This window comes from Exiguobacterium sp. s189 (assembly GCF_018617615.1).
GTDB classification, from domain to species: Bacteria; Bacillota; Bacilli; order Exiguobacteriales; family Exiguobacteriaceae; genus Exiguobacterium; species Exiguobacterium aestuarii_A.
The window spans coordinates 57,473-113,952 of the sequence record NZ_JACSKM010000005.1; the positions used below are offsets into that span (position 1 = coordinate 57,473).

Below are 56,480 nucleotides of genomic sequence, written 5' to 3' on the forward strand. Positions count from 1 at the left end.
ATGCCGCTTCCGCGACTGCTCACATCAGAAAGAACCGGGTTGCGCCGTCCAAGAGGCGCTAACGAACGGTACGTTAGATGCGAAACGCTATGCCAGCTACGTCAAACTCGGGCGTGAGCTTCTCTACATGGAGAAGAAGCAAGCAGAGCACGCCCGCGTCTTAGAAAAGAAGAAAAAGCGAGTATAACGTCAAACAAGCGCAGACCACATCGGTCTGCGCTTGTTTTATACAGTTCCCTGTAAGATTCCTTCCGCCCATTCGACTTCATCAGACGTCGGAGGTTTTGTTCCTTTGAGCGGATAATCGAGTCCGAGCGCCTCCCATTTATAGACGCCCATCTCATGATAAGGCAGAATCTCGACTTTCTCGACATGGTCTAGTTTTTGAATGAACGCTGCGGTGCGACGAAGCGCCCCTTCTTCAAGCGTCCACCCAGGTACGAGGACGTGGCGAATCCACATTTTCGTTCCGCGCTCGGAAAGGTGTTCAGCAAGCGCGAGCGTGTTAGCATTGCTACGTCCCGTCAATTTTTTACACATGTCGTCGTCGATATGCTTGATATCGAGTAAGACGAGATCGGTGTGATCTAAAATCGCATCCAAGTTAGGAGGACGGAGCGCACCGGACGTATCGAGTGTCGTATGGAGCCCATGCTTTTTTGCTTCACGCAGCAGTGCCTCTAAAAATTCAGGTTGCGCGAGTGGGTCACCACCCGAGATGGTGATGCCGCCGTTCGATGCTTCCATGAACGGACGGTAACTGAGCGCCTCTTGAATGACGTCTTCAGCCGAGCGGTGATTATTCTTTTTGAAATCCCACGTATCCGCATTATGGCAGTATAAACAACGCAAGGCACAACCTTGTAAAAAGACGATGAAGCGAATCCCTGGGCCGTCAACTGTTCCGAATGATTCGACCGAATGTACATATCCCATTGTCATCGAAATGACCTCCTAACGAATGAGCGGCCCTCCGTGGAAGGCCGCTAAGCCTTTACTTACAACGAACCGTGGAACGTACGGTTGATGACATCAATCTGTTGCTCACGTGTCAACTTGATGAAGTTGACCGCATATCCAGATACGCGGATTGTGAGTTGTGGATACTCTTCCGGATGTTCCATTGCGTCGAGAAGCGTCTCGCGGTTGAAGACGTTGACGTTCAAATGATGTCCTTTGTGCTCTCCACTCATATACCCATCGAGAAGTGCCGCCAAGTTGAGTTCACGTGCGATTTCTTCTTTTCCGAGTGCTTTCGGTACGATTGAGAACGTATACGAGATCCCGTCTTGTGCGTGTTCAAACGGAAGTTTCGCAACAGATGAGAGCGATGCAGCCGCACCTTTTGTATCCCGTCCATGCATCGGGTTGGCACCTGGAGCGAATGGTTCACCAGCACGGCGACCGTCTGGCGTATTCCCTGTTTTCTTACCGTACACCACGTTTGATGTGATGGTGAGGACCGATTGCGTATGAAGTGCGTCACGGTATGTTTTATGTTTCCGTACTTTTTCCATGAACGATTCGACGAGTTCTGCGGCAATCGTGTCGACACGGTCGTCATTGTTACCGAATTTCGGGAAGTCGCCTTCCGTTTCGAAATCGACGATGATTCCTTCTTCGTTACGAACCGGTTTGACGCTTGCATATTTGATTGCTGAAAGACTATCTGCCGTTACGGAGAGACCCGCGATCCCACAAGCCATCGTCCGTAAGATTTCTGGATCGTGAAGCGCCATTTCGATACGTTCATACGCATATTTGTCATGCATGAAGTGAATGACGTTGAGCGTATTGACGTATAGCTCTGCCAACCAATCGAGTGTACGGTCAAAGTCGGCATATACTTTTTCGTACGTGAGCACATCTTCTGTATTCATTTCCCAAGCTGGAGCAATTTGAGCGCCGCTCTTCTCATCACGTCCGCCGTTCATGCTATAAAGAAGGGCTTTCGCCATGTTGGCACGCGCACCGAAGAATTGCATTTGTTTCCCGATCTTCATCGGTGACACACAACATGCGATGCCGTAGTCATCACCGAATTGTGGCATCATCAAATCATCATTCTCATATTGAATCGCTGACGTTTCAATCGACATTTTCGCACAGTATTGTTTGAATCCTTCTGGAAGTTTCGTTGACCAAAGGACCGTCAAGTTTGGTTCTGGAGCAGGACCGAGGTTTGTGAGTGAATGTAAGAATCGGAACGAGCTCTTCGTAACGTTCGAGCGACCATCTTCACTCATCCCACCGATTGATTCTGTCACCCAAGTCGGGTCACCTGAGAACAATTCATTGTAGTCTGGTGTCCGTAAGAATTTGACGATTCGAAGCTTCATGATGAAGTGATCGACGATTTCCTGAACGTCCGATTCTGTTAAACGACCAGCTTCAAGGTCACGTTCAGCGTACACATCGAGGAATGTCGAGACGCGTCCGAGTGACATCGCGGCACCGTTTTGTTCTTTAATCGCAGCAAGGTATGCCAAGTACACCCATTGATACGCTTCTTGCGTGTTTTCAGCAGGGCGACCGAGGTCAAATCCATAAGCTGCCCCAAGTTGCTTGAGTTCTTGAAGCGCACGAAGTTGTTCCGATAGTTCTTCCCGGTCACGGATGTCTGATTCAGATAAGAATCCACCCCGTTTCGCCAAGTCTTTTTTGCGTTCTGCCATCAAGAAATCAATTCCGTAGAGCGCGACGCGGCGATAGTCACCGATGATGCGTCCACGACCGTACGCATCCGGAAGACCTGTGATGATTCCTGATTTACGAGCCGCCCGCATTTCAGGCGTGTAGGCATCGAAGACACCTTGGTTATGTGTTTTACGGATCTCTGAATAAATTTTTGTGATTTCTTCATCTGGTTCGAAACCATATGATTCGAGTGCGGCATCCACCATGCGAATCCCGCCATTTGGGTGAATCGAACGTTTGAACGGCTCATCCGTCTGAACGCCAACGACTTTCTCTAACTCTTTGTTTAAGTAACCTGGTCCATGCGACACGATTGTCGATGGTGTATGTTGATCAACGTCCCAAACGCCTCCGCGTTCACGCTCTTCTTTTGTCAGTTCCATCACACGATTCCAAAGAACGTTTGTCGCTTCTGTCGGACCTGCTAAAAACGTATCGTTCCCTGTGTATTCATGACGGTTCAAACGGATAAACTCACTGACATTGACTTCATTCGTCCACTGACCAGGGATAAAACCTGACCATGCGGATTTGATTTCGGTTGCCATGTTGATTCACTCCTCATTCTCGAAAGTAACTGCGTGTTATCTATACTGTGAGTGTACGTGAAAACGTGAACAATATGTTTTACAGTCTTGTGAAACTTGTAACAATCTTATGAACGTGATGAAATAGCCGTTTTTGAAAGCGTTTTACAAACTGTTATATTCGATTAATTATATAGTTTGAAACAGCTGAACCCCATTTAATTAGGGTTGAACTATGATCTGTACTAATTTGATGGTTCTGTGACGAACTATACAGTTTTCGGGGTGATAAATCTCACATCACTCGGTTAGAACTTGAATTTTTGTGTCGTATCAGACACAATGAAGGCAGAACATTGTATAAGAGGAAGGGGTTCTACTCATGACGTACGAACCATTAACACCAAGCCACGCCTTTCAAGTCGGCGATCGCATCTCACTAAAGGTCGACGAAGCTGGTGAAAAGCGTGATGGATTTATCACAGAATTTGAAGATGGAGGGTTTTGGATTCGCTTTGACGATGACATCGAGAACGAAGATTTTATCGATTATCGCGACCAATTACTCGCCGGACTTTTGTCGCGTCCAATCCATGTCATCACGACACATCCGGAACTGAAACCGTTCGAGAAAATGACGTCCGAGTTACAGTATCGCGTTTATCAAGGATTCACGATTGAGAAAGTTGAATTGACAGCAGAAGGCGCGGATGCTCACATCCAACTCATCGAAGACGGTCAAACGTATACACAGACGTTACGTTCTTCAATGGAAGATGGTCAGGAGCATGTTCGCTATATTTGACGAGGGAGCGCTTTCGCTTCCTTTGTTTTTGCCTAAAGATAAGGAGACCTATTATGAATTTTACAAAACCTTTTATTAACGAGACGTGGGAACGGATGGGCTTTAACGAGCCAATGCCGGTCCAAAAAGAGGCGTTTCCCCTACTATTAGATGGAAAAGACGTGACAATCGAGGCACCGACCGGAACGGGTAAAACGCTCGCTTACCTGCTCCCAGCGATTGAAAAGATTGATCCATCGAACGACCGAATCCAAGTTGTCATTGTCGCTCCAACTCGTGAACTTGTCATGCAGATCCAACAGGTCGCACAACGTTTCACCGAAAAAGGCGATGTTCGCATCGGCTCGTTCATTGGCGGTGTCGAATTGAAACGTCAAATCGATCGAATCAAGAAAAAGCCGCATTTAATCGTCGGGACACCGGGACGTCTCGTCGAATTGATTGACAAGAAAAAGCTGAAGCTCCATGAGACGCATACCGTCATTCTCGATGAAGCCGACCAAATCATCGATAGCGGATTGACAGAAGCGGCAGAACGCATCATCAAGCATACTGCGCATGAGCGTCAACTTGCACTCGTCTCGGCAACACTCACCGATTCACTCAAAGAATGGTCGGCACCGTTCATGAACGAGCCGGCACATATCAAAATCGAACGTGCTGTCAGCGATCAAGTGACATACGGTTACTTGTTGACGACGCGTCGCTACAAACCAGAACTGTTACGCCGTCTTTCACACGTCGATGGCGTGAAAGCACTTGCGTTCATCAATAACCGCTCGTTCTTGCCACCACTTCGTGGGGAGCTTGAAAAGTTGAAAGTGAACTACCGCATGCTCGACAGCTTGAAAGGAAAGCGCGAACGCGTCGAGACACTCCGTGAATTCCGTAAAGGCGAATACCCGCTCCTCATCACGACGGGTCTCGCAGCGCGTGGTCTCGATATCGAAGATGTGACGCACGTCGTCCATTTCGATTTACCAGAATCCATCGATGACTTTATCCACCGTTCAGGCCGTACGGCTCGTGGTAACGCAGGCGGGACCGTCCTTTCTCTCGTGACGACGGACGATTTACCACACTTGAAATCATTCGCGCGTCAACTCGGTGTCGAATTGAAAGAACTCGAGATTTATCGTGGTGATGTAATCGAGAAACGAATTGAGGAGAAGCCTCCTGTCGTCAAACGCCCTGCGAACAAGCGAGGACCGCGCCGATGAAAAAAGACCGGAAAGTAATTCCCTTCCCTTTGCTCGTCGAAGAGTCCGAATTGCTTGCCGAACTGAAAAAGTTATATGAGCAAGCCGCTCTTGCGCGAAGCACACAATGGACGAACTATATTCAAGAAATCGCATCGGAAGGGACATGGCATTTGAAAGATGCCGAGCTCTTCCGTGACCTCTTCATTGATTGGGCCGTCTTCTTTGAAACGGACGAAGACGGCATGACGCCTCATGGTCGCTACTTGGCTGACCATAAGGGCGACATGTCACCTGCTCTTTATCACGCACTCCGTGGACTAGCCGTCCCGCGCTGCAGCATCTTTGAAGTGACGGAAAACGGTCAGTTAAAAGACTGGGAGTCAAAAGAGACGTACGCTGTTCAGTTACCGGAAGAACGCGAGACCGGCGATCTCGTCCTCGGAAAGTTACTCGACATCCGAGGCAGCTGGCGCTTCGGTTCGGCGTTCCTCGCCTTACCTGCGAAAATGTCTGGAAACGTGGCCGACCTATATATCGACTTTACGGATGAAGTCGGTCCCGGTGCCTTTTTGGAGCAGTTTCCGGAGTTCTGTGCGGAATTGATTGACTTGTTGCTTGATTTAGAAGAAGGCGTCATTATTCCGAAACCATCCACGTAAAAAGAGGCAGCGCGTGCTGCCTCTTTTTAGTAAACATAATACTGTACAGATTTAGCTACGTCTGCCCCTGTTACAGTCCCTTTTGAGACAAGCGTGCTTTCATCAAAGACATTTATCTCAGCCCCGGATTGTGTCGAGTATACATGATAGAGCAATGCATTGTGATAACTTGCCATCCCAATTTTCCCTTGAATAACTTGACGTGAAGTTTCAGCCAATGTTTTTAAATTGATACTCGTTTCCGTACCGTCAGCTAGAATCGACTGATACGTATGACCAAACACAGTCGATGCAACCACATCTTGTTCACTATCTAGTGAGACAACTCGATTTTCTTTGACATCATAAACATATAACCCAGATAGAGAAAACGATTCTGAATACGTTTCGCCATCCTCTGCTTCAACTGTCTCTAATCGTGTCGCTTCAATTGGGATATATCGATTGTCTGTTCCAATCGTCATTTGCTCTTCAACTGTAAATTCGACTCCCATTGCATCAGTAATCACATTTTCAATAAGTACACCATTACGTTCAATTTTTTTCGTTTCAATCGTTTTTGTTTCTTGATTCAATACGGCAATATGTTGATTAGTCAGCTCATAGTTTTCGTTGTACACTAAATGCACAGCATCTTTATAAACAAACAACCCGCTCCATCCACTCTCTAAAAGGAACTGCACGTCAGTAAACTCCGTTCGTTCAACGGTTTCACCGTCTTTCGATTTCAATAAAACAAGCGTGTCTAGACCTTCTTGTCCAACTGCTACGTAACCATCTTCTGTTTTTATTCGTAGGTCATAACCGAGTTGTTTCACAGCACGGGCAAATGAACGATATTGTTTTCCAACATCTTCTCGATATCGAAAGACTTCGTCAATGTAACTTCCATAAACATATTGGTTTCCTTCAACTGAAAGCTCTACGTCCTTCAATGCTTGATTCGTACCTGTATAGCTCACTCGTACTGTTCGATTCTTCCACGCAGCCTCGTTTGAGTCGACTTGCAACTTCCAATCGTCCGGATTTTGTTCACCATTGACCGCATATGTACCAATTCCCGCAATAATGACTGCTCCTAAGGCAACAATATTTAGCATACGTCTCATATCACTTCACCTCAAACGCTTAATTTTTTTGTAAGTATCGACGCCCTATTATTAAAAATAAAACTATACTGAAGATGAAGCCAGCGACCAGTGTGAGTACTAATTCATCCAACAATAAATATTGTTCACTGATGTAAAAGATACTACCTGGAACAGTGATGATTCCAATGATTAGTAATATGGAAGTAAGCGGTGACCAAATCGTACGTTGCCACAAACTCCTCTCTATTAACACAAACGTGAAGATTGTCAGTACGACAAAAGCAATCATCAACAGATGAATGATAAAATTCACAATTGTTGATGGATATAGAATAGAAAACACATCCAACTGACGAATGTTGGCAAAAGTATCATTTTTTATAATCATCTGCACGTCTAACCAAGTCGTGAAAATCTGATATTCGATGATGAGCGTGAACCATTGAACGGCAATCAAACCTAAGATCAGTATCATGACCGTTATGAATTTTGAGATAAACAGTTGAGTTCGCTTCATCGGCAACGTTAATAAACGCATCATGAATGTTCCGCGCCCCCAAAATTCTCGATACCAAATCCATCCACTGTATATCAGCATTGCAACCATACCAATCCCGAGAGATAAAATATATGGCGTGCTAATGAGATAAGAATGAAAAACTACCATTACACTACTACCTTGACGTCTATATTCTTCATTCATCACTGTATATTTCCATAAAAATGCGCCTAGCCAACCTAATTGAATCGTAATCAATAAACCTAACAACAATACATACATCTTTTTAACGCGTTCGAGTTCCCATCCAATCAATTTCAATAGATTCATGCCCCGTACTCCTCTCTCATCACATCGACGATGGACTTCCCATGAATGAAACGGACATCTTCCACATCAAACTCACGGACGATTCTTCCGTTATTCAACATGACGGCCTTGTCGATCAAGTACTCGATATCTTCAATCTCGTGTGTCGTAATGAGCACGCCACGATTCTCCATGACCTCGCTCGAAAATAGTTCGACAATCTGTTCTTTTGAGAAGACATCGATTCCTGAGAACGGTTCATCAAGCAATAAATAATCCGGGTCTTGCGCAATCCCGAGTGCGAGGTTCGCTTTCGCGAGCGTCCCTTTCGATAACTCGCTCAACTTATCTTCCGGAAACAACTTGAAATCATCGACGAGACGGGCAAATAATGCCGAATCAAATGTCGGATAAAAATCTTTCATGAACGCCTCACATTGTTCGATTGTAAAGTGAATCGGGAACATCGCATGATCGGCGACGAAGGCGACACGATTCAAATCAATCGGTTTCCCATCGATCAATACCGAACCTTTGTCGAAAGGTGTCAATCCCATGATGCCTTTCAACAACGTCGACTTCCCCGTACCGTTCAAGCCGATGAGACACGTGATTTCACCTTTATTCGCTGTGAACGACACGTCTTCAATGACTTGTTTCCGCCGATAACGTTTTTTAACTCCCAACACTTCGATCATCGTACATCCCCTCCTTGTACTGTCGTTTGATTTTTTCAACAAGTTCGTCTACCGAGACATCAAGTTCTTGAATCGATTCTACAAATACGGCGACCGCGTCATCTACGATTTCAGAGCGGATTTGTGCCAATACCGTTCGATCTGTCGTCACGCGACTCGGTCGATTTCGTTCGGTCGTAATCAATTGTTGGTCCTCCATTTCCTTGAACGCTTTTTGAACCGTGTTCGGATTAATTTTTAAATCGTTCGCAAGCTCACGCCGAGATGGCATCTCATCCCCGGCTTTCAGTTCACCGAGCGCCATCTTCTTCTTGAAGTAGTCGACGACTTGTAGGTAAACCGGTGCCCTCGTATTGAATTGCATGTTCATCACCTTTCTAAGTGTATGACATGGTTAATACACTTTCTAACTGTATTATTAGCATAATACACTTTGACGTCAATCATTTTTTCAAATTTTCTCCAAATTAAAAACACCTGACGCATGCATCAGATGTTGAAACGTTCAGTCAGAGCACAATATCTGCTCCTTTTTTCGGGTCGACGAGTTGGAGATAAAGATCTTCCCCTGGCCAATAGCGCCGCTTGTATTTCGCAAGCCGTTCCTCCGGGACGCCGAGATATGTATCTCGATTCAATACCCGTTCATACCGAACCTCGCGGGGACAATCGAGATAAATCACGTAATCGTAATATGGTCGCCATTCCGGTCGTTGTAGAAAAATCCCTTCCACGACAACGGTATGAGCAGATGACACATCGATCACTTCTTCAACGATGACATCTCGTTCATGATCATATCGCGGTAATATTAACTTCGTAACTCCTTCTGTTAAAGGACGGAACAGTTCACACTCAAGACGCGACACGTCCCATTGGAGTGCGTAATATTCGGTCGGTTCAGGCTGTCCGGTCTCATAGCGTCTGTCTCGTTCGACAATATAGTCATCAATGTGAAGAACAAGTATAGTCGGCTCTTCACTCAAACGTGAGACGAGCGTCGTCTTGCCCGCTCCGCTCAACCCATCAATTGCTACGACAAACGGGCGATTGGCTGAATGCATCGAACGCGCTGCATGGATGACTTCTAATACGTTCATATCGTTCCTCCCCACACAAAAAGTCAGCTCACGAATGAGCTGACTTTAGTTTACCAGAGTACCCAACCACGCGCTCCTGGAGGCGCGCTTTCAATCAAGTGCCAAATTGGAACCGTGTATGCAAATGCAATCAAGACGAACGTTACCGTAATCCACAATTTCCAGTTTTCGAAATAGCGCGGTGTATCCATCGCCGCCTCTTCTGTCTCAGCGAGCGGGAATTCCTCTTCGCCTTTTGGAGCGAGGAATGACAAGTTGAACATCGAGTAAACGAAGATCAGAACCGAGATGAATAAAATCGTTCCTCCGATCGCCATCATGACGTGGTACGGAATCCATTCACGCGTCAACGCATCCGAGAAGTAAGTTGCTGGACCCGTACGACGTGGGTTACCATTCAATCCTGAAATGTGCATCGCATATGACATGATGGCCATACCGAACGCCCACGTCCCTGCTTGAATCAATCCAAGCTTGTTCATCGCCTTCGTCAACGTGCGACCACGAAGTACTGGTACGAGCCAGTATGCCGTTCCGAAGAACGTCAAGGCGACAGCCGTCCCGACTGTAATATGGAAGTGACCTGTGACCCAAAGTGTATTGTGGACCATCGCGTTCAATTGGTGAGACGCGTTGATGATTCCACCTGCACCGGCTGGAATGAAGAATAACATTCCGACGAATGGTGCAAGGAAACGAACATCGCCATACGGCATTTTCTTCACCCATCCGAACAATCCTTTCGCACCGAGCGCACGTCCACGAAGTTCGAACGTCGCAAAGAGCGAGAATGCTGTCATGAACGATGGGATGACGACCAAGAACGTCAAGATAACTTGAACGAACTTCCAAAACGGTTCAATCCCCGGTTCTGTCAACTGATGGTGGAAGCCGACCGGGAATGAGAAGAGCAAGAACAACAAGAACGCCATCCGTGCCAACGCATCCGAGAAGATCTTCCCACCGATGACTTTCGGCACGACTGTGTACCATACAATATATGCCGGCATGAGCCAGAAATAAACGAGCGGGTGACCGAAGTACCAGAACAATGTACGAGATAACTCAATTCCGACTGTATCTGTCCATCCTAACGAGAGAGGAAGGAGTTGGAACAGAATCGTTGCTGCGACACCGAGTGTCGCAATGTCCCATAGAAGCATCGTCATAATACTCATATAAGCCGGGAGCGGCGGATGAACGCCTGGGTTGTCGCGTTTGTAGTCCGCATACATACGGAACATCGCGAATGACGACAACCACGTTCCGACTACGAACAGGACGAGTCCGACATAGAAGAGCGGATCTGCCATGAGCGGTGCATAGAACGTATATAAGACCGTTCCTTTATTGGCCAAAATCATGACCGTTACCATGACAGCACCGATGATCATCGTCCAAAAACCGAGCCACGCGACACGCGTCGGGAATGATTCAAACCGACCGAACGACTTCGCAAGCAACGCATACAAGAGACCGATAATGAACATCGTCGTGAAGACGATCCCGAGCATAATCCCGTGAGCCGTTAGTAATTGATAATATCCAAAGATTTCAGGAATGACACCCGTCCGAATCAACGTCTGTGTCAATCCGGCTAGCGCTCCAATCAAGATGGCGAGTACCGATACGAGAACGTGTCCGTAGGCAAGACGCGCCTCTTTCGCTCCGATACTTGGAACAGGAACCCCTCGCTCCATCTCCCATTGTTTCAGTTTAGATGATACGTCGTTCATTTACTCCACCACCTTGATTTTAGTCGACATCATGTGATGCCCTGTCCCACAATATTCGTTACAAAGAATCAAAAACTCGCCAGCTTCCTCGAACGTGTACGTCAATGAGTTGATATGTCCAGGGACGACCATCATGTTGACCGGAGTACCTGTCAACTGGAATCCGTGTACGACATCAGGTGACGTCACAAGGAATGTTACTTTTGCGCCTTTTGGAATTTCAACATTCCCTGGTGTGAACGTAAACGCTTGTGCGATCATGACGAGTTCGTATTCATTTTCACCAATTTGATGAAGTCCTGGTTTGTCGAATGGAGCCGTCTGATTTACTTTTGCCGGGTCAATCAAATCCGCATCCGACGCTGGCTGATTCCCTGCTGCGAATGCCGATACCCCGAGAACCGTCAAGAAGACCGCGAGTAGGATAATACCGAATGTAAGCCAATATTTTTCTAGTTTATGAATATGCATAATGAGACCCTCCTCCCTACATGTTTATCGTGTGACGAATAAGTAAAAGACTGATGACCACATGGTGATGATGACACCCGCCACGATCATGACTGCTGTAAACGTCCCTTTTAGGTTCGGCTCTTGCCCATCTTTATGTTCCACGTGTAAGACCCCTTTCGCTTGTTTTTCCACCTTTATTGTATGCAATCACCTAAGGGATAATATGTGACTTTTGTCACTCAAAAAGTGACAATCACATCAATTTTGCGTAGTTTCAACACACAAAATTCACATTTCCATAAAAATAGGTCACAAAAAAAACCGCCTTCACATGAGGCGGTTCATAAACGACATATTCCTGCTGGACAACCCTCGCAATGACAAAGCTCTTTCAAAAAATCAACATCATGGATGACGATTGATTTGGTCGTCGTACTGATGACTCCTTCTTTTCGCCATTGACTGATCAAGCGGTTCACCGTCTCGCGTGGCGCTCCGATCAATTGTCCGAGTTCTCCGTCTGACGGATGGCGAGGAATGACGATTGTATCCTCTTCCTCCACACCGTGCATAGCTGCCATACGGAGTAGTGTCGAGGCCAGTGCGCCTGGCTTTCCGTACAACAATAAGTCGCGTACTTTCATCTCTGAGTGTTTGCGCATCATCGATGTCCATCGCAAAATTTCTCCGGCAAAGCGGATGTCACGTTGCATGAGTGATTCCAATTCACGTTTTGAAATGGTCCCGATGGTACTTTCCTCAGTCGTCTCGATACTGTATGAGCTAGGGAAAGTTTCGACGATGTCAAACTCACCAAAGAAGTCATCCGAACCATACATGAACATGACGAGTGGATTTCCTTTTTTCGTGATTTTTGTGAATTTGACAGAACCACTCTTCAAGTAAAAGAACTTATCACACTTTTCACCTTCCCAACATACGATACTCGCTTTCGGATGATGTTGAATCGTCATCATTTCCAGTAGCAATTGTTTCGTTTCATCTGAGAATACAAAACTGTTCGGTTGGGTCGTTCCACATTGCATTGACATAGGTCGGTGCTCCCTCCACGTTTCATTCGTACGTTCCAATTATGACTTTATTATACAGGAGTGTGACAGGGAGTATCAGAAAAGTATGTGACATTTCAAACAATCTTTTTCAAAAAAAGAGAGACCCGGCATTTGTACCGAGTCTCTCTATAGCTTTATCGTTGAATCAATCGAATCAATTGTTCGGCCGGTTTGAAGTTCGGATACCGAACTGGTAAATCAAATTTTGTCGTGTTTTTCAAAATAGACTTCGCGTGACTAAACGTCTCAAAGCTCGTACGTCCGTGATAGGCCCCCATACCGCTCTCGCCTACTCCACCAAACGGGAGATTCGGGTTCGTCAAATGCATGATGACATCGTTCACACATCCTCCTCCAAAGGAAAGGTGCTTCATGATCGTTCTTTCCACATCTTTCGATTCCGTAAAGAGATAGAGCGCGAGTGGATGCGGTCGGTCAGAGATGAACTCGATCACTTCATCTAGCTGACGATACGGAATGACCGGTAAAATCGGACCAAAAATCTCGTCTTTCATCACATCGGCATCTTCTTCGAGATTCGTCATGACGGTCGGTGCGATTTTTAGCTCATCCCGGTTCGTTTCCCCGCCAAAAGCAAGTTCGCCTTCTGTTAAATAGTGAGACAAACGGTCGAAATGCGATTCGTTGACGATGCGCGTGTATCGTTTCGTACCGACACCGTTCCCGAACATCGCAAACGCCTCTTGTTTGATTGCCTCTAAAAATGCTTCTTGCTGCGATTCATGTACGAGCACGTAGTCTGGCGCGACACACGTTTGCCCGGCGTTCATCCATTTCCCCCATGAAACACGTTTTGCCGCGATGGAGACATTCGCATCTCCGTGAACGATGACAGGTGATTTCCCTCCGAGTTCGAGTGTGACGGGTGTTAAATGTTCTGCTGCCGCCTTATTTACGATGCGACCGACTTGTGTCGAACCTGTAAAGAAAATGTAGTCCCATTTTTGATTCAAGAGCTCTTGAGCTGTGTCTTTATCCCCTTCGACACTGGCTATATATCGATCGGTGAAAGCACGTTCTAGCACTTGTGTCAGGACACGCGCGACGTTCGGTGTCAGTTCTGAAGGTTTGACGACCGCTGTGTTTCCCGCGGCAATGGCACCAATGAGTGGTGCGACCGCTAGTTGGAACGGATAATTCCACGGAGCGATGATCAATACCGTACCGTATGGCTCATATTGAATTTCACTCTTCATTCCAAGATGGATGGCAGTTCCACGCACACGCTTCGGACGCATCCATCGTTTTAATTCGCGTGTCGTCCGAGAAATCTCGTCATAAATGAATCCGATTTCTGTCGTATACGCATCCATCTCCGATTTGTTCAAGTCCTCTTTAAGGGCTTCTAGCAAGTCCGTTTCATGATGCTTGATCGATTCCTTTAAAAACGTCAGCATACTTAAACGGAATGCCATTGATTTCGTCGCCTGTGTTTTAAAGAAACGACGTTGTTTTTGGACAAGCTCGTCAATCGTCAATTGTTCAATCGGTGCCAGCATGAACTTTCCTCCTTATGATTCATCACATTGATTTCATTTTATCATCAAGTGAAAAGTCAATCAAAAAAACGCTTTCATCGATGCAAGTTACACTAACCGTTTAAATGTTTAAACATTTAACCATAGAGTAATACATTACTTTTATCGTGTCAAAATATCCGTCTTCCCTTTACCACACTGACAAGAAAAAGGAGGCTCGCCCCCCATAAAATCAAACCAGTCAGTGTGAACTGCTCGACGACTGAAAGTGGCAGAGCGCTTAAAAAAGAAGATCCCGCTACCGTACCGAGAGAGAAAAAGGCATAGAACGCCCCGTATGCTTTTCCTCGATTTTGAGGAGAAGTTGATTGAATCAGCAATGTGTTGATGGCCGGGAAAAGAATCGCAAACCCGACACCATATAAGGCAAGTACCCCATAAAGGCTCGCTTGTACACCTGCTTGTCCAATTAACATCTGGCACGTCCCAATAATCGCCACCCCAAGTGCCGTCAATTTGGTCGGTGAAAATCGATCGAACAATCGGTTCGTCGGTAATAAAAAGAATAAGACGGCGACCACGCCGAACATACTGAGCAACGTCCCACTCAATCGTGAATCATAGCCAAGCTCTTGCACATGAACCGGTAACAAAAACGCAAGTGCCCCTTGGGAAAACATGAGGAAGAATGCCCCCCAATAGGCTCGAATCACTTTCGGGTCTGGTTTTATCGGTGCTGTATGGGTATCTTTCTTCGAATCCACCGTTTGATTCCGTCGCATCGTTACGATTGTCACGAACAGAATCACCCAGCCGAATAAAGAAACAAATAAAAAGACGGTCGGTGGTGATGTGATACTGGCGACAATTCCACTGAACGCAGGACCGATAATGGCCGCTAATCCGACGAAACTACCGGTGATGGCGACTTTCTTCCCTTGACGATTCATTGCTGTGATGTTCGCAGACAAGGTAAACGCAGCCGGGACGATCAGTCCAGCCATAAAGCCGTGGACACACCGGACAAGCAGTAATATGGATGGCGAGTCGACGAATTGGTAAGCGAGTAAACTTATGCTCGTCAGAAACAAGCCGAGAACCAATACGCGATATGGACCATTCTTGTCAGTCCATATACCGGACAGCACATTTCCAAACGTGTTCGTCAACGAATAAATCGCGATGGAAAAACCAGCGATAAATGAAGATGCCCCAACGGATAACGCAAATGTGCTCATGATTGGGAGTTGGGCGAACAGATCAAAAAACGCAAAAAATACAATTGCATATAATATAAAACGTGATGGAGTTTTCATTAGACATTTCCTCTTTCTCGGTATCTTATCCTTAGTCTAGCTGGAGCTCCAACCGTTTCATAGGGATGAATGGGTTTGGACACAAAAAATCCCTACAGCCAAAGACTGTAGGGAAAACTGTTTAGTTCGTCACTTCAACCGCTGTATCGAGAGCGACACGAATCATTTCATCAAACGTCGTCTGACGCTCTTCTGAAGTCGTCTCTTCACCTGTCAACAAGTGGTCAGAGATCGTGAGGATTGTCAACGCGTTTACTTTATGTTTCGCCGCAAGTGTGTAAAGACCCGCTGCTTCCATCTCGATTGCGAGGCAACCGAAGTCCGCCCACTTCTTGAAGTGGTGGAAGTCATCTTGATAGAATTGATCCGCTGTGAAGATTTGTCCCACTTTGACCGGGATGCCGGCTTTCTCTGCATTCATATACGCACGATGTAGGAGGTCGAACGTCGCTGTTGGTGCATAGTCCATTCCGTTGAAGCGGACACGGTTTTGCCCCATCTCACTTGATGCGCTCATGGCGATGACGACATCACGCACTTTGACGTCTTCTTGAATTCCGCCGGCAGTTCCGACACGGATCAAGTTTTTTGCACCGTACGACATGATGAGTTCGTTCACGTAAATCGACATCGAAGGCACACCCATCCCTGTTCCTTGGACCGAGATGCGTTTTCCTTTGTACGTACCTGTGAAACCATACATACCACGAACTTCATTATATAATTCGACGTCTTCTAAAAACGTCTCCGCAATATACTTGGCGCGAAGCGGATCCCCTGGAAGTAATACCGTTTCTGCAATTTGTCCTTCTTGAGCTCCAATGTGTACACTCATGTTTGAATTCCTCCTTTAAGCTTGTCGTTGAACCTTTTCCCGAAATTCGTTCGGAGTAACACCGACTTGTTTTTTAAAGACCTTCCGGAAATATTTATCGTCCGAAAAGCCGACTGCTTGGGCGACTTCATAGATACGCTGTCTACTCGTCTCTAACAGGCGCTTCGCTTCGTTCATCCGAATCGTCAATACATATTCGGACAAGTTCACGCCATATTGTTGTTTAAAACGTCGCGAGATGTACTCTCGACTTAAGTAAAATCGTTCGCTCATCCCTTGCAAACTCAGTTCTTCCGAAAAATGCTGTTCAATGAACGTTCCAATCTGAGAAATCGGGTCTTCACTCGATCGATCCACCACGTCCCCTAACGCGCGTGCCAACGTATCATTCAATACATCCGGGTCGATTGGTTTTAACAAATAATCAAAGCTCCCATACTGGATGGCCCGTCGCATATACGAATATTCATCGTATCCTGTCAGCACCACAAGTTTAGAAAATGAAGCATGGTCGTGTACCCACTCCATCAGCTCGATCCCATCACAATGGGGCATTTGAATATCGGATAAGATGAGCGCTGGACGTTCTTGTTCGATGAGCGCCTGTGCTTCACGCCCATCCGTTGCTTCAAGAACCGTCGTCACACCGAACCGTTCCCATTCACCGAGTAATTTCACCGCTTCCCTTACCGGAGATTCATCATCTACAATCAACACTTTCGTCATGACGCCACCCCCTCAGAAGAAGCCGGGAAACGCATCATAATTCGAAAACCGCCTGTTTCAGGTGTAGCCAACATAAATTCTGCCTCCCGATTATAGTTTAACATGAGTCGATCGCGAATGTTTCGTAATCCTGTGCCTTCCGTGTCATAAAATGTCGAATCACTTTGTTCAATCCGTGACATGACTCGTTCCCATTCCTCGGTCGTCAGCGAACGACCACTGTTCTCACAACGAATCACGAGTGACGTGCCGTCCATCCAGGCCGTCACATCAAATCGATTCGCTAAAGCAGAGCCGTCCCGCTCGAACCCATGCTTGAAAAAGTTCTCTGCCAACGGCTGCAAAATCATTTTTGGAACAATCAGTTCATGGAGGTCTTCAGGAACTGAAACGGTCACTTGAAACTGATTTGGAAATCGTACGTCTTGAAGACGAATGTATGAATTCAAATGCTCGATCTCTCGTTTCAGTGTCACCATCGACTCTTCTGGATGCATCGTATACCGCATCATCGAAGACAGTTGCGTGATCAATCGATAGACCGTCTTGCCATCTCCCTTCAATGCCAATGTTCCGATTGACTGTAACGTATTAAATAAGAAATGCGGATTGGTTTGCGCCTGAAGCGTACGAAGCTCGTTCGTCCGATTCTCTAAGGCGAGCTTATACTCTCGTTGAATTAAATCATCGATCCGTTCAATCATTCGCTTGAACTGTCTTCCGAGTACGCCGAACTCATCATTTCCGAGGGAATCAAATGAGACGGTCATGTCCCCTTGCTCGATTCGCCAAATGTTTGAGGTCAACGTCTTGATTGGTGTCGTCAATTTCATCGAAGCATAGGTCGCTCCGATCAGTGCCAAAATGAGCGAGACCATCCCGACAAGCAAGATGATGAATGACGTTCGTGAAGCCGGTTCGGTCAAGAGTTCATCTGGAATCGATTTACCGACATAAAACTGTTGATGGTCAAACTCGAATGTTTTCGTGATTTGATGGTGTTTTCCATCGGTCGAGATGGATCTTGGCTGAAATGAAGACGGAATTTCTCCCTCACCGAGATGGGCAAACACACGGTTGTCTTCACCGACGAACCATAAACTCTCATCCGGACTATTTTGTAAAGAAGCCAACTGTCCGATGAATAAATTTTCAGGGATATCGAGCGAAAGAATAGCAAGTGGTTCATCCGTTTCAATCTTGTCGAGCCTGAAATGAAGCGTCACGACGTCTTCTTGTGTCATGATCGGTCCGAAATCATGATAGGCAACAAGTGGATGGGATGCTTCTAATAAGACACGACTTTTCGGGTTATCCAAGAGCTGTTGTTGGACGGCGCTCGGCTCTTTTTTCGACCGTGGTGACACTTTCATTTTATAAGCCGCAAACGAATCCATATCTTCGAGCATTAACAGCTGAATTTGCGCCACGTCTTCTCGGGACAGGTACATCGCGAGGAGCGCGCGCCGCACTTCAATCTCCGTTTCTCTTAACGAAAGTCCCGGTCCATATTCCAAAATGTCTAACACGTCACGATCAGCGTATAAACTCGTTGGCAATCGACTCAAATCAGAGATATAGCGTTCCATCTGACGTGTCCCCCGCTCGAGCGACCATTCGGTCATCTCAAGACCACGTTCACGCTCCCGGTCTTGCACGTACCAAAATGAAACAATCGTCGCTAAAATGACCGGTACAATGATGGTCAACGCAATCATCCCCGTTAACTTTGTCCGTATGCTATTCACCGATATCCCTCCTACCCAAACAGTATATCATGCGTTATGCAAACGTTTGCAAAAAACCACAAAAAAATTCCCTCGTCTCTTTTGAAACGAGGAAATGTCTTTTATTCATATGCTTCCATTAATTCAATGAGTTCAGAACTATGTCCCCAATCACGTGCCGTATCAATCGGTGTCATCCCGCTATCATTTTGGAGCGTGACGTCAGCTCCGTTGTCTAGCAAGAGTTGAACTGTTTCTTTATCAACCTCATCATTGTAGAACAAGTTGTGAAGTGGCGTTTCGCCATACTCGTCTTGAATATTCACGTCAGCACCATTTTGTAATTCTGCTTCGATCTCTTCATAGCTCGCATTATTATACGTCAATTCTTGGATTGGTTCTTCCCATTCCAACGCCCAATCATCTGCAAGGTCCTCACTCATCGCCGCAGATACAATCTCCGTCAAATCATCGTTAATGAAGAGAAATGCGATAAGTGCCCCGTTTCCGATAACCGTCAATAGAATCATCGAAATGATAGATGCTTTCACATATCCAGCCGTCTTGAAGACCGGAATGTTTTCTTCACCTGCAGCTGTTGCAATCGATGCGATTCGCTTCGGTAACGTTGGATGCGTCGACAACAACTCACTATACTTCGCGATAAAACCGTTCTCTCGACTTGCTTCGTACAAATAGTCGAACTCATTCACTTCTTTCGCGAGCGGTCCCCCGATTGCAAGAACCGTTAACGCACGCTTCGCCGCCCCGAAGTCTTGAATGTAATGAGCAGCCATCCGGTCACACGTATATTCACAAGCACGTGAATAGGCAGAACCTAAGAAAGGAATGATACTACCGAGCAAGACGACCCACTGCTTTTGGACATGGTTACGACGAATGTGTGCCAGTTCGTGTGCGATGACAAACTCCACTTCTTTCGTCTGTCCCGTCCGTGTTAATTCCACGACATCCGAATACAGAATGACCATGTTCTTCTGGAAGAAACGTGTGGCAAAAGCGTTTAATACACCACCCGCTTGTAAAATATACACATCTGGCAACAAGCGGATGCCCATATCTGCCCCGACGCGTTGGACCATCTCATGAAGTTCTGTAAACTGACGAGCCGTCACTTTGACACCGTTCGTCCGAATGTACCCGATTTGAATCCAGTGAGTAAAGAGCGAGAGCGATACGATTGTACCGATGATCCATAAAAAGAGACCGAATGAGGCTACTGTCAGCACGATCCCGAGGATTAACATGAGCACGCTTGCTGCAACTAATAGTGAGAAGTATAGTTTTTCTCGTTTATGTACCAAGTTTGAATGATTCATCTATTTTCTCCTTCTTTTTCCAAAATACATGTTTAATTATACCGTTACTTCCAGAAGAAACAATGAAAAAAATAGAAACTGACAAAGTCGTCAGTTTCTAGCGAATCGTTACTTGATAAAGTTGATCGTCTTGAGGCTGTGGGTTGCCTCGTCCGTCCGTATTGTTCGAAATAAAATACAAGGTGTTATCTTCTAACCACACATCACGAATCCGACCTACATCTTCGACAATCGTCGTCACTTGTTTCGTTTCCCGGTCGATGGCAACAAGCCGCTCGTTCCGAAGCGTCGCCATATAGACGTACTGTTCATCTGTCGCGATACCAGAAGGTGCCCAAGAGGTCTCGCCTACTTCAAACCACGGTGTGACAAGGCCTTCTTGTTCCTGATTCGCCTCAATGATCGGCCATCCATAATTGTTTCCTTCTTCTATCACGTTGACCTCGTCATGTCCGCTCGCCCCGTGTTCGCTCGCATAAAGAACTTCATCAATTTGACTCAATCCTTGAGGATTGCGGTGACCGAGCGAATAGATCCAGTCGGTCGGTTCACCTTCACCCGATAATGGGATTCGTAGAATCTTTCCGGCTAATGATGATTCATCTTGTGCAAGTTCAGGTACGAGCGCATCTCCCGTCGTCACCCAAAGATGCTCACCGTCCAGCAATAGGCGACCTCCGTTATGAAAACGTGCACCTGGAATCTCGTCAAGTAAGACATTCGTTTCCTCAAAGCGTTCTCCATCCCATGTCAACTCGACCACACGATTTTGAACGTTTCTTCCCGACGATCCATACGTATGATACGCGTAAAGGATTCCGCTCGATTCAAAATCTTTGCTTAACGCAAGACCAAGGAGCCCTCCTTCACCAATCTCGAATACACTTTCCTTGAAGTTCACGTCTTGTCGGGTTGCGCGACCCGAACTGTCAATCACGGTGATGGTACCACCGCGTTCGGATACGAGCCATCCCTCCTCTGTTCGAGCGAGTGACCACGGAATCAACAAGTTCTCGGCAATGGCGGTCACTTCTCCAATCTCAAGATTCGACTCTTCCGTCGTACTCGTTTCACTGTCAGTCACTGACTCACTTCGTGTCTCTTCTGAAGTAGGTGGTTCTGCTCCTTCGTTCGTTTGTTCTGGCGCACACCCCATCAGAAACAACAATGTCACAATCCCAATTTGACGTTTCATGTCGGTTCGCCTCCCTTTCCTTCATCATACCCTTGTTTTACGAGCGCTGTGAAGGTTCCGGTGGGCGAGCCGGCAAGCGGGACGCGATAACGAACGCGATGATCGCGGCGACCATCGCTCCGATAAAGATGCTGTTCAATCCGGTCGCAATGATCTGTTCCCCTTGAAGTCGAACCGAAGCGTTCAACGTCTCCGTGACGCTCTGATTGAAGAAGTCTTCTAATGAAACTTGAGATAACGCGCTGTTCTCTTTAAAGTCGTTAAGTACAACAAAGTTAAAGACCGCTCCGAACACCGCTACACCAAGTGTTTGGCCAACCGTACTTAAAAATGAGTTGGTCGCCGTTGCTGTTCCACGCTGTTGATAGGAGACGACAGTTTGTAAGACGACGATAAACATCGGTTGAGACATCCCGAATCCGACACCGATTAGCGCCACTGCCCCATACACCCATACGTCTGAACTCGACTGGGATAACAGTGTTAAGGTTAGCGTCCCGATGATAAGCAATCCCATCCCGATCAAGGCGCGTCGTCTCGGAGAAGCCACTCCGAGTGTACGCCCCCCGATAATCGACGTGAATGTCCACGCGACCGATAGTGGCATCAACATGAATCCAGCCTCTGTCGCTGATTTCCCTAATACAGCTTGTGCCCAGATTGGAATGTAAGCAGACATGGAGACGAGCACCCACGCCGCAAAAAAGACTGAACCGTTGATGGCAGCAATCGTTGGTTGCTTGAGTAATTCAAACGGCAATAACGGAGATTTTGCTTTTCGTTCAGATACGAAGAAGCCAACTAGTAAGATGATACTGAATACCCCACTGGCAACAATGGTCGTCGTCCATTCATTCGTTTCACTGAATGTGATTAGGGCATACAGGAATGCTGTCGTCCCACCTGCGAACAAAAGTGCGCCTTTCAAGTCAATCCGTTCAGTCGTCTCAGCGACTTTCTCTTTATAGAAAATAATGATCATGATAAACGAGAGTAACGCAAATGGTACGTTCAATAAAAAGACGTAGCGCCATGACAACGTTTCGACTAAAAAGCCTCCGATGACCGGACCGAGTACTCCCGACACACCCCATACGGCACTTAAAATCCCTTGAATCTTTCCGCGTTCCTCATATTTATATAGGTCTCCGATAATCGTCATCGAAATCGGAAGGACGGCACCGGCACCTAGACCCTGTAGCGCCCGAAAAACGATCAGCTGTTCCATCGACGTGGCTAACCCACATAAGAGTGAGGATAGCGTGAACAACCCGATGCCAAACAAGAGGACACGCTTCCGCCCGAATAAATCCGCCACTTTCCCATATATCGGTGTCGATACTGCTGTAAATAGTAAGAAGGCAGCAAATACCCAACTGACGAGCGTCGCCCCGTTCAACTCACTGGCGATGACAGGCGTCGCAACTGATACGACCGTCCCTTCAATCGCCGCTAAAAAGGTTGCCAATAAGAGGGCAACCGTCACATTTTTTCTCATCCGTTCCATCTCCCCAAAAAAATAGTGGCGTCGGAAGGTTCCGAGCACCACTTCAACTGTCTATTATTTTGTGCGAGCCACGTCCATTTGACAAGTGTCATCTTCTGATTCGAAAAAGAATTCTCTTAGACGTTCATACGCGGCTTGTTCTTCATGAACATGCACCTTCCCACAAATAGAACCCGCTCTCATCATCCAGACTTCATCTGACAACATAGCTGCAACATCTAGTTGATGAGTTGAAAATACGATGGTCGTCCCTCGCTCCGCCTCTTCACGTAGTAAATCTTGAAGCATTCGCATCCAGATCGGGTCTAGACCGTTCGTCGGTTCATCTAATAACAGGATAGCCGCCTCATTGACGAGCGCTTGTGCCAAGAGGAGACGTTGGCGCATCCCTTTCGATAATTCGGCGATTTTCTTGCGCTTATGTTCATATAACCCGACCCGTTTGAGAACTTCAGCAGTCGGACGGGCGCCTTGCAAAATGGCGTAGTAGGCGAACGTCTCTTCAACCGTCCATGTGCCATCAAAGGAGAAATCGTCCGGCATATAGCCAAAGCTCTCATTGTATTTCGTTCGTTGCGTTGTCGTATAGCCATTCAACTGAATGACACCGGTACTTGGTTCGATTGTTCCGTTCATCAGATTTATAAGCGTCGACTTCCCCGCCCCATTGCTCCCGCATAAAGCAATAATTCGCCCTGAGGTAATCTCTTCACGAATCGGATGGAGCGACCACGTATCGCCATATTTTTTTCCTACGTCTATACAGTGAATCATGATGTTTTCCTCCAAGCCACTTTCGAAGCAAGCCACAACAAGACACTACTCATCGTCATCAAGGTAGCCCAGACGACGATGGATCCAATCGGGCGATTTATCCAATTTAACCAGTTGAGATACACCTCTCCAAACACATCCGGAGATGACACTGTTGTACTGGCCCAAATGCGCATCAAATCAAATCCATTCACAAACAGCGCAAGGATCATTCCATTCACCTGAATACCGTATGGAAGCAAAGAAATCATCGTCACGAGAATCGTCGGCCACAATAGTACGAGGACGACCCACGTTAAAAAGGCGAGTAACATCGCCCGGATTCTCGTACGACCGAATAGTCCGATTAACGTACCGAGTGCCGTCGCATACATTATTAATCCGGTCGCGTAGGCAAATAGGATGACCCATGTTGTAAACGATTGATCGACGACGAGTGATGCGATGAAGAATGCCAGTAATAGAACGATTACTTGTGTGATCAAAAACGAACTGAAGCGGATGAAAATAAATTTCCACTTTGGATAGGTAAATGTCGAAAGCAAACTTAGTCGTTTCGATTCTTGTTCTTGTCCCCAATGAATCGCTGTAGTCAGTAAGATGAAAAGCGGAAGCAATAGACCGAGCACCGTGATCAGCGTTGCACTGATGTTCGTATAGTCGGCAGCAATCGGTAGTGCTTGTCCAAGTCCTCCGAGTAGAACGAGCGTGAGAATCCACGTCAGGAGAAAAGCATAGTTCTCTCGCTTTCGAAGGCTGCGTGCCCATTCCATCCTCCATAAAGACATCGGTTACTGTCCTTCTTCTTCCGTATCCATCTCCATGTCCATCTCACTATCTTGATCCATTCCGTCCATCGAGCCTTCGCCATCCATCATCATGTTCATCTCGCCACGTTCCCATGTATGATCTTTCAATTGATCGAAGTCCATCATCTCGCCGCCGTTCTCTTCCATATACGCTTCCGCGTCCGCCTCTTTTGCGAACGATAGAATATTGTAAGCCATCGGTGTTTTCGACTCTTTGTCGTAAACAAACATCGCTTCGTCTAATTCGACCCAATCTTTTGTATTGAAATCTTTCACATACATGGCAGCGATATCGTCTTCTTTTTGTTCTGGATACCAATCACGCATCAAGCATCCAATATCATCGAACGCATATCCTTTTTCATTCTCCATGATTGCTTCCGCTGCGAACTGCTCATCCATGATTTTCATCTTACACACTTCGCATTCCGTTTCGCCCCATTTGATTTCAAACGGTTCTGCCGATGCACTTGAACATGCACCAAGTGCCAACGATAATCCTGCTACTGATAATAGTCCTGCTACTTGTTTATACGATTTCATGTCGTTTCCTCCCAAATCTCCAAATGATAATGAGCAATAAAATACTTCCTACATTCCAGACCGAACCGTTCCATTTCCACATCGCTGAATAAGTTTGTGGTGAAACATCTGTCAACGATACGTCTTCCGGGCTCCTTAGTATACTTTTTAGTAAAAGAAGACCGGGTGACCCGTATAATAATTCGAATGCTTCGTATGAATCTGTCAATAAGAATAAATAGGGGTCTGTGCGAAATGGAACCTCACTATAGCCGTCGCCATTCAGGTCAAGGGTCATGTCACCCCACACATTTCCTTGCACGATGTTTTCAGATGACTCGACCATCGTTACGGGTTCTCGATTCCCCAATAGATTATTTTGAAGAATCATCATCCCTCTTGCTTGCTTCAATTGAAAGCCGATGTCATTTCCATTAATTGCATTCTGTTCGAGTGTCGTCCCAGTCGACTGCTCCGCATATAAACCGATATGATTCCCATAAATACTCGTCTTCTCAATTGTTGTATCGATGGCTTCATATAACATCAGTCCCGTCGCCGTTCCACCGACTTGATCATGCACATTTCCATTTTGAAAAGTGACTCGATTCGTACCCATAATCATCGCACCCGTCAGGTTATGATGTAGTTCAGGTACAGAAATCATAACGTCAGTCGGAAACATCAAGTGAATACCATAGCGTGAATGCGAGACGACTGGTCGCACAATCGTGTGCTGAGATCCGTTTTCTATGTATATCCCGTCTCGCACCTCTTTCGCGACGACTCCTCTGAGCTCTGACGCTTCGCTATTGAGAAGTACAATGCCATCTGCCTGTCCGTTTCCTTGAATTGATGTTCGAATGACACGTACGCCGTAACCATTCTCAATCAATAGTCCAGTGCCCGAGGATTCGATGGACACATCGATTAGTTGGTGCCCGAGACCCGATACTTGAACGGCGGGTACACGATCACTCTCGCACTGTTGAACCGATACACGTTCAAGAAGAGCCCCCGTTCCTCGAAGAATGAACGCCGGATGTCCACAACTCGTATATGTTTTTCCGGCCCCATCAAATACTTCGTTTGATTCGATGACGATTGGTTCGGTCAATGGAGTCAGCGTTTCTTCCGCATTCACATGCGGCACCCAACACATAAATAGAATCCCTACTAGTAATCGTTTCATGCCCCCTCCTTCTCTCAACCGCTTACATCACTTATTCTACTGAAACCCCCGTAGGTATGTGTGTAGTTTATATGGGATTCTTGTGACAGTTTCTTCATAAAAAAAACACAGACGGTGAAGGGGTCGTTTCACCGTCTGTGCGTCGCTTATTTCACTTTGTCTTGCCATACTTTCGTGAAGTCTTGAAGCATCTCTTCACCTGTTTTTTGTCCACCGACATATGCCTGCATGAGGGCACCGTATTCATTCACCGCACCATCCGGATACTTGAACCAGTTCCACGAGATGGTCTTTCCTTCATTCGAATATGCGAGAATGTCATCTGCGAGCGGTCCGAGGTCGTTCGCTTCAATCGACTTGAATGCAGGGATGAACTTGAATTTGTTGACCATATAGTCTTTCCCAGTATCAGATGTCGCCATCCACTCTAAGAAATCTTTTGCTTCTTCTTTATACTGCGAGTTCTTGTTGACGACCCAGTTGTTCGGGACACCAACCGGAAGACGGTCCATTTTCTCGGCATCGTCATTGATCGGGATTGGAACAAAGCCCATTTCCATATCCGGATTCACATCGAGAATCATCTGTTGTGCCCAGTTTCCTTGTTGGAGCATCGCTGTCTCTCCTTGGGCGAACTGTGTGACTTGTGTATTATAGTCTGTCGTCAATGGATTCTTATTCCCGTATTTGATCGTCAAATCAAACAGCTTTAAAAACTCTTGGAACTGTTCGTTGTCTTCAAACTTCGCTTTATTTTCGTTCAGTGCTTGAATGAACGCATCCGGATCATCTTGCTGCGCCATCGGAATATTTAAGAGATGAATGCCTAAAATCCAAAACTCTGCATAACCGACAGAGAATGGTGTGATGCCCGCCTTCTCTAATTTTTCTGCTGCTGCAGTCAATTCAGAAAGTGTTTTTGGTAACTCATCAATGCCAGCTTTTTCAAACAATGCCTTGTTATAAATAAAACCGTATCCTTCGAGGTTCATCGGCATTCCGTAAAGTTTACCATCCATCGTCATCGGCTCTTTGGCGACTTCCGTCAAATCACCGACCCATTTCTCGCTCGACAAGTCTTCGAGCTTGTCTTTCCACGTCTGTGCTTCTGTGAAGCCACCGTTATTAAAGATGTCCGGTTCATTGCCCGAAGCGAATTGAGACTTGAGGGCCGCACCATAGTCCGCACCGCCACCGACCGTTTGAACGGTCACTTTGACGCCAGTCTCTTCTTCATACTCTTTCGCCATCGCTTCAAGATCTTTGGCGATCTCCGCTTTGAACTGGAAGACATTTAACGTGACGTCTTTCTTGTCACCACTATCTGCATTCCCTTCAGAAGAACCTTCATCCGTGAGCGATCCGCCACCACAAGCCGCGAGTGATAAGACCATCCCTGCCGTCATGACCGCTGTCGACAATTTCCACTTCCGTTTCATCTCATTTCCTCCCTTAATCTCATCCATTCTTTACAAATTCAACTTTAAATGAAAACGCTTCCACAATGTAGGTGTCAAAATTGACGAATAGGGTGGAAAATGTTGCACAGAAAAACAGGACTCTTTTACCGAGTCCTGTTCCGTGTTTCTTCTTATTATACTACAACAAGCTGATGCCGGCTTCTTTGCACGACTGAATGACTTCTTGCGGCCAGACCGATGTTTGCACTTCGCCGATATGACGAGCGCGTAAGAGATACATCGCAATACGCGATTGCCCGATTCCACCTCCGATTGTGAGTGGGAGCGTTCCTTCGAGTACCCCTTGATGGAACGGGTACGCACGTTTCTCTTCCGCATCCGCTTTCTTCAGTTGCGCATCAAGTGCCACTTCGTCGACACGAATACCCATCGACGACAGTTCAAAAGCTGATTCGAGTTCAGGATGCCATACGAGAATGTCTCCGTTGAGTGACCAATCATCATAGTCCGCCGCTCGCCCATCATGTTTCATGCCTGAAGCGAGAAGATCTCCGATTTGTGAAATGAAGACGGCACCGTACTCTTTACAGATTGCCGTTTCACGTTCTTTTGGCGTCATCGTCGGATACGCATCCTCCAACTCCTGACTCGTGATGAAATGGATGGCTTCCGGAAGAATCGCTTCAATGCCATACGTTGTTTCCACTTCCGATTCTGTTTCACGGAGTGCCGCATAGATTGACTCGACCGTTGCTTTTAAATATTCCATCGTCCGCTCTTCCCGAGCGATGACTCGCTCCCAGTCCCACTGATCAACGAAGAGAGAGTGTGTCGCATCGAGTTCTTCATCACGGCGAATGGCGCGCATTTGCGTGTATAACCCCTCTCCGACTCCGAATCCATAACGTCCGAGTGCCTCACGTTTCCATTTCGCAAGCGATTGAACGATTTCAAGTTCATGTCCTGGATACATCGTATCGAACTGAATGATGCGCTCCACGCCGTTTAAATGGTCGTTGACACCACTTGCTGACTCAACGAATAGTGGTGCCTGCACTTGCGTGAGTCCGAGTTCACGTGAGACTTTCTCCTCGAAGAGTGCCTTAACTGTTGCGATTGTCTGCTGTCTTTCCTTCATCGTGCTTGTTGCTGTTGTCATTTTCCGTTTCCTCCAATTGTGGAATATTTGAAAATGAAGCCATGAAAAAAAGCCCTCCATTCCCATTGAATATGGGACGGAAGACTTCGGTTCCGCGGTGCCACCCAAATTAGTAGACGAATCTACTCACTTTTTCGAGACAATCATCTCGTAACTCCGATAACGGGGAGCGGTCCGGCTACGTCTACTGGCAAAGCGTTCGGGTAGCGACTCCAGGAAGTTTTTCGACGAAGGGTTAAGACCGGGCTCACACCACCCCCGGATCGCTTGACTCACTACCTTCGTGTACTCGTCCTTTCGACGTCGTTCACAATTGAATTGAGTTCATTATTATAAATATTCAGACTAATGTCAACGACTTTTTTCAAAAAAAATTAATCCTCCGTGTAGCGAACGGAGGATTCCCTTGGGAGGGTTATTTAATCGAGCCACTTGTAATCCCTTTGATGATATGTTTTTGCATACCGAAGAAAAAGACTAAAAGTGGAACGATTCCTAACACTAAACCAGCTAACGCCAAATCCCATTGCTTCGTGTACTGCCCAAAGAAATAGAACGTCGCGAGCGGGATGGTCCGCAACTCCACATCACGGAGAACAAGTGATGGCAATAAGAAGTCGTTCCAAATCCATAGGCTATTCAAGATGACGATTGTCACCGTGATCGGCTTGAGTAATGGGAAGACGATGCGCCAAAAGACGCCCCATGTTGAACAACCATCGATGATTGCGGCTTCTTCAATCTCTTCGGGAATCGATTTCATGAATCCGTGGTATAGGAACACGGAGATTCCAGAACCGAATCCGAGATACATGACCATCAGTCCCCAATGACTGTTGAGTAACCCGAGAATGCTTGAGACTTTCACAAGCGGGATCATGATCGATTGGAACGGAATGACCATCGCTGCCACGAATAAGAAGAAAATCATCGTAGAAATCCAATGCTTTGTCCGAACAAGTTTCCATGCTGCCATCGATGTGAAGATGACGATGATTGCATTCGCCCCGACTGTAATGAACAGCGAGTTTAAAAACACACGTCCATAATTCATCGCTTCCCATGCTTCCGTATAGTTTGACGTCAACCACTCATTCGGCAACGCCGATGTGTTCGTAAAGATTTCAGCCATCGATTTAAACGAATTGGCAACAACGTAATAGAACGGGACCAAATAGAGAAGTCCAAGCAAGATGGCGACAAGCTCAATGATTCCAAGATTCCAAGAATATGTTCCCGGGCGAAGTGGACGTTGCGGAACGCGCTTCGGTGTTTTCTCTATGTTTCTCTCGACATGTTCCAATTTCTCAGTCGTCATGCTTCTACCTCCCGTTTCTTCGTCACGTACACTTGTGTCACCGTAATCGCAGCCACGACCAAGAAGAAGATGACCGCTTTCGCTGACCCAAGACCATAGTTATTATTCACAAAAGATTCCGTATAAATATTTAGCGCCAGCATTTCTGTTGATTTGAACGGTCCGCCGTTTGTGAGTGATAAGTTCGTATCAAACACTTTGAACGACCAAGAAATCGTCAAGAATAAACAGATGGTGATGGACGGCATAATCATCGGCAACGTGATGTGACGAAGCATTTTGAAACGGTTGGCTCCGTCAATCCGAGCCGCCTCCATCAAATCCGTCGGTACATTTTGTAGCGCCGCAATGTAGATGACCATGACATAACCGCCTCCTTGCCAAATGGCGACAATGACGATTCCCCAGAATGCTGTTTGCGCATCCCCGAGCCACGGTAGTTCAAACAAACTCCAACCCGTCAACGCTCCAATTGAGGCAAAGCCTTTTACATAAATGAACTGCCAAATGAATCCGAGAATCAATCCACCGATCAAATTCGGCATGAAGAAGATTGTACGCAAGAAATTTCGTGTTTTAATGTTCATCGTCAACAGCAATGCCAACGAGAATCCAACGATGTTCGTCAGTAAGACAGAGATGATTGTATATTTGGTCGTTATCCAAAATGAAGCGCGGAACTGCTCGTCTTCAAGGAACAATCGCTGATAATTATCAAATCCGACAAAATTCAATTCTCCGGTCACACCGTTCCAATCCGTAAAACTATAGTAAATCCCATTGAAGAACGGAATGAGCACGATCGCGACGAACGCTAAAAAAGCAGGTCCGACAAATGCTACAAAACTCGCTGGTTTCTTCCAATTTCGTCTTCGTTTCATCCGTTTCGAAGTTTCAGTCATGTGTATCGCCTCCACTATCAATGTATCGTGAAGAATCTTTTATGAAAACGGATACATTTGACGGAAAGGGTGGAAAATATTGAACGGAATGAATGAATTTCACGATCTGATGAGTTATGATAAAATCAATGATATTACGAACGGGTTGGATATCAATCGATTCCTTTCGTACTCAAAAACGTTAAAACCGAATATTAACCGACATATAAATAAACATCGTTCGAAAACGGAGGTACTTCCCTATGACAACAACCAAACCATTATCCGATCTAACCATCGCGCAACAAGCTAAAACATTGCCCATTAAAGAGATTGCAGCAAAAATTGGACTTCAGGAAGACGATCTTGATCTTTATGGAAAATATAAAGCCAAACTTTCTTACGATGTCCTCGATCGTCTGAATACAAAAAAAGATGGAAAACTTGTGCTTGTTACAGCCATCAATCCAACGCCAGCAGGAGAAGGAAAGTCGACGGTAACGGTCGGACTCGGCCAGGCCTTAAATCAATTGAATAAACAGGCAATCGTCTGTCTCCGTGAACCTTCACTCGGACCGACAATGGGCTTAAAAGGCGGAGCGGCTGGCGGTGGTTTCAGTCAGGTCCTTCCGATGGAAGACATCAACCTCCACTTCACAGGAGACATGCATGCCATCACGTCAGCTCATAATACGATCAGCGCCATGATTGACAATCATCTTCATCAAGGAAACGACCTTGGCATCGATGTTCGTCGAATTGTTTGGAAGCGCGTGCTCGATTTGAACGACCGCGCCCTTCGTCACGTCACTGTCGGTCTCGGCGGTCCTGCTCATGGCGTACCACGTGAAGAAGGATTCGATATTACTGTCGCCTCTGAAATTATGGCGATCCTTTGTCTCGCAGACTCTTTGAAAGACCTTGAAGATCGGATTAAGCGAATCGTCGTTGCTTATGATCACCAACAAGAACCGATTACTGCTGAACAAATCGGCGCTGCTGGGGCTGCGACATTGCTGTTGAAAGAAGCGTTCAAACCAAACTTAGTTCAGACGATTGAACAAACCCCTGCCCTCGTCCATGGGGGGCCGTTTGCGAATATCGCCCACGGCTGCAACTCGCTCATTGCGACAAAAACCGCATTAAAACTAGGAGAATACGTTGTGACAGAAGCCGGGTTTGGAGCCGATCTCGGAGCTGAAAAGTTCTGTCATATCAAGTCTCGTGTCGGGGAGTTAAATCCAGATGCAGTTGTACTCGTTGCGACCGTTCGTGCTTTGAAGATGCATGGCGGCGTGGCGAAAGACCAGCTCCATATTGAGAATGTCGGTGCAGTCGGTAAAGGGATGAAACTGCTTGCGAAACATATCGACACGATGAAAAAACTCGGTCTTCCGACCGTCGTTGCCTTAAATCGTTTCAATTCAGATACCGAAGAAGAGATCGCAGCGGTACTTGATTGGTGCACAGCACATGAGATTCGTGCTTCACTGAGCGAAGTATGGGCGAACGGCGGACTCGGTGGGCAACAACTCGCTGAAGCTGTCATTGATGCGGTTGAGTCAAACGAAAGTAAACTATCACCACTTTACGAATTGACCGATTCGATTGAACAAAAGATTAAAACGATTGCCCGGGAAGTATATGGAGCGGCCGATGTCACGTTCACAGCAAAAGCTAAAAAACAAATGCTTGAGATTGAACAGAAAGGTTGGGCAGACCTACCGATTTGTATGGCGAAGACACCGTTTTCTCTATCGGACGACCCTTCCAAATTCGGTTATCAACAAGGATTCACCATTACGGTACGCGAATTAAAACCATCAGTAGGAGCAGGTTTCCTCGTTGCTCTCACAGGTAACGTTTTAACGATGCCGGGCTTACCGAAACATCCGGCTGCCCTCAATATGGGCATTGATGAATCTGGAAAAGCAATCGGACTTTTCTAATAGGAGGATGACACATGGTTCTTTCGGAGTTGACGTATCCAGACGGATATCAGACAGAAGTAATGGAAATTCGAGCAGAGCAGTCTATTGGAAAAATATTCATCTTTCATGGAATGCTTGAACACCATGAAAGATATATTGAGTTCGCTCATTTTCTAACAGAAAATGGATACGATGTGTTCATATGCGACTTACGAGGGGCTGGCTCAAGCGCCCACGAACAACAGACTTATGGACACCTCTCTCCAGGCGATGGCTTTCCGCAACTTGTCGAGGATGCTCAATATCTAATTAACCGTTACGAGGATGATCGCCCCACTTATGTGTTAGGTCACAGTTTCGGTTCTCTGCTCGTTCGTCGACTTGGTCAAATCATGGGACATGCCTTGGCTGGAGTGATCGTCGTTGCTCCGCCTCCACATCCTGGGGTGGCAGGTGAAGTCGGGCATCGTTTAATTGCTTCCGTCATGAAACGTAAAGGTGCCACGCATCAATCACGCTTCTTTGAACGCCTTTTGTTCGGGCGCTATAACCTTAAGTTTTTACCTGCTCGAACGGATAGTGACTGGCTATCAAGCGTCCCTGAGGAAGTTGATTCGTATATCGATGATTCGAATTGTGGAGGTCTTCCCTCACTTGGCTTTTTACATGAAGTGACCCGTGCCTCACTTGATGTCACGACCGTCGCACGCATTCATGAACATCCGAAGTCTCTCCCGATGTTGCTCGTCGCCGGGTTGGACGACCCTGTGATTCATGACGGGGAAGGATTGAACGGGATTATCGAAAAATACCGCAATGCGGACGTCGAACTGTCCGTGGCGACATATGACGATGCCCGACATGAAATTTTGCGTGAAGCGGACCGGGAACAAGTATGGTCAGACATACTCATGTGGATGAAACAAATAAGATAAGTAGACATGAAAAATGAGACACGCGCCTCTAACTTGGCGTCGTGTCTCATTTTATGTCCATTCGACTGAGTCGATGATGGATTCAATCTCCATTTTTTCATTCGTCACTTGATCGGCAACGTACGTCATGAATAAAAGGCGTTTTCCGTCCGTCAACGACCACACATCTAGATGCATCCCGTCTTCGATCCCGCTTGCATAAGCCGTCGTCATGTCACCCGTCTCGTCAGTTACGCTTGGCGCAATTTTTACGTCGATCGGGAATTCTCCTAAAAAGGTGTTTAACTCGCGTAAGACAGCTTCTCTTGGTTCTTGTGAATCCTCAGACTCATAGATGGAGATTTGAAGCGTTCCTTGCGCATCCTCTTCTGTTGAATAGAAGCTCACGTAGTCTTCTTCTTCACTGTATTCGTAATGTTCCGGATACGTCAGGCGGAACCACCCATCAATTTCATACTCTTTCATGCTGTTTTCTCCTTTACTTGCTTAAATGCCAGTCCTGTGACCATTTTTGCTTGTAGTGCATATTTTAGTCGTTCGGTCACATAAAGACGTTGGCTATTTACATCTTGGGCAATCATATGTCCAAATAAATTCATTCGAACCGTCTGATTGGATAGGAAATAGAATCGATCCGTACTCAACGGGCGAAATTCGTTCGAGTGTTCGAGGTATTCGATTTCAAAGCGTCGGAGCACATTAAGCGCGCAGTACCGATCTGTCTTCCCTGTACTTGTATGAAGCTCGACACGGACGAGCTGAACGTCATATGGACAGACATTCATAAAGATTGGACTGACTCGCTCATGAATCAAGAGGATGCCCATATCGGTTTCAATCAGATCAGGTAAAGACCCTTCATCTTGCGAAATGCTCAATACGACATACGGCCGGTTCGATGGTGCGAGCAATTCGCCTTTGTAAAATCGAAATCGCTGAATCCCTGTCAGAACCCGTGCCCGCCAAGCACTGCCTCGTGCTTCCGCTTCCATTCGATACAACCTCTCTCCACTCACACTTACTCCCCCTTCACTTGTTTGAGCGCATCGACGAATGTTTCCCATTCTAGGTTGTCACAAACAACCTTATTTTCCAATCCCCATTCTTCATCGATTGTCAAACGTACTTCGTTCGATTCAGGGTGACGTATGATTCGAAGATTCCCAATTTGAATCGAATCAAGAGCAATATCAAATGTATGACTCGGCAATCCGACCCACTTGACCCGATTCGAACGTAACACGACATACCATTCGTTGTCATGATGAATTGAGAACGTCCAGCTTCGAAGAGACACTGTTTGATCCGTTTGTTTGGACTGTTTCAACATTCGAAATCCTTCGCCCATCAGTTGTAAATATGATTTTCGTTCACTCATATTTGATTTTCTCCCCTTTTTTCTATTATCTTCGTTGTGGATAGGATTCTGCAACCTAAAAAGTTTTTTAAAAAAGGGTTTGCAAATAGAATCTGATATGCTATTATATCAAAGTAACGTTAAGACGTAACGCGGGTGTAGTTTAATGGTAAAACCTCAGCCTTCCAAGCTGATGACGAGGGTTCGATTCCCTTCACCCGCTCCATATTTTTTTCTTCATGCGGGTGTAGTTTAATGGTAAAACCTCAGCCTTCCAAGCTGATGACGAGAGTTCGATTCTCTTCACCCGCTCCAATATCGACATATACGCGAGAGGTTCTCGCACACATACAATGCACGGTTGAGACCTTGCAAAAGCAGAAAGTCTTCTGACTTTCTGCTTTTTTGTTGTTCCTTCGATTGTTTTGGGGAAAAGAGTGAATGACTCTAATCAGATGAGGAGGAACTCTTTTGATTCAAGCGAAACTTCAATCATTCACGATTTACGAAAGTGCATTAATGCGAACGACATCGACCTTGATCGATACACCAGACGCCATTCTTTTGATTGACCCCACATGGCTTCCTGAAGAAATCGCCACGATTCGTCGGGATATCGAGCTAAAACGAGATAATCGCCCTCTTTACGTCATCTTCACCCATCATCATTTCGACCACATTATCGGGGCTTATGGTTTTAAGGATGCGACAACGATTGCCTCACAGGCGTTTGTAGATGCGGACTCATCCGATCAACTCGATGAGATTCGTGAGTTCTATGAACAGCACTACATCAATCGCCCGATTCAAAAACCTGAAATCGATATCGTGGTCCAACCGAATCAGACACTTCTACTTGGATCGTTACCCGTTACGTTCATCCCGACACCTGGCCATGATGCAACTCACCTATCTGTTCTAATCGAGCCGATGCACCTACTCGTATGCGGAGATTACGGTTCGAATATCGAGCCACCTTTTATCGAGCATGATCCGACCGCATATCTCGAAACATTACAAACGTTGCAAACCCTCATTTATGAATATGAAGTTCAATGGTTCGTGCCTGGACATGGTGACCTATGTGACAATCGTAGTCAGATGATTGAACGTTTGAGTGCGGCAGAAGAATACATCTTAGAACTTCCCGAAGAGCGCCACTGGTCTCCTATGTGGCCAGAACATTCTTTTTTCGATCGTGTCCATGAACGTAATCGAAAAATGGTGGAACAAAAAGAGACCGATCGCCGGTCTCGTCAACAAGACTATTAAAAAAATCGCAACGTCTCCCCAAGACGTTGCGATTTCCCCCTATGTAGACCTATTTCTTTGTGACGCGTTCTGAGCGGACCGTGAACATACGGTCAACCCCATAGATCGTTACTCCCGTCAGAGCGAGTAACCCAATCATTGCAGAAGAAAACATGACCATCCCCCCATTGTTCACAGTTTCGTCATAATCACCCCGTGCTTTCATTATAGAAGACCATTTTAAAAAAAGAAAGCGTTTTCTTCAAACTTCCTTCACATTTATCAAATTTATCCTTTTGCGTTTCTTGGAATAACTTCCCTTGTCCGATTAGACAGACACTCGTAAAAATGTGTAGCTTTTGTGGAATGTGGGAATACATGATGTAAGGATAAAAAGAGACAGAAGCTGCTCGTCGAGGAGGAAGAGGCATGATTAAGTACGGTACATTGGTGCGAATCGAGGGAAAATATGCCGTATTGAGATGGAATAACGGCTCAAGTTTCATTCCTAGACGATTCCTACCTTCCGAAGCACGTGTTGGTGATACAATCATTCGAGACAATCATCATTATTATCTTGAAGAAGATATGACCCCAAATTTTGATGCATTGATCAAGCAACACTATAAAAGCTGAACGATCTGCCCTTTTTGCGAGGGCAGATCGTTCAGCTTTTTTGAAATATCACATTGACGTCTTTTCGATTTGTTGCTGAATCCACGCTTCGTCGACGGGACCTGTCCGCTTCGCAACAATGACCCCTTGTTCATCTAACACGTACGTTGTCGGTAGAGCGACGACACGATACTGTTGCTCTACGACCGCTTCTTCATCTAACAAGATTGGAAAATCAACCGGGTACTCCTGTAAAAAAGCCTCGACGTCCGCTTTTCCTCGTCGTTCATTTTTGGTGACATTCACACCGAGAACCGGAATGCCTGTCGCTTCTTCAAACGAAACCAGTTCAGGGAACTCATCTCGACAAGGCGGGCACCAAGAAGCCCAAAAATTAATGACTACCGGCTGTCCTTGGAACTGTGAAAGGGTCAGACTCTCCCCCTCTAGCGTATTCAAGGTGAATTCCGGAGCTTGTTGCCCCACTTCGAGCCCTCCTAATACCGATTCATTTTGAACGATGGGAACCGCTTCGCTTTTGTTTTGTGTCATCATATATTCTTCGTAGCCTTTATAGGCGAGCCCAGCAATCAGTAGAAGGATGAGCGTTCCGATTACGATTCTTTGTAAGCGCATCATTTACCCCTTGTTTGTTTTACTTAAGATTTCTACACTTAACTTATCATAAACCGCAAAGGAGCGTATGTATTGTGCAACTTCAAAACGAAAAAGTTCAGATTACGTTAAAAGCACAAGGTGCAGAAATGACCAGTTGGAAAGTCTCCGGAAAAGAGTATCTATGGCAAGGTGATCCGACGTATTGGGGACGGCAAGCCCCTATTCTTTTCCCGATTGTCGGGCGATTATTGGATGATCAATATGTATATGAAGGCAATACGTATACGATGAGTCAACACGGCTTTGCTCGTGACGCAATTTTCGACATCGAATCATCGACTGAAACTTCCGTTCGTTTCACCTTGAGAGATACTCCTGAATCACGTCAACATTACCCTTTCCCGTTTACTCTGAACATATCGTATCAACTTGTAGGAGAAGAAGTCATTGTCACCTATCGTGTCCATAACCCGGGTGAAACCATGTTACCGTTCAGTATCGGTGGTCATCCCGCATTCAACATCCCTTTCAAGGATGGTGCGTTCGAGGACTATACCATCGACTTCGGAGAAGTACGTACACTTGACCGCTATCTATTAGAAGGACCTTATTTGACAGGAGCCTATCAACCACTAGGCGAACGGCAATACATTCCGCTTACCCGTTCTCTATTTGACGACGATGCATTGATTTTCGAAAATGTGGAGTACGCCGCGCTACGTCATCAACCGTCAGGAACGGCAATCGTGATGGAAAGCCCTTCATTTACTCACTTTGGCATTTGGTCACCACCCCATAAGGATGCTCCATTCGTTTGTCTTGAACCGTGGTTCGGTCACGCAGATTATAAAGGACACCGAAAAGATTTTCTACACAAAGAAGGGATTCAGCTCCTTGCCCCAAACGAGACGTTCGAAGCAAGCTACACCTTATACATCGAAAAATAAAAACAATCCGACATGACTGTCGGATTGCTTGTTTTCATTAAAAACGATCTTCTTGTTCCGCCTCATATTCTGATGGCGGCTTTTTCATGATGATGGCCAGAACGATATAAATCAGAAGCCCTGGACCACCTAAGAGCGCCATTGCCACAAACAGAACACGCATGATCGTGACGTCCACTCCTAAATAGTTCCCAAGCCCTGAACAAACCCCGGCAATCATTTTATTATTCTGATCTTTATACAATTTTCGTTCCATATCATCTTCTCCTCAACTCGTTATGATCGTTGTGGTCGGCGCAACGTCGTTCTACCTCCGTTTGCCACTTCTCCACGGCCTTCAAAATCAAGCGCTTCATTAATCGGCGTACTACCCGACTTGATTTCGATTCGGCGACCGTATAGTCCACGGTTGTCAAGAGATGCAGAGATGACAGTCGCGACATCTGTCTCGGAAATCGTCGCACCGTCCGCATCGTTCAAGTCTTCAGATGCTTCGATGGAACCTTTACTCGGTTCATCGACAATGGTCACTGGGCAAATGATCGTATAGTTCAAACCGCTATGTTCGATGTATTCGTCGGCGGCATTGTTGGCTGACAGAAAGTTAAAGAGTTCCTTTGGTGCGGCATTCGGTTGGTCCGCGCCATATGCACTGAGCAAGACGACGTGACGTACTCGTTCTTTTTTAGCAGCATCAATCGCGTTCATCGCGACGTTTCGGTCGAGCAGTTCAATTTCGGTACTCGATCCGTCTGCGCCAGCAGTCGCCGCAATGATGACTGCATCTTGTCCACTTGTCGCCTCATGAACCTTTTTCTCAAGTTCTTTCTCGACATCAACCGTCAATACGCGCGCACCCATTTTCTCGTACTCTGCTTGTAGTTCAGGATAACGAATTAAAGCGGTCACTTGATGGGTCTTCGCTAGACTTTTCAATACACGTTTCCCGATCTTTCCTGTTGCTCCAATGACTAATACTTTCATTCAAATTTCCCTCCTCAAAAGAGTAGTTCATTTGTTTAAAATTCCTCTTTCAAGTCAGAATCAAACCCTTTTCTTAAAATTATCTGACCGTTCCCCACATCGATAAATCAAGGGCATCCCGAATGGATTGCACACTCTCTTCTAACGGTTCGTAGTAATAGACGTTGTTGATATAGGCATCTTGCCCTTCAACTTGCATCTTATTCACGTCCGGGTTCGAGATCATCGTCAGACCGACAGATGCCATTTGTAAGACATTCATCTCAAGACCCATTTCCTCTTTCATGAAACGATACGTTGCCGGAATCTTCGTCCAGCCCGAAGGATTAGCCAATTTTTCTGCGACGGCTGTCATAACTTCGGTTTGACGATTCGAACGGGCACCGTCCGTATCCGACTTACGGTGTCTCGCATAGGCAAGTGCCATGTCTCCATCCATTGCGTAAGAGACACCTTCTGTATACTCATACGTCTGGTTGAACCCTTTCTCACTAAACGAGTGTGTTGCCGTCACATTGACACCACCAATCAAATCGATCAATTCCATGAACGACTCAAATGTGATCACGACTTGTCCATCAACCGACGCATCGGTCAGTCCTTCAACAGCACCTACCGTACACGTTGCACCACCATAAGCGAAAGCATGGGTGATTTTATCGCCATCCCGGTCTGGCTCACATGGAATGGCCGTATACGTATCGCGTGGAATCGACACGTTTTGAACAGTACGTGAACGAGGGACAAATTCCATCAATTGTAGAGAATCTGTGCGGGACCCCGAGAGGGATTCCCCCACCCGTGCGTCACTTCCCATAATGAGGAACGTGAACGGGGAAGTCGCCACATACCCTCCGACAAGCAACAGGAAAATGAGAAGAAGGGCCACTTTCCCTTTCCATTTACGCTTTCGTTTATTTGATGGTTTGGACGAATGATCGACTTCTTGTTTCGGAGATTTTGCCGGTTTCGATTGTTGCGTCGCATGATTCGACTTTGATTGAGAAGTCTTTCGTTTCGATTTTGAGAATGACGGAATCCGCGGCATACGCTTCTTCCGCTTTTTTGATGTTCCGTAGTTCGGCTTCGATGAATCCGTTGATTTCTCGTTCAAGAACGGGTGCTCCGATTGAACAGGAGCCCCTTCCCCTTGTCGATTCTGTCGCCATGCTTCATTTATATTCGATGGCTCTTCTATATTCGATGGCTCATCTGAAGATCGTTCACCATTCAAACGAGACGCTTCGAGTTCTTGTTGTTCGAGTTCGCGCTTTCTACGTTCTACACGCGATAAACGTTGATCATCTTTCATATTTTCAATCCTCAACTTTATCAATTTTTCTCTATTATCCCGAACCCGCATTGATCTGACAACGTTTCTAAGGAAAATCCGTCTTAAGCATGAGACCATATGATTGTTTCAGATGAAATCCGGGAAAGGAATATTAATTGGTGTTTGCCCAAATCAGAGATGCATACAACAAGTATGAATGAAAGGAGGAGAGCTGATGCGCATCGGAAAATTACGCATGTTGTTGGAGCAATATGGTGAGGCGACTCTACGTGATTTATTGGTCGAGATGTATCGTCATACTCCAAAAGATGTGATTGATGATCAAGACTTTGATTTTATGATCAGCCAGTTCACACGCTATAAAGAAAAAAAACATTCGGAAGAGCGTCATTCGCTCTCACAAACGATTACGTTAGCTGAACGTTTTGTCGATTCAGCATATGAACATTTATATATTCGTCCCAATCAAGTCATGTCCGACCGTGATCAAAAAAATTGGTATATCCACGCCAAAAAGATCATTCGTGATTTAGCCCACTATGCCGAAGAATATACTGAGGCACGCACGATGTATGAAGAGATGTTTTATCTTCTGTCAACGTCAGCCGGAGAAGAACCTCTCTTTTCAACGAGCGACCCGTTTCGCCTATTGAAAATCTCACAAGTCACGATGCTCCAAAAACTCATCCACTACTACCAACTAGACGCACCGATTGATACCGTCTGGATTGACCGCGCTTTATATACTGCCCTCCACGTGCCAAAAGACGTGGATTCCACACGAATCGATTTACTATCAACCTTGCCGATTGAACACAGCCAAGCCAACACGAGAAAGATTCTTCACGCACGCATTCTCAAACTGTGTGAGCGGATGTTAGAAAAATCCCAGACAGAAGATACCGCACTTGAAAACTATCAAGCTCTTAAAATGTTAGAGCTCCGTCTCCTCGTCGCCGAAGGTAACTTACAAGAAGCCGAACAGAAGCTATTTTCAGAGTATATCCCTTTTTTTTCACATCGTTCCGAACCGTTCCGTGTCTACGTCGATTTCTTAGAGAGCCATGGCCATACGGATGAAACAAAACGATTAAAACGATTAGCAAAAGAAAAACGTATTCGATTTTAGATCAGACAAAAAAAGGGAGTCAATCGATGACATCGGTTGACTCCAATACATGATATGAACGAGGGGTGTTCATTTGAAAAGGAGGACAGAAAGTTGGTGCAGAACTTTCTTCCTACACATATAAGTATAAAGTAACGATTGTAACCGTTACCAAATGACTTATTGCATTTTTGTGAACGTTTTCACGTTATTCGATCGTGTTCATGATCCCTAAACCAACGACAGATAATAACACGATTAATACGAAGACATACACCATCTCATTGGGTGATTGAAATCCTTCGTGAATCTCTACCTCTTCTTCGACAATGATGTTCTCATGAATCACTACTGGTTCAGTTTCGGCCATAACCGTAGTCGGAGCAGCAATCATGAACAACATAGATACGAGAATCAGTTGATAAATATATTTCATCATAAACTCCTAATTGATTGGTTTCATTGTGATTAAGTATATCATGTCTTCGCCACACGTCACGTCTGACATTTGACGAAACTCACAGATCTATCAGCGTAACTAATCAGTTTTTCTGAATCGGATGCTTACAATCTATTTAATTTCATGTTTTTATGAAAGTTGTTGATTATTTTCATCAATCAGGTTTCATGAGAATGCCATACAACTTTAAGTAAGATAGCGCTTACAATTTAATTGTACTTATTAACTCATTCAGAAAGAAGGATTCTCCTTGAAACGAGCGCTACGCTTTGTAGAATGTAGGCAATTAGCTATGCAGGAACGCATCTCCATTCAGTCGTTATACCCCTTATCAAAGACACCCCCGCTCCTTTCCTTACCTCCTCATCAGCACGTGTACATCGCTTTAAACAAAAATAATCCATTAGCTGCTTTTGTTGCGAATGACGAGCATTTAAAAGCGTTTCAAATCATTCAACTCTCAAAGGCGACATATCACGATCGTCATGTGTTTCGCGGGTTGCTTGACCGAATCATGTATGAACGAAGTCGTGAAACCACACACCCAATTACATACTATCTTCAGGAAGAGGACTATCATAATCAAGATAAGCTTCAAATATATGAGGCAACTGGGTTTCAAGTATTCCATCAAACGAATACGTATCACTTGCCATTCATTCCTTGTGAGAAAGCATCGCATACGTACTGGACCCTCGAATTGATAGACTATTCACGAAGAGCGAATTGGCTCACTTTTCGTAATGCGCATTGTCATGTCTTGCCGGGCGCCATCCCGATGACGGATGAACAATTCGCACATGCAACTCGGCAACAAACACTGTTCTACACATTAAACTGGTGTCACCAACCAATCGGAATCATGAAAGTACGACTACATATGTATCACGTGTGCGTCCAAGAAATTCAATTAGATTGTGACGAGTCTATGTTGCGGGATGCCCTTTCCTTTCTTCAACAAAAGTTTTACGATGCGTTCAGATATATCGACGAGGCTCGTATTTCTACGACCAACCTGCAATCTGACTTGAATTTTGCACTTCGAAAGCAAGGTGCTCAAGTGTCGTCAGGCGGGATATATATGCTTACACAACAAGTGCTACCGACTTCACTCTATTGATCAATAAAAAAGACGTCGATTGCATCAACTCATTCTCGCGGGAAAAAGTTGTTCATTCAACGTCTTTTATTCTGCAGCAGTTGTCGATTCCATCGCCAAAGGCGGCATTTCCTTAAACAGTTCTGTCCGCAGTCCCGTGTCTCTCAAATCGAGCGATTCAATCCGATCAAATTTGATTTGACGATCGACGACATTGAACCAATACGTGATGTTCGGCTCATCCTTGAAACGAATCGCATAATTTGATCCATTCAAATGAAAATCGACCTCGGTAGACAGCAACTCCGTCGGACCAATCTGTTTATGGGTGGTTAACCGTTCGAGCACAACTTGCTCTTCATTGATGCGATAATCGACAAACGTCGCAAGCGAGAGTCCAAACACAAATGATACTAGGGCGAACATGCCCACCAATCCCATTGTGATTTTTCCGTTCATTTCGCTGTCCCTCCCTCTCTTATTATATCGGATATGGTCGAAACGTTGTGAAGTGACATTTTGTTCAACTTTAGGCAAACTGAAGGTTGAGGAGGAATGTTTATGCAAATCGATCATACTGGAATCGCCGTCCGTGATTTAGACGAAGCGATCACATTTTATACAACTGTGCTTGGTGGAGAACTGATTGACCGTTATACGAATACAGCCATTGGGGTGGAAACCGAGCTAGCTGTCATTCACATCGGCGAAGATGTCATCGAATTGTTGCGCCCAACAAGTAATACGAGTCCGATCGCGCGTTTCATGAAAGCACGAGGAAAAGGCGTCCATCATATCGCATATCGTGTAGAAGATTTAGACATCGCTATCGCTACACACAAACAAAATGGCATCACTTTTTTAGAAGATACACTACGTACGACCGCAAAAGGTCGCCGTTTGATCTATATGGACCCACGTCATTCAGGTGGTGTCATCACCGAGCTTTGTGATTATCCTACGCAAAAGCAGTAAGAGACGTCGCTCTTACTGCTTCAACAAAGTATTTTCTATGATTTGACGGTTCTTTTCTTTTAGACGTTCGTTATGAGAAGAGACCATTGCCGTAGCGGTCGCATTCGGGTCAATATACGTTTTGGCCCGATTCACCGCATTCGCCGCATCTTGGAATGCCCCTGCAATCAAATGGACCTTTCCTTCATGCGTCAGAATATCACCTGCAGCATATAATCCCGGAACGGATGACTCACTCCCCGCGTTCCCTTTCACATAAAATCCATTGACCATTTCGACGTTCAATTCACTGTTCCGAAGGAGTTCCGCATCTTGTTCATACCCGTGATTGATGACGACCTCATCGACATCGACCACACTTGTTTCTCCCGTGTCAATCTGTGTTAACAGCACTTGCTGAATCGATTGCCCATCATGAGAAATCAAGTCCGTGACTTTTGACTGGGGGCAACAATCGACTCGGCTTTCTTTAATCTTGTCGACTTGCGCTTCATGACCTCCGAGCTCTTCTTTTCGATAAACCAAAATGACTTGCTCCGCAATCGGCTCGAGTGCATTGGCCCAATCGACGGCACTATTTCCACCACCTGAAATCAAGACCCGCTTCCCTTTAAACCGCTCCAGTGACTTGACCGTATAATGAAGGTTTGACAATTCAAATCGCTCTGCTCCGCTGATTTCGACCTTGTGTGGTTTCAAGATGCCGCTCCCGGTCGCGACGATCACCGTTTTGGATACGTGATGACCATTCGACGTGTCGATCCCGAATAATCCATCCTGGCGTTTTGAAATCGACTCCACTTTCTCCCCTAGGATGACCGTCGGCGAAAAGGTGAGGCCTTGTTGGACGAGTTGATCGATCAGATTTGCTCCCGTCGTCGGAAGGAGCCCCCCTACATCCCACACCATTTTTTCTGGATAAACGTGCAGCTTTCCACCTAGTTGAGGTTGAAATTCGATTATTTTTGTTTTCATGCCTCTTAATCCACTATAAAAAGCAGCATATAACCCTGCCGGACCCCCACCGATAATCGTCACGTCGAATTGTTCCTCGCCCATCGTCGTATCCTACCCTTCTATGTAGATGATTTACTTACCTTAAAAATGATAATCATTCTCATTAGATGATAACCCGTTTCTCTGTCTTTTACAAACTTTTTCCCAACACTATCCTCCATTGGTTTTTCTTCATCAAAGGTCGGGTAAGGAAAGATGAATCAAAGGGAAGGATGTGCGCTATGGAGTGGATGGATCTTGCATTGATCATCGTGTCCTGTTTTTGGCTTGTGGAGACATGGAAATTTCATAATCGAAAAGAGGCAACGGACGGTTCCGTCGAGCGAAAAAGCTTTTATTTCGTAGCGTCGACGATGATTGTCATGTTCTCTTTGTCTATCATCTATTCAATCTTTGTTGAGGCGCGTCCATCAATGGCTCAACGCATACTTGCTCTTTCGTTTTACATAGCGGGTGTATCATTACGGTATTGGGGAATTTTCCACCTTCGTCATCAATTCACCCGACACGTTGTCGTTCGTCCTCAAGACGAGCTCGTCAGCTCTGGCCCCTATCGTTTCTTACGCCATCCCTTATACACAGGATTATTATTCATTACGTTAGGCTTCTCATTGTATTTTCTTCATTGGGCAGTCGCTTTGATCGGTACCGGTCTTACGGCTCTTGCGTTACTATATCGGATTCGGATTGAGGAGGGGATGCTGACCCGTCACTTCGGTCAATCGTATGTATCATGGTCAAAGTCACGCAAACGATTATTTCCGTTTATCTATTAAAAAGGAGTCCGGTGTTCCCGGACTCCTTGCTTGTTTAAACAGAGTAGCGACTGAGCAATCGAACGACGACGATTCCTGCAATGAACGCGATGACACTGAGCGTCCACATGAGAGCAGTGGCCGGCACTCCCGGAAATACGACGGCGAGCGAACCAACTACCAATCCGATAATGACCGAAAACGTCATTCCTGGGAAATTCGCCAACAAATAGCGAATCACTTTACTACTGACAATAAAGCCGACCGCAACGCCTGCCCCAACAATTCCGATAATGAGCAAATTGAAGTTCGAGATGGCGCTGATCACTGTCGGATATACCCCAATCAGCAACAATACGAACGATCCGCTGATTCCAGGAAGTAACATCGCCATACTTCCTAACCACCCAGACAAGAACAAGAGGAGCGCTGTTCCAAAGGTAACGTCCGTAATGATAGACGAATCAACCGGATTGAGAAACGCCATGCTCGCTACGAGTACCGTTGCTACAATCATGGCAATCACATGAATGGGACGAATCGATGCACGTGACTTAAACTCTACAAAAAGTAACGGAATGATCCCTAAAATCAATCCGATAAAGAAGAATTGTGTCGGCGCATAATATTCGAGCAACAAATACTCGATAATTCGACTTAAGGCGATGATGGCTGTTCCCATCCCAATCGCTAGTGGGATTAAGAAACCAATATACTTTTTCCAATATCGGCTGAATACACCGCTGATTGCTTCAATCAATTGATCATAGATGCCTAAAATAACTGCGATGGTACCGCCGCTTACACCAGGAATCAAATCACTCGTTCCCATGGCCATTCCCCGCCAAATATTCTTCCACTCCATAATGTATCTCCTTTACATATATCTTTCCTCAAGCACTTAGTATAGTCGAGAACGAGCGTTTGCGCATCCGCTTTTAGACCGAGAAAGGAGTCGAGCGTGTCTCTTTTTTCATATAGTCAAAACGAGATCCCGAAATCATCATTTCCTTTTCTTTTTGGAATCCGAGTCGCGTATACAACCGATGAGCCGCTTGATTGTCTTGATCCACGTTCAAGGTGACGGCCGGGACACCACGTTCTGCCGCGACAGTACAGATCTGTTCAATCAACTTCGTCCCGATGCCACGACCACCATACGCCTCTAGTACAGCGAGTGAATCGATGTATTGAACGAACCCTTCCGTCTCAACATCTAATTCCACTTTGCTCCCATGCGCCGTCAACCATTCCCGAATCGGGCGATCTAATGCTTCCGCCTCGTCCCCTCGATACGAAATGATCATTCCCGCCACTTCCCCTTCTACATCGGCGACCCATATATTTTCGTGGCTTAAACGATTCTTCGGTTTTTCCACCCACATCGCCAATCGCTCTAATACTTCATCGGTATTCGTTGACCCCGTCAACGTATACGCGATGTCATGAATCGCCTGATACATGAGCGGTGCGATTTGTGTACAATCTTGCTTCGTTGCTTGTCGAATATTCATCATTGATCCCTCCATCACCTAGTCTAGCATAGGCAAACACATCGATTGTTTGTCCACGCCCGTTTTGTGGCATGATATAGAGAGAAAGGGGCGAAATGAAATGAAAGCAATCATTACTGGAATGAACGGCACGGTAGCACCGGTTGTTGCCGAAGCGTTACAGCGTCATGGCATTGAGGGGATTGCATGGAATCGTGAGCAAGTGTCCACGACAGACGAGCAGGAGATGCGAGAATTCATTGAAAGCATCCGCCCGGACTATTTTTTACATATCGGTATGGGACCGGTTGAATGGGCCGAGACGCTCGCTCGTTTATGTGGGGAGATGAAGATTCCGTTCTTGTTCACGAGTACAGTGTCGATTTTTTCAGATGATGTGACTGGACCGATTTCACCGGACACGGCGCCAGATGCTGAAGATGACTACGGAAAGTATAAACGTGATTGCGAACGAGCCATCGCTCGTGTCAACCCGGGTGCTCAGATTGTTCGTCTTGGATGGCAGATTGGGGATGAAGCCGGATCGAACAATATGATGGACTATTTTACGAACGAGATGAAACAACGAGGGGTCATAGAAGCGAGTGAGCATTGGTATCCATCTTGCTCATTTTTACCGGATACAGCGGAAGCTTTATTCGAAATCTTGACGAAACGTGGACCCGGCATCTATCAGCTAAACGGGAATGCGAACTATTCGCTTTATGACATTGCCGTCGGACTAAAAGAGCTTCATGACGCCGATTGGCAGATTGAATGCACGGATGAACCGAAACGGGATAACCGAATGATTGACCCGTCCGTCCCAATCCGTCCGATTTCAAAGCGTCTCAATTTACAAACGAAATAAACCGCACTCCATACTAAACGCCTACTCCATCAAGAGTAGGCGTTTGCTTATTCGATTCATTTTACATCAGTCAAACGCAGTTTACTTTTTGGTAGACTCGGCATATCAACGAAACTATAACTCAAGTCTTGAGGAGGAACGGTATACGAGAACTCCTCCGTAAACAACTCAATGACTTGTTCTAGAATCGCAATCGTCACATGCTCCCCTGCACAACGATGTCCAAAATCCACGTCTCCTCCTCCTTGCGGGATAAAATTGAACGGACTCTCCTTCCAGTCCATAAAGCGAGCGGGATTAAATTGATCAGGTTCTACCCAAATCGAGGAGTCGTGGTTCGTTCCGTAAAGATCAAGGAGCGTCAGCGTTCCTTCCGTAAACGTATATCCGTCCCATTCAAAATCGGTTTTGACTCGAGCTGCCGCAACAGGAAAGAACGGATAGAAACGTCTCACTTCTTGGACAAAGGCCGTTTTCGACACCTGTCCTTGCTTTACTTGTTCTCTTTCTTTAGGGAATTGATAAAGCGCTAGAACCGTAAAAAGAACGTAGACCGAGATGGCAACAGTCGGTCGCAAAATGTTTAACACTTCGACAGCCACTACTTCTTCAGGCAACAACTCACCAGATTCATCTCGATGCCACGCGAACTCATAAAGTGCCGTCTGTTTATTCGGTAATAATCGATTTGACCGTACTTCTTTGACCATCTGTCGAATCCACGCCTCGGCCGAACTTCTTGCCTTCCGCCCTTGCAAATAAGTTGGACCTAACGAAGTACCCGATTCAAATAACAATCTCATCTCATCGGTCCGCTTCGCTACTTCGTCTAGTGCAAGCGGAACTCCCGCCCACTCACAGACGGCTTTCATCAATACCTGTTGTGCCTCGTCATATAAAACGATTTCTTCTCCAGCATGCCGGATTCTTTTCCATTCACGGTCCGTCAATCGAAGCAGACGATCGATGTTTTCCTTCGTCATCAATGACATGAACATTCGCTTTCGGTGTGTATGTGCCGTCCCATTCAATGTTTGCACCCCATCTTCCCCGAATAGGGTTTTGAGAAGACGTTTCGGCGCGGCATCCTGACGTGTAAATTTGTCCGCATCATAGAACAAGGCAGCAGCGTCCTCTCCTCCGAGACAAATCACGCGTTCTCCGAGCAAACGCGTTTCAAAAATATTCGACTGAAAACTTTTACGTCGATTCGCCACAAACAAATATCCTTCCCGTAGAAAATCGACACTATGGTCGAGCCCTTCTTGCTTTGGAATGACTTTCCCCATCCTACTCACCCTTTCTCTTTTTTCGAACTATAAAGGATGTTCCCCCGTTGTTAGCGAACAAACCTAATATCGAAAGGAGCGAGTGACATGCTACCGTTCTTACTGACATTACGCCGGATTGTCCGCGGAATTTGGCGCGGTCTCCGCGACCCCGAGTTTCAAGTGTTATTTAGCCTCGCCTTTCTCACTGTTCTGTCCGGTACGCTGTTTTACACACGGTTCGAGGCGATGCGTTGGTTGGACGCACTTTACTTCAGCGTCATCACATTGACGACCATCGGATATGGTGACTTCGCCCCTCAGACAGATATCGGCAAAATTTTCACAATCGGATATGTGTTAACGGGGGTCGGCATTATGGTCGGTTTCATCACAAAAGTATTTGACCACTTACAAAAAGCACGACTTGATGAATTGGAAGCAAAACAAAAGACGCCACCCTCTGATTCATGAGGATGGCGTCGATGCGTTTAAGATACTTTTCGATTCTCAATTTCAAGCTGTTGATTGAATCGTTTCGTTTCGGCAATGACAACGCCCGACAAGAACAAGAGACCAATCAAGTTCGGAATGGCCATCAAACCGTTGAAGACGTCGGATAGCGCCCATACCAAATTCAAATTGGTCGTCATGGCACCGAGACCGGCGACGAGCACGAAAGCAATCCGATATGGAAGAATCGACTTTTGCCCAAACAAGTAATGGATGGACCGTTCGCCGTAATACGACCAACCGAGAACGGTCGAGTAAGCGAATAGGACGAGACCGATCGTGACAATGTAGCCACCTGCCGGACCGAGGAACAGTTCGAATGTGGCCGAAGTCAATTCCACCCCTTCTAGTCCTGTCCCGATTTGACCACCCATGACGAGTGTCAACCCTGTCACCGAACAGACGACAAGCGTGTCCAAGAAGACTTGTGTCATCGAGACGAGCGCTTGACGACCAGGCATATCTGTTTTCGCTGCCGCTGCAGCAATCGGAGCGGAACCAAGACCCGCCTCGTTCGAGAACACACCACGTGCGACCCCGTAACGAATAGCTGCCCCAATCGCGCCTCCACCGATAGCCTCTGCACTGAACGTACTGCTAAAGATCAGCGCGAATGCATCTGGAATAAGCGAGTAGTTCATGATCATGATCAATAGACCACTACCTAAATAAAAGGCGATCATGACAGGAACAAAATAGCTGACTACTTTTCCGATCGAACGCACGCCTCCAAGAATGACTGCCCCTGTAAAAATCATGATGAGAATTCCTGATATGTAGAGTGGTACATCAAATGTCGTTTTGAGCGCGAGCGCGACAGAGTTCGTTTGGACCCCATTACCAATCCCGAAAGCCGCAATCGAGGCAAATGCCGCAAATGCTACTGCTAACCAGCGTTGATTCAATCCTCGTTCCAGATAATACATCGGTCCACCAGCCATCTGACCGCGTTCATCCGTGACCCGATACTTTACAGCCAGAACAGCTTCCGCATACTTCGTTGCCATCCCAAAGAATCCGGATACCCACATCCAGACGATGGCTCCCGGCCCTCCTAACACAACCGCTGTCGACACCCCGACGATATTCCCCGTACCGACGGTCGCCGCAAGCGCGGTCATGAGCGCCTGAAAGTGACTGATATCCCCTTTAGAAGATTGATCCTGGTTTTTCGAAAACGCCAATTTCAACGCATACGGTAATTTGGTGATTTGAATCCCACCTAGACGCACCGTCAAGTAAATGCCTGTCCCCACAAGCAAAATTAAAAGCGGTGGTCCCCATACAAAATTGGATGCCGTACTCACCCATTCACTAAATGATTGCCCCATACAAAGTATCCCCTTTCCCCGAAAAATAGTGTACATCCCTATTTTTTCAGAATACTTAGAACAATGCAAAAGTATTGTGCTAAAACAACTGTTCAAAACGTACATCTGTACAAAAACAGCGAGACGAATTTAATCGTCTCGCTGCGACTCAGGCTTCTCTCGTTGCAAAGGCGCTTTCCAATCAAATGTATCCGGTACATAATCGAGCCCACCTGGGTGAAACGGTTGGCAACGGATCAGTCGGCGAGCGGTTAAATAACTCCCTTTGACGGCCCCGTGTTTTTCAATTGCTTCAATCCCGTAATGCGAACAGCTCGGATAAAATCGGCATGTCGGCGGCTTTAATGGTGAAATAAAGCGTTGATAACCTTGAATCCCTTTTACTAGTACACGTTTCACACGATTTCGCCTCACTCTTTTGAATTAGTGCCATCATAGCGCGATTTGAAACGTTTGTCATGTGCATCGTTTTATGTATCAAATCCTTTTCCATCTCCTTACAAATGAGCAAGTTGGGCGATATTCAAGAGCAAGTTTGTTATGATAGTCAACATAACTATTGACCGAATCGAAAAGAAGAGGTGACGAATGATGAAACAATTACTAATGGTCGGCGCAGGATCTATGAGTGAGGCACTCGTTCGAGGATGGATTGACTCTGGGATCGAACCGACAAACATCACGATGACGAACCGAAGTGACCGGGAGCGATTGCTCACACTGCAAGGTGAGCTCGGTGTTCACATCGTCGAAGAAGAAAACGTCAACGACTATGAGATCGTCGTATTAGCGATGCAACCGGATGGTGTCATTCCGTACGTGGAATCGAAAGAGTGGAAAAACCCACTTCTCGTATCTGTCGCGGCACACATCGAACCGAGTCAGTTAGAAGAAGCTTCAGGCTTACCAGCCGTGTGCGCCATGCCGAACACGCCTGTCGCATACCGGAGCGGGATGACAGGCTTATGGTTCGGTCCTGAAACAGATGATGCCGATCGCGCAAAAGCGACTGCCCTCTTTGAGCGTGTCGGTCGAACGGCCATCACGGATGCGAAGACGATGTCTGCATTCATGGCAGCCGCGGGTTGTAGCCCGGCCTTCTTTTATGAGATTGTCGGTGCGATGACACCGGTCTTAACCGATGTCGGATACGATGAAGCGACGGCTCGTCAAATTGTCGCCCAAGCAATGAAAGGCTCAGCTGAGTTACTTTCACACGAGACACGCGCAACGAATGAACTGATTGCTGACGTGGCTGCTCCCGGTGGACCGACAGACCGAGGTGTCGGTGTACTGCGTGAGCGTAACCTTGCCGACGTGATGGCTTCAGCCTTACGTGAGAGCGCTAAAGAAGAGCATGAAACGATTGAAGAGGCGTAAACGATATTCGTTTACGCTTTTTTATGTTCACTCGACCTTATTCATTATCAAATATAACTTTTTACATGAACAATATTTCACTTTTCCTGTGAACGTGATACGATAGCGAATGAGAATCGTTATCAAAAGATAGGAAGGGTATTATGAATCGATTACGTCATATCACGTTGAATCAAACCGTCATTCTATCTGATTTGACAAAAATTGATGATCGCTTGCGCCGCCGAATGATTTCACTTGGATTTTATGAAGGGTGTTCGGTACGAGTAAAACGAAAAGCTATTTTTTCAGGACCGCTCACGATTGAACAAGTAGATCATCAACAAACTATCGCCATCCGAAGATCAGATGCCGAAAAAATCGGAGTGATTGTGCCATGAATCAACGAATCGCATTGATTGGCAACCCAAATACAGGAAAAACTTCATTATTTAATCGATTGACAGGCTCGTTCGCCCACGTCGGGAACTGGGCAGGCGTCACAATCGAACAAAAAGTTGGTCAGTTGCACGGGAAAGTTGGACAGCTCATCGACTTGCCTGGTGTATACGACCTAGACCCGCTCTCAGCAGATGAGGCCATTGTTTCTCGTTTCTTACTTCACGAACCGTTTGACGGGATGATTAACATCGTCGATGCCTCGCAGCTAGAACGAAACTTACAACTCACGCTACAACTTTTAGAGATGGGACGTCCGCTTCAAATCGGCTTAAACATGGTTGACGTAGCGGAAAGCCGTGGGATGCATGTTGATCTCGACAAATTAAAAGCACTCCTTCAAGTAGATGTCTTCCCCATTACGGCACGAACGGGAGATGGATGTGATGTCTTGCTCTCATCGATCCAAATGGAAAAACGTCAACCGTTCGAGTTGAACTATGGTCTTGAAACAGAAGAAGCGATTACACAAATCCTTCGTTTAACGGGCCTTTCGAGAACAGATCGTTGGATTGCGATTCAATACTTGGCTGGGAATCGAATCATCGTTGACCATTTAGAGACGTCTTTCCCGGATGTCGTCACCGTTCGTAAGCATCTCGAAGCCACTCTCGGACGTTTTGCACACGCACATATCACTGAGCGTCGTCGCGATTGGGCGAAACAGATTCGACACCAAGTCATTGAAAATCAAAATGCACAGGACGTGACGATGACCGATCGTATCGATGCCGTTGTGACACATCCCATTTTAGGTTTGCCCATCTTCTTCGGGGTCCTGTATGCGCTGTTTCATGTGACATTCAACTGGATTGGTGCACCGCTCTCCGATGCGTTAGACGGACTATTGTCTGGTCCGATCACATCAGGAACGGTTTGGATGTTAGAGGCTGTAGGCGCTTCTCCATTCATTCAAGCCCTTCTCGTAGACGGCGTCATTGCAGGTGTCGGGGGCGTATTGGTTTTCGTCCCGCAAATCTTTGTACTCTTTTTCTTCATTTCATTTTTGGAAGACTCGGGATATATGGCTCGGGTCGCCATCGTGATGGACCGTTTCATGCAACTCGTAGGGCTGAACGGAAAAAGCTTCATCCCGATGATTATCGGGTTCGGATGTAACGTCCCTGGAATCATGGCTGCCCGAACGGTGGAAGAGGAACGAGAACGTCTTGTTACCATCTTCATCTCACCGTTCATGTCTTGTTCGGCCCGACTTCCGATTTACGCTGTGTTTGCGGCAAGTTTCTTTGCCACTCATCAAGCGCTCGTCGTTCTCTCGCTTTACATGCTTGGAATTTTCCTTGCCTTGATTGCCGCAAAAATCTTTACGAAGGCACTAGCCGCTGAAGATCAGACAAGCTTATTCATCGTCGAACAACCCCCATATCGTGTCCCTCAAGGACTAACGTTGTGGCGTAGCACTTGGCAAAAAGCCAAAGGATTCGTTCGAAAAGCGGGTACATTTATTTTTGGTGGTTCTGTGTTCATCTGGCTACTTGCCTATTCAGGTCCAAATGGCTTTGATGTACCGATGAACGAGAGCTTCTTGGCCATGATTGGTGGATTGATTGCGACAGTACTCATCCCTCTCGGATTTGGGACTTGGCAAGCAGGCGCCTCGCTCATTACCGGATTCTTGGCAAAAGAAGTTGTCGTGTCTACAATGGCAATCATCTATGCGGTCGGCGAATCAGATTTATCGGAGTCGCTATTGCCCATCTTTACCCCGCTCAGCGCCTATAGCTTCATGGCATTCGTTTTGCTGTATGTCCCTTGTTTGGCGACAGTCGCGGTCATCCGGCGAGAAGTTGGTAGTGCTAAGTTGACGTGGTTCGCCAGTTTATATGGTCTTGGCGTTGCCTATGTCGTGTCACTGATCATTTATCAAGTTGGTCGCTTATTCGGATTTGCGTAAGGAGGAAGATCATGTCATTCTTTGACCTACTCATCGGATTCATTGTTTTTGGATATGCCGCATTTTCGCTTTACCGCTACACACGTAAAGCAAAAGGCGGGAAATGTGCAACATGTGAAATTGAACCGACCTGTACAACGGCATGCGACGCAGCCGATTGGGATAAAATCATTGCGGAAGCTTTACAAAAAGAGCCTTCAGCTTTGCATTCAACCACGAAAAAAGACTGAATCGAATTCAGTCTTTTTTCTTATAGCATATGGATCGTCGTGACAATCATCGCGACCACAAGAATGCCAGGCAATAAGTTAGCCACTCGTATTTTTGTAATACCAACCAAGTTCAAGCCAATCGCCACAATCATTACCCCACCGGTCGCGGTCATCTCTAAAATAAAGCTGTCCATAAGCGACTCTGGAATGAATTTCATGATTTGAATGGCGAGTAGTGCGATTCCGCCTTGATAGATGAGTACAGGTACTGCTGAAAACATCACACCGATGCCAAGCGTCGAACTCAACACGAGGGCTGTAAATCCATCAATCAATCCTTTCGTATACAGGACGTCATGATCGCCACGTAACCCACTATCGAGCGCCCCAATGATTGCCATCGCACCGATGACAAAGATGAGCGTTGCTGTAACGAACCCTTCCGCTACACTCGATTGACTTCCGAGACGCCGTTCAAGACGATAGCCGATTTCATTCAATACTTCATCTAACTTCCACCATTCCCCGAGCGCAGACCCAACGACAAGACTTCCGATGACAATCAAGAAGTTTTCACTTTTCATCCCCATTTGAATGCCGAGCAAGATGACCGCAAGCCCGATTGCTGCCGTCACCGTCTCTT

General features: G+C 46.2%; 62 protein-coding genes, 2 tRNA genes and 1 other annotated feature (2 of these 65 running past the window's edge). Of the genes, 21 read left to right on the forward strand and 43 right to left on the reverse strand.

Going from position 1 to position 56,480, the window contains the following annotated elements:
• Positions 1–187 carry the final stretch of a ribosome small subunit-dependent GTPase A gene (rsgA, locus tag KNO99_RS08050; protein ID WP_214747232.1) on the forward strand. 779 nt of this gene lie to the left of the window's left edge, so 187 of the gene's 966 nt are visible here — the last part of the coding sequence; its start codon lies off the left edge, out of view; its stop codon occupies positions 185–187.
• 38 nt (positions 188–225) lie between these two features.
• On the opposite strand, the gene pflA is transcribed toward rsgA, so the two are convergent.
• Both pflA and pflB read right to left on the reverse strand, forming a co-directional pair.
• Positions 226–942, reverse strand: a complete 717-nt coding sequence (gene pflA, locus KNO99_RS08055; RefSeq protein WP_026826768.1) for a pyruvate formate-lyase-activating protein — start codon at positions 940–942, stop codon at positions 226–228.
• Between the two features lie 56 nt (positions 943–998).
• Positions 999–3,245, reverse strand: a complete 2,247-nt coding sequence (gene pflB / locus KNO99_RS08060) for a formate C-acetyltransferase (RefSeq protein ID WP_214747235.1) — start codon at positions 3,243–3,245, stop codon at positions 999–1,001.
• 361 nt (positions 3,246–3,606) lie between these two features.
• On the opposite strand from pflB, the gene KNO99_RS08065 reads away from it, so the two are divergent.
• From KNO99_RS08065 to KNO99_RS08075, 3 genes are read left to right on the forward strand one after another with little or no spacing between them, the layout of a single operon-like run.
• A complete protein-coding gene (locus KNO99_RS08065; RefSeq protein WP_214696410.1) occupies positions 3,607–4,029 on the forward strand; it encodes a hypothetical protein in 423 nt (140 codons plus the stop codon).
• A gap of 53 nt (positions 4,030–4,082) precedes the next feature.
• Positions 4,083–5,249, forward strand: a complete 1,167-nt coding sequence (locus KNO99_RS08070; RefSeq protein ID WP_214747238.1) for a DEAD/DEAH box helicase — start codon at positions 4,083–4,085, stop codon at positions 5,247–5,249.
• The gene (locus KNO99_RS08075; RefSeq protein WP_214747241.1) at positions 5,246–5,890 is read left to right on the forward strand and encodes a hypothetical protein; all 645 of its coding nucleotides are present in this window, start codon (positions 5,246–5,248) and stop codon (positions 5,888–5,890) included. The genes KNO99_RS08070 and KNO99_RS08075 overlap by 4 nt, the downstream gene beginning before the upstream one ends.
• Before the next feature lie 26 nt (positions 5,891–5,916).
• Here KNO99_RS08075 and KNO99_RS08080 read toward each other — a convergent pair whose 3' ends face one another.
• From KNO99_RS08080 to KNO99_RS08200, 25 genes are all read right to left on the reverse strand, one after another.
• On the reverse strand, positions 5,917–6,999 hold the full coding sequence (locus KNO99_RS08080; protein ID WP_214747244.1) for a hypothetical protein: 1,083 nt from the start codon (positions 6,997–6,999) through the stop codon (positions 5,917–5,919).
• 19 nt (positions 7,000–7,018) lie between these two features.
• On the reverse strand, positions 7,019–7,810 hold the full coding sequence (locus KNO99_RS08085) for a hypothetical protein (RefSeq protein ID WP_214747247.1): 792 nt from the start codon (positions 7,808–7,810) through the stop codon (positions 7,019–7,021).
• A complete protein-coding gene (locus KNO99_RS08090) occupies positions 7,807–8,487 on the reverse strand; it encodes an ABC transporter ATP-binding protein (RefSeq protein ID WP_214747250.1) in 681 nt (226 codons plus the stop codon). The genes KNO99_RS08085 and KNO99_RS08090 overlap by 4 nt, the downstream gene beginning before the upstream one ends.
• The gene (locus KNO99_RS08095; protein ID WP_214747253.1) at positions 8,465–8,857 is read right to left on the reverse strand and encodes a GntR family transcriptional regulator; all 393 of its coding nucleotides are present in this window, start codon (positions 8,855–8,857) and stop codon (positions 8,465–8,467) included. Before KNO99_RS08095 ends, KNO99_RS08090 begins: the two co-directional genes overlap by 23 nt.
• Before the next feature lie 139 nt (positions 8,858–8,996).
• Positions 8,997–9,587 (reverse strand): kinase, encoded by a 591-nt coding sequence (locus tag KNO99_RS08100; protein ID WP_214747256.1) that lies wholly within the window; start codon positions 9,585–9,587, stop codon positions 8,997–8,999.
• Between the two features lie 50 nt (positions 9,588–9,637).
• The gene (locus tag KNO99_RS08105) at positions 9,638–11,323 is read right to left on the reverse strand and encodes a b(o/a)3-type cytochrome-c oxidase subunit 1 (protein WP_015880822.1); all 1,686 of its coding nucleotides are present in this window, start codon (positions 11,321–11,323) and stop codon (positions 9,638–9,640) included.
• A complete protein-coding gene (locus KNO99_RS08110) occupies positions 11,324–11,794 on the reverse strand; it encodes a cytochrome c oxidase subunit II (protein ID WP_074033048.1) in 471 nt (156 codons plus the stop codon).
• A 24-nt stretch (positions 11,795–11,818) separates the two neighbouring features.
• The gene (locus tag KNO99_RS08115) at positions 11,819–11,938 is read right to left on the reverse strand and encodes a cytochrome c oxidase subunit 2A (RefSeq protein ID WP_371743055.1); all 120 of its coding nucleotides are present in this window, start codon (positions 11,936–11,938) and stop codon (positions 11,819–11,821) included.
• A gap of 179 nt (positions 11,939–12,117) precedes the next feature.
• The gene (locus KNO99_RS08120) at positions 12,118–12,828 is read right to left on the reverse strand and encodes a Crp/Fnr family transcriptional regulator (RefSeq protein WP_074033047.1); all 711 of its coding nucleotides are present in this window, start codon (positions 12,826–12,828) and stop codon (positions 12,118–12,120) included.
• Between the two features lie 155 nt (positions 12,829–12,983).
• Positions 12,984–14,369 (reverse strand): aldehyde dehydrogenase, encoded by a 1,386-nt coding sequence (locus tag KNO99_RS08125; protein ID WP_214747259.1) that lies wholly within the window; start codon positions 14,367–14,369, stop codon positions 12,984–12,986.
• A gap of 149 nt (positions 14,370–14,518) precedes the next feature.
• Positions 14,519–15,664, reverse strand: coding sequence for an MFS transporter (locus KNO99_RS08130; RefSeq protein WP_214747263.1), 1,146 nt, complete (start codon positions 15,662–15,664; stop codon positions 14,519–14,521).
• A 121-nt stretch (positions 15,665–15,785) separates the two neighbouring features.
• Positions 15,786–16,499: a purine-nucleoside phosphorylase gene (gene deoD, locus KNO99_RS08135; protein WP_074033044.1), complete on the reverse strand. Its 714-nt coding sequence runs from the start codon at positions 16,497–16,499 to the stop codon at positions 15,786–15,788.
• A 15-nt stretch (positions 16,500–16,514) separates the two neighbouring features.
• Positions 16,515–17,225, reverse strand: a complete 711-nt coding sequence (locus tag KNO99_RS08140; protein ID WP_214696432.1) for a response regulator — start codon at positions 17,223–17,225, stop codon at positions 16,515–16,517.
• On the reverse strand, positions 17,222–18,973 hold the full coding sequence (locus tag KNO99_RS08145; protein ID WP_214747266.1) for a sensor histidine kinase: 1,752 nt from the start codon (positions 18,971–18,973) through the stop codon (positions 17,222–17,224). Before KNO99_RS08145 ends, KNO99_RS08140 begins: the two co-directional genes overlap by 4 nt.
• A 101-nt stretch (positions 18,974–19,074) precedes the next feature.
• Positions 19,075–20,292, reverse strand: coding sequence for a M48 family metallopeptidase (locus KNO99_RS08150; RefSeq protein ID WP_214747269.1), 1,218 nt, complete (start codon positions 20,290–20,292; stop codon positions 19,075–19,077).
• Positions 20,293–20,389: 97 nt separating this feature from the next.
• Positions 20,390–21,487: a PQQ-dependent sugar dehydrogenase gene (locus tag KNO99_RS08155; RefSeq protein ID WP_214747272.1), complete on the reverse strand. Its 1,098-nt coding sequence runs from the start codon at positions 21,485–21,487 to the stop codon at positions 20,390–20,392.
• A gap of 37 nt (positions 21,488–21,524) precedes the next feature.
• On the reverse strand, positions 21,525–22,985 hold the full coding sequence (locus KNO99_RS08160; RefSeq protein WP_214747275.1) for an MDR family MFS transporter: 1,461 nt from the start codon (positions 22,983–22,985) through the stop codon (positions 21,525–21,527).
• Between the two features lie 63 nt (positions 22,986–23,048).
• Positions 23,049–23,768, reverse strand: coding sequence for an ABC transporter ATP-binding protein (locus tag KNO99_RS08165; protein WP_214747278.1), 720 nt, complete (start codon positions 23,766–23,768; stop codon positions 23,049–23,051).
• Complete coding sequence (locus KNO99_RS08170) at positions 23,765–24,556, reverse strand: hypothetical protein (protein WP_214747281.1); 792 nt, start codon at positions 24,554–24,556, stop codon at positions 23,765–23,767. Before KNO99_RS08170 ends, KNO99_RS08165 begins: the two co-directional genes overlap by 4 nt.
• A gap of 3 nt (positions 24,557–24,559) precedes the next feature.
• Positions 24,560–25,120 carry a nitrous oxide reductase accessory protein NosL gene (locus KNO99_RS08175; protein ID WP_214747284.1) on the reverse strand — a complete coding sequence of 187 codons (561 nt, stop codon included), beginning with the start codon at positions 25,118–25,120 and terminating at the stop codon, positions 24,560–24,562.
• On the reverse strand, positions 25,107–26,291 hold the full coding sequence (locus KNO99_RS08180) for a NosD domain-containing protein (RefSeq protein ID WP_214747287.1): 1,185 nt from the start codon (positions 26,289–26,291) through the stop codon (positions 25,107–25,109). Before KNO99_RS08180 ends, KNO99_RS08175 begins: the two co-directional genes overlap by 14 nt.
• Positions 26,292–26,437: 146 nt before the next feature.
• The gene (locus KNO99_RS08185; protein ID WP_214747289.1) at positions 26,438–27,730 is read right to left on the reverse strand and encodes an ABC transporter substrate-binding protein; all 1,293 of its coding nucleotides are present in this window, start codon (positions 27,728–27,730) and stop codon (positions 26,438–26,440) included.
• 160 nt (positions 27,731–27,890) lie between these two features.
• Positions 27,891–28,871 carry an aspartate--ammonia ligase gene (gene asnA / locus KNO99_RS08190; protein ID WP_214747292.1) on the reverse strand — a complete coding sequence of 327 codons (981 nt, stop codon included), beginning with the start codon at positions 28,869–28,871 and terminating at the stop codon, positions 27,891–27,893.
• Between the two features lie 69 nt (positions 28,872–28,940).
• Positions 28,941–29,181: a binding site (T-box leader), on the reverse strand.
• 105 nt (positions 29,182–29,286) lie between these two features.
• Positions 29,287–30,189, reverse strand: coding sequence for a carbohydrate ABC transporter permease (locus KNO99_RS08195; protein WP_083600080.1), 903 nt, complete (start codon positions 30,187–30,189; stop codon positions 29,287–29,289).
• A complete protein-coding gene (locus tag KNO99_RS08200) occupies positions 30,186–31,091 on the reverse strand; it encodes a carbohydrate ABC transporter permease (protein WP_074033036.1) in 906 nt (301 codons plus the stop codon). The genes KNO99_RS08195 and KNO99_RS08200 overlap by 4 nt, the downstream gene beginning before the upstream one ends.
• A gap of 242 nt (positions 31,092–31,333) precedes the next feature.
• Here KNO99_RS08200 and KNO99_RS08205 point away from each other — a divergent pair, with 242 nt between their 5' ends.
• Together KNO99_RS08205 and KNO99_RS08210 are read left to right on the forward strand one after the other, a co-directional pair.
• Positions 31,334–33,019, forward strand: coding sequence for a formate--tetrahydrofolate ligase (locus tag KNO99_RS08205; protein WP_214747295.1), 1,686 nt, complete (start codon positions 31,334–31,336; stop codon positions 33,017–33,019).
• Positions 33,020–33,033: 14 nt separating this feature from the next.
• On the forward strand, positions 33,034–33,936 hold the full coding sequence (locus KNO99_RS08210) for an alpha/beta fold hydrolase (RefSeq protein WP_214747298.1): 903 nt from the start codon (positions 33,034–33,036) through the stop codon (positions 33,934–33,936).
• A gap of 51 nt (positions 33,937–33,987) precedes the next feature.
• Here KNO99_RS08210 and KNO99_RS08215 read toward each other — a convergent pair whose 3' ends face one another.
• From KNO99_RS08215 to KNO99_RS08225, 3 genes are read right to left on the reverse strand one after another with little or no spacing between them, the layout of a single operon-like run.
• A complete protein-coding gene (locus tag KNO99_RS08215; RefSeq protein WP_074033032.1) occupies positions 33,988–34,401 on the reverse strand; it encodes a DUF3805 domain-containing protein in 414 nt (137 codons plus the stop codon).
• Positions 34,398–34,952, reverse strand: coding sequence for a hypothetical protein (locus KNO99_RS08220; protein ID WP_371743056.1), 555 nt, complete (start codon positions 34,950–34,952; stop codon positions 34,398–34,400). Before KNO99_RS08220 ends, KNO99_RS08215 begins: the two co-directional genes overlap by 4 nt.
• A gap of 2 nt (positions 34,953–34,954) precedes the next feature.
• The gene (locus KNO99_RS08225) at positions 34,955–35,314 is read right to left on the reverse strand and encodes a hypothetical protein (RefSeq protein ID WP_214696459.1); all 360 of its coding nucleotides are present in this window, start codon (positions 35,312–35,314) and stop codon (positions 34,955–34,957) included.
• A gap of 131 nt (positions 35,315–35,445) precedes the next feature.
• Between KNO99_RS08225 and KNO99_RS08230 the strand changes: the two genes are divergently transcribed.
• From KNO99_RS08230 to KNO99_RS08245, 4 genes are all read left to right on the forward strand, one after another.
• Positions 35,446–35,519: transfer RNA gene (locus KNO99_RS08230), tRNA-Gly, on the forward strand.
• Between the two features lie 15 nt (positions 35,520–35,534).
• A tRNA-Gly gene (locus tag KNO99_RS08235) sits at positions 35,535–35,608 on the forward strand.
• A 156-nt stretch (positions 35,609–35,764) separates the two neighbouring features.
• Entirely contained in the window at positions 35,765–36,565 is an 801-nt protein-coding gene (locus tag KNO99_RS08240; protein ID WP_214747301.1) for an MBL fold metallo-hydrolase, read from the forward strand.
• Between the two features lie 408 nt (positions 36,566–36,973).
• A complete protein-coding gene (locus KNO99_RS08245) occupies positions 36,974–37,180 on the forward strand; it encodes a DUF3006 domain-containing protein (RefSeq protein WP_015880796.1) in 207 nt (68 codons plus the stop codon).
• A gap of 48 nt (positions 37,181–37,228) precedes the next feature.
• Here KNO99_RS08245 and KNO99_RS08250 read toward each other — a convergent pair whose 3' ends face one another.
• Positions 37,229–37,795: a TlpA family protein disulfide reductase gene (locus tag KNO99_RS08250; RefSeq protein ID WP_251130995.1), complete on the reverse strand. Its 567-nt coding sequence runs from the start codon at positions 37,793–37,795 to the stop codon at positions 37,229–37,231.
• A gap of 74 nt (positions 37,796–37,869) precedes the next feature.
• Here KNO99_RS08250 and KNO99_RS08255 point away from each other — a divergent pair, with 74 nt between their 5' ends.
• Positions 37,870–38,724 carry an aldose 1-epimerase family protein gene (locus KNO99_RS08255; RefSeq protein WP_214747307.1) on the forward strand — a complete coding sequence of 285 codons (855 nt, stop codon included), beginning with the start codon at positions 37,870–37,872 and terminating at the stop codon, positions 38,722–38,724.
• Positions 38,725–38,761: 37 nt separating this feature from the next.
• Here the strand turns inward: KNO99_RS08255 and KNO99_RS08260 are convergent, their stop codons facing one another.
• From KNO99_RS08260 to KNO99_RS08270, 3 genes are all read right to left on the reverse strand, one after another.
• Positions 38,762–38,980, reverse strand: coding sequence for a PspC domain-containing protein (locus KNO99_RS08260; protein ID WP_074033027.1), 219 nt, complete (start codon positions 38,978–38,980; stop codon positions 38,762–38,764).
• Positions 38,981–39,000: 20 nt separating this feature from the next.
• Positions 39,001–39,708: an SDR family oxidoreductase gene (locus KNO99_RS08265; protein WP_074033026.1), complete on the reverse strand. Its 708-nt coding sequence runs from the start codon at positions 39,706–39,708 to the stop codon at positions 39,001–39,003.
• A 79-nt stretch (positions 39,709–39,787) separates the two neighbouring features.
• Positions 39,788–41,020 carry an LCP family protein gene (locus KNO99_RS08270; protein ID WP_214747310.1) on the reverse strand — a complete coding sequence of 411 codons (1,233 nt, stop codon included), beginning with the start codon at positions 41,018–41,020 and terminating at the stop codon, positions 39,788–39,790.
• Between the two features lie 196 nt (positions 41,021–41,216).
• On the opposite strand from KNO99_RS08270, the gene KNO99_RS08275 reads away from it, so the two are divergent.
• Complete coding sequence (locus KNO99_RS08275; protein WP_074033024.1) at positions 41,217–42,131, forward strand: hypothetical protein; 915 nt, start codon at positions 41,217–41,219, stop codon at positions 42,129–42,131.
• A 187-nt stretch (positions 42,132–42,318) separates the two neighbouring features.
• On the opposite strand, the gene KNO99_RS08280 is transcribed toward KNO99_RS08275, so the two are convergent.
• Positions 42,319–42,546, reverse strand: coding sequence for a hypothetical protein (locus KNO99_RS08280; protein ID WP_214747313.1), 228 nt, complete (start codon positions 42,544–42,546; stop codon positions 42,319–42,321).
• Between the two features lie 274 nt (positions 42,547–42,820).
• Between KNO99_RS08280 and KNO99_RS08285 the strand changes: the two genes are divergently transcribed.
• Entirely contained in the window at positions 42,821–43,690 is an 870-nt protein-coding gene (locus KNO99_RS08285) for a hypothetical protein (RefSeq protein WP_214747315.1), read from the forward strand.
• A 66-nt stretch (positions 43,691–43,756) separates the two neighbouring features.
• Here KNO99_RS08285 and KNO99_RS08290 read toward each other — a convergent pair whose 3' ends face one another.
• Positions 43,757–44,128, reverse strand: a complete 372-nt coding sequence (locus KNO99_RS08290) for a hypothetical protein (RefSeq protein ID WP_214747318.1) — start codon at positions 44,126–44,128, stop codon at positions 43,757–43,759.
• A gap of 102 nt (positions 44,129–44,230) precedes the next feature.
• Here KNO99_RS08290 and KNO99_RS08295 point away from each other — a divergent pair, with 102 nt between their 5' ends.
• The gene (locus KNO99_RS08295; RefSeq protein WP_371743058.1) at positions 44,231–44,644 is read left to right on the forward strand and encodes a VOC family protein; all 414 of its coding nucleotides are present in this window, start codon (positions 44,231–44,233) and stop codon (positions 44,642–44,644) included.
• A 12-nt stretch (positions 44,645–44,656) separates the two neighbouring features.
• On the opposite strand, the gene KNO99_RS08300 is transcribed toward KNO99_RS08295, so the two are convergent.
• Entirely contained in the window at positions 44,657–45,703 is a 1,047-nt protein-coding gene (locus KNO99_RS08300; protein ID WP_214747321.1) for an NAD(P)/FAD-dependent oxidoreductase, read from the reverse strand.
• A gap of 179 nt (positions 45,704–45,882) precedes the next feature.
• Here KNO99_RS08300 and KNO99_RS08305 point away from each other — a divergent pair, with 179 nt between their 5' ends.
• The gene (locus tag KNO99_RS08305; protein WP_214747324.1) at positions 45,883–46,437 is read left to right on the forward strand and encodes a methyltransferase family protein; all 555 of its coding nucleotides are present in this window, start codon (positions 45,883–45,885) and stop codon (positions 46,435–46,437) included.
• Positions 46,438–46,471: 34 nt separating this feature from the next.
• Here the strand turns inward: KNO99_RS08305 and KNO99_RS08310 are convergent, their stop codons facing one another.
• A complete protein-coding gene (locus KNO99_RS08310) occupies positions 46,472–47,281 on the reverse strand; it encodes a DUF368 domain-containing protein (RefSeq protein ID WP_214747327.1) in 810 nt (269 codons plus the stop codon).
• 73 nt (positions 47,282–47,354) lie between these two features.
• The gene (locus KNO99_RS08315) at positions 47,355–47,930 is read right to left on the reverse strand and encodes a GNAT family N-acetyltransferase (RefSeq protein WP_214747330.1); all 576 of its coding nucleotides are present in this window, start codon (positions 47,928–47,930) and stop codon (positions 47,355–47,357) included.
• A gap of 100 nt (positions 47,931–48,030) precedes the next feature.
• Here KNO99_RS08315 and KNO99_RS08320 point away from each other — a divergent pair, with 100 nt between their 5' ends.
• Positions 48,031–48,780 (forward strand): sugar nucleotide-binding protein, encoded by a 750-nt coding sequence (locus KNO99_RS08320; RefSeq protein WP_214747333.1) that lies wholly within the window; start codon positions 48,031–48,033, stop codon positions 48,778–48,780.
• Between the two features lie 56 nt (positions 48,781–48,836).
• Here the strand turns inward: KNO99_RS08320 and KNO99_RS08325 are convergent, their stop codons facing one another.
• The gene (locus KNO99_RS08325; RefSeq protein WP_214747336.1) at positions 48,837–50,069 is read right to left on the reverse strand and encodes a cytochrome P450; all 1,233 of its coding nucleotides are present in this window, start codon (positions 50,067–50,069) and stop codon (positions 48,837–48,839) included.
• A gap of 87 nt (positions 50,070–50,156) precedes the next feature.
• Between KNO99_RS08325 and KNO99_RS08330 the strand changes: the two genes are divergently transcribed.
• Positions 50,157–50,522, forward strand: a complete 366-nt coding sequence (locus tag KNO99_RS08330) for a potassium channel family protein (protein ID WP_015880779.1) — start codon at positions 50,157–50,159, stop codon at positions 50,520–50,522.
• Between the two features lie 17 nt (positions 50,523–50,539).
• Here KNO99_RS08330 and KNO99_RS08335 read toward each other — a convergent pair whose 3' ends face one another.
• Together KNO99_RS08335 and yidD are read right to left on the reverse strand one after the other, a co-directional pair.
• On the reverse strand, positions 50,540–51,892 hold the full coding sequence (locus tag KNO99_RS08335; RefSeq protein ID WP_214747338.1) for an alanine/glycine:cation symporter family protein: 1,353 nt from the start codon (positions 51,890–51,892) through the stop codon (positions 50,540–50,542).
• Between the two features lie 129 nt (positions 51,893–52,021).
• Positions 52,022–52,291: a membrane protein insertion efficiency factor YidD gene (gene yidD / locus KNO99_RS08340; protein ID WP_015880777.1), complete on the reverse strand. Its 270-nt coding sequence runs from the start codon at positions 52,289–52,291 to the stop codon at positions 52,022–52,024.
• A 192-nt stretch (positions 52,292–52,483) separates the two neighbouring features.
• Here yidD and KNO99_RS08345 point away from each other — a divergent pair, with 192 nt between their 5' ends.
• The 4 genes from KNO99_RS08345 to KNO99_RS08360 all read left to right on the forward strand — a co-directional run bounded on the left by KNO99_RS08345 (position 52,484) and on the right by KNO99_RS08360 (position 55,855).
• Positions 52,484–53,272, forward strand: coding sequence for a pyrroline-5-carboxylate reductase family protein (locus tag KNO99_RS08345; protein ID WP_251130996.1), 789 nt, complete (start codon positions 52,484–52,486; stop codon positions 53,270–53,272).
• Positions 53,273–53,415: 143 nt separating this feature from the next.
• The gene (locus KNO99_RS08350; RefSeq protein ID WP_214747342.1) at positions 53,416–53,652 is read left to right on the forward strand and encodes a FeoA family protein; all 237 of its coding nucleotides are present in this window, start codon (positions 53,416–53,418) and stop codon (positions 53,650–53,652) included.
• On the forward strand, positions 53,649–55,625 hold the full coding sequence (gene feoB / locus KNO99_RS08355) for a ferrous iron transport protein B (protein ID WP_214747344.1): 1,977 nt from the start codon (positions 53,649–53,651) through the stop codon (positions 55,623–55,625). Before KNO99_RS08350 ends, feoB begins: the two co-directional genes overlap by 4 nt.
• An 11-nt stretch (positions 55,626–55,636) precedes the next feature.
• The gene (locus KNO99_RS08360) at positions 55,637–55,855 is read left to right on the forward strand and encodes a FeoB-associated Cys-rich membrane protein (RefSeq protein ID WP_214747346.1); all 219 of its coding nucleotides are present in this window, start codon (positions 55,637–55,639) and stop codon (positions 55,853–55,855) included.
• A 20-nt stretch (positions 55,856–55,875) separates the two neighbouring features.
• Here the strand turns inward: KNO99_RS08360 and KNO99_RS08365 are convergent, their stop codons facing one another.
• Positions 55,876–56,480 carry the 3' portion of a DUF554 domain-containing protein gene (locus KNO99_RS08365; RefSeq protein WP_214747348.1) on the reverse strand. It continues 91 nt past the right edge of the window, so the window shows 605 of its 696 coding nt (coding positions 92–696); its start codon lies off the right edge, out of view — the gene reads right to left on this strand; its stop codon occupies positions 55,876–55,878.

Bases quoted from the DNA above. Each gene is read 5' to 3' on its own strand.
- pflA (WP_026826768.1), bottom strand. From the start codon at position 942: ATGACAATGGGATATGTACATTCGGTCGAATCATTCGGAACAGTTGAC.
- pflB (WP_214747235.1), bottom strand. From the start codon at position 3,245: ATGGCAACCGAAATCAAATCCGCATGGTCAGGTTTTATCCCTGGTCAG.
- KNO99_RS08065 (WP_214696410.1), top strand. From the start codon at position 3,607: ATGACGTACGAACCATTAACACCAAGCCACGCCTTTCAAGTCGGCGAT.
- KNO99_RS08070 (WP_214747238.1), top strand. From the start codon at position 4,083: ATGAATTTTACAAAACCTTTTATTAACGAGACGTGGGAACGGATGGGC.
- KNO99_RS08075 (WP_214747241.1), top strand. From the start codon at position 5,246: ATGAAAAAAGACCGGAAAGTAATTCCCTTCCCTTTGCTCGTCGAAGAG.
- KNO99_RS08080 (WP_214747244.1), bottom strand. From the start codon at position 6,999: ATGAGACGTATGCTAAATATTGTTGCCTTAGGAGCAGTCATTATTGCG.
- KNO99_RS08085 (WP_214747247.1), bottom strand. From the start codon at position 7,810: ATGAATCTATTGAAATTGATTGGATGGGAACTCGAACGCGTTAAAAAG.
- KNO99_RS08090 (WP_214747250.1), bottom strand. From the start codon at position 8,487: ATGATCGAAGTGTTGGGAGTTAAAAAACGTTATCGGCGGAAACAAGTC.
- KNO99_RS08095 (WP_214747253.1), bottom strand. From the start codon at position 8,857: ATGAACATGCAATTCAATACGAGGGCACCGGTTTACCTACAAGTCGTC.
- KNO99_RS08100 (WP_214747256.1), bottom strand. From the start codon at position 9,587: ATGAACGTATTAGAAGTCATCCATGCAGCGCGTTCGATGCATTCAGCC.
- KNO99_RS08105 (WP_015880822.1), bottom strand. From the start codon at position 11,323: ATGAACGACGTATCATCTAAACTGAAACAATGGGAGATGGAGCGAGGG.
- KNO99_RS08110 (WP_074033048.1), bottom strand. From the start codon at position 11,794: ATGCATATTCATAAACTAGAAAAATATTGGCTTACATTCGGTATTATC.
- KNO99_RS08120 (WP_074033047.1), bottom strand. From the start codon at position 12,828: ATGTCAATGCAATGTGGAACGACCCAACCGAACAGTTTTGTATTCTCA.
- KNO99_RS08125 (WP_214747259.1), bottom strand. From the start codon at position 14,369: ATGCTGGCACCGATTGAACAATTGACGATTGACGAGCTTGTCCAAAAA.
- KNO99_RS08130 (WP_214747263.1), bottom strand. From the start codon at position 15,664: ATGAAAACTCCATCACGTTTTATATTATATGCAATTGTATTTTTTGCG.
- deoD (WP_074033044.1), bottom strand. From the start codon at position 16,499: ATGAGTGTACACATTGGAGCTCAAGAAGGACAAATTGCAGAAACGGTA.
- KNO99_RS08140 (WP_214696432.1), bottom strand. From the start codon at position 17,225: ATGACGAAAGTGTTGATTGTAGATGATGAATCTCCGGTAAGGGAAGCG.
- KNO99_RS08150 (WP_214747269.1), bottom strand. From the start codon at position 20,292: ATGAATCATTCAAACTTGGTACATAAACGAGAAAAACTATACTTCTCA.
- KNO99_RS08155 (WP_214747272.1), bottom strand. From the start codon at position 21,487: ATGAAACGTCAAATTGGGATTGTGACATTGTTGTTTCTGATGGGGTGT.
- KNO99_RS08160 (WP_214747275.1), bottom strand. From the start codon at position 22,985: ATGAGAAAAAATGTGACGGTTGCCCTCTTATTGGCAACCTTTTTAGCG.
- KNO99_RS08165 (WP_214747278.1), bottom strand. From the start codon at position 23,768: ATGATTCACTGTATAGACGTAGGAAAAAAATATGGCGATACGTGGTCG.
- KNO99_RS08170 (WP_214747281.1), bottom strand. From the start codon at position 24,556: ATGTCTTTATGGAGGATGGAATGGGCACGCAGCCTTCGAAAGCGAGAG.
- KNO99_RS08175 (WP_214747284.1), bottom strand. From the start codon at position 25,120: ATGAAATCGTATAAACAAGTAGCAGGACTATTATCAGTAGCAGGATTA.
- KNO99_RS08180 (WP_214747287.1), bottom strand. From the start codon at position 26,291: ATGAAACGATTACTAGTAGGGATTCTATTTATGTGTTGGGTGCCGCAT.
- KNO99_RS08185 (WP_214747289.1), bottom strand. From the start codon at position 27,730: ATGAAACGGAAGTGGAAATTGTCGACAGCGGTCATGACGGCAGGGATG.
- asnA (WP_214747292.1), bottom strand. From the start codon at position 28,871: ATGACAACAGCAACAAGCACGATGAAGGAAAGACAGCAGACAATCGCA.
- KNO99_RS08195 (WP_083600080.1), bottom strand. From the start codon at position 30,189: ATGACGACTGAGAAATTGGAACATGTCGAGAGAAACATAGAGAAAACA.
- KNO99_RS08200 (WP_074033036.1), bottom strand. From the start codon at position 31,091: ATGACTGAAACTTCGAAACGGATGAAACGAAGACGAAATTGGAAGAAA.
- KNO99_RS08205 (WP_214747295.1), top strand. From the start codon at position 31,334: ATGACAACAACCAAACCATTATCCGATCTAACCATCGCGCAACAAGCT.
- KNO99_RS08210 (WP_214747298.1), top strand. From the start codon at position 33,034: ATGGTTCTTTCGGAGTTGACGTATCCAGACGGATATCAGACAGAAGTA.
- KNO99_RS08215 (WP_074033032.1), bottom strand. From the start codon at position 34,401: ATGAAAGAGTATGAAATTGATGGGTGGTTCCGCCTGACGTATCCGGAA.
- KNO99_RS08225 (WP_214696459.1), bottom strand. From the start codon at position 35,314: ATGAGTGAACGAAAATCATATTTACAACTGATGGGCGAAGGATTTCGA.
- KNO99_RS08245 (WP_015880796.1), top strand. From the start codon at position 36,974: ATGATTAAGTACGGTACATTGGTGCGAATCGAGGGAAAATATGCCGTA.
- KNO99_RS08250 (WP_251130995.1), bottom strand. From the start codon at position 37,795: ATGCGCTTACAAAGAATCGTAATCGGAACGCTCATCCTTCTACTGATT.
- KNO99_RS08260 (WP_074033027.1), bottom strand. From the start codon at position 38,980: ATGGAACGAAAATTGTATAAAGATCAGAATAATAAAATGATTGCCGGG.
- KNO99_RS08265 (WP_074033026.1), bottom strand. From the start codon at position 39,708: ATGAAAGTATTAGTCATTGGAGCAACAGGAAAGATCGGGAAACGTGTA.
- KNO99_RS08270 (WP_214747310.1), bottom strand. From the start codon at position 41,020: ATGAAAGATGATCAACGTTTATCGCGTGTAGAACGTAGAAAGCGCGAA.
- KNO99_RS08275 (WP_074033024.1), top strand. From the start codon at position 41,217: ATGCGCATCGGAAAATTACGCATGTTGTTGGAGCAATATGGTGAGGCG.
- KNO99_RS08280 (WP_214747313.1), bottom strand. From the start codon at position 42,546: ATGAAATATATTTATCAACTGATTCTCGTATCTATGTTGTTCATGATT.
- KNO99_RS08290 (WP_214747318.1), bottom strand. From the start codon at position 44,128: ATGAACGGAAAAATCACAATGGGATTGGTGGGCATGTTCGCCCTAGTA.
- KNO99_RS08295 (WP_371743058.1), top strand. From the start codon at position 44,231: ATGCAAATCGATCATACTGGAATCGCCGTCCGTGATTTAGACGAAGCG.
- KNO99_RS08300 (WP_214747321.1), bottom strand. From the start codon at position 45,703: ATGGGCGAGGAACAATTCGACGTGACGATTATCGGTGGGGGTCCGGCA.
- KNO99_RS08305 (WP_214747324.1), top strand. From the start codon at position 45,883: ATGGAGTGGATGGATCTTGCATTGATCATCGTGTCCTGTTTTTGGCTT.
- KNO99_RS08310 (WP_214747327.1), bottom strand. From the start codon at position 47,281: ATGGAGTGGAAGAATATTTGGCGGGGAATGGCCATGGGAACGAGTGAT.
- KNO99_RS08315 (WP_214747330.1), bottom strand. From the start codon at position 47,930: ATGAATATTCGACAAGCAACGAAGCAAGATTGTACACAAATCGCACCG.
- KNO99_RS08320 (WP_214747333.1), top strand. From the start codon at position 48,031: ATGAAAGCAATCATTACTGGAATGAACGGCACGGTAGCACCGGTTGTT.
- KNO99_RS08325 (WP_214747336.1), bottom strand. From the start codon at position 50,069: ATGGGGAAAGTCATTCCAAAGCAAGAAGGGCTCGACCATAGTGTCGAT.
- KNO99_RS08330 (WP_015880779.1), top strand. From the start codon at position 50,157: ATGCTACCGTTCTTACTGACATTACGCCGGATTGTCCGCGGAATTTGG.
- KNO99_RS08335 (WP_214747338.1), bottom strand. From the start codon at position 51,892: ATGGGGCAATCATTTAGTGAATGGGTGAGTACGGCATCCAATTTTGTA.
- KNO99_RS08345 (WP_251130996.1), top strand. From the start codon at position 52,484: ATGAAACAATTACTAATGGTCGGCGCAGGATCTATGAGTGAGGCACTC.
- KNO99_RS08350 (WP_214747342.1), top strand. From the start codon at position 53,416: ATGAATCGATTACGTCATATCACGTTGAATCAAACCGTCATTCTATCT.
- feoB (WP_214747344.1), top strand. From the start codon at position 53,649: ATGAATCAACGAATCGCATTGATTGGCAACCCAAATACAGGAAAAACT.
- KNO99_RS08360 (WP_214747346.1), top strand. From the start codon at position 55,637: ATGTCATTCTTTGACCTACTCATCGGATTCATTGTTTTTGGATATGCC.